Here is a 57,671-nt window from a genome sequence, read left to right on the forward strand (position 1 = left end):
GGAATATAAGAGTAATCTCCCGTATAACGCACATAATTATAAATAGCAAATACCATAGCCCCATTACGATGAATTTCTTCAAAAGTTATTTCCCATTCATTATGAGATTCTTCTCCATTCATGGTAACCATTGGATACAACGCAGCTCCATTAGTAAAACCGAGTTTCTCTGCATTCTCTATAGCTTTATCCAAATGATTATAGCGGTATACCAATAAATTGCGTGCCACTTCATGGTTTTTGGTCGCCATGTAAAACGGAATGCAATACGCTTCGGTATCCCAATAGGTACTCCCGCCATATTTCTCACCGGTAAATCCTTTTGGACCGATATTCAATCGCGGATCTTTTCCTAAATACGTTTGGTTAAGGTGAAAAATATTGAAACGAATACCTTGCTGTGCCTTAACATCGCCTTCAATTACGATATCGGCCATCTCCCATATTTGGGACCAAGCATCTTTTTGTTCTTGAAGTAATATGTCAAACCCTTTTTTTACTGCCGCATCAAGGGATTCTTTACTTGCTGCTTTTAATTGGTTCTGTGTATGGTTTAACGAAACTGTATAACCTCCAAATTTGTGTAAGGCCACAGTTTGACCTTGTTTCACTGTTAGTTCATACGACTGTTCAATGTATGCGTTATCTTGGGATACTTTCGCTTCTATATCTTGAACAGTACCATCTAACAGTACTGTATTAACCATACCTGTACAGACATGAAAGTCGGTTTTTAAAGTTTTAGAACAGATTTGGGATACTTGATTATCTTGTGAAACCTCATAAGTCTCCCAGAATTGGTCATCCCAATTTGTATCTTCATTGGTAATGCCAGAATTAAGATAAGGTGTCAGTTTGATTGTAGCATTATGAGTCAAAGGTATTACCTGATATTTAATGGCGCCTACCTCATCCTGAGACAAGCTTAAGAAACGAGTAGCTTTAACCTGAACTGTGATATCATTAGGAAGAACGGCTTCAAAGGAACGTTCATACCAACCTTCTTTCATGTTAAGCTCTCTCTTAAAATGAGCCACACTTTTACACGTATAGAGATCCAATACTTCACCATTAACCTCTACATTAATACCTATCCAATTAGGTGCATTTAGGACTTTTGCAAAATACTCCGGATATCCGTTTTTCCACCAACCAACTTTGGTTTTATCCGGATAATAAACACCAGCTATATAACTTCCTTGAAAAGTAGGTCCTGAGTAATGTTCTTCAAAATTTGCTCGTTGTCCCATAGCACCGTTTCCGATACTAAAAAGGCTTTCTGAAGATTTGACGCGAGCCACGTCAAATTCTTCTTCGATCAGTGACCAAACATTTGGTTGTATATAATCCTGATTCATAATTTTTTATACTTTTTCTGTGGTTATTAATTGGTTTATAAACTGGTTGTCCATCTCTTTAAAGTTCTCAAATACATAATCCGCTTCATATAGTATAGCGCTATCCCCTATACCTATACTAACCATTCCCGCAGCATTTGCCGCTTGAATTCCGGCTACAGAATCTTCAAAAACTACACAGTGTTCTGGTGCTATATTAAGACGCTCTGCTCCTTTTATAAATACCTCGGGATCGGGTTTCGCCTTTGTTACATCCGTGCCATCAATAATTGTCTCAAAATGTTCGCGTAGGTTCACTTTATCGAGAATGATACGTGCATTTTTACTTGCAGACCCAAGAGCAATTCCACAATTCTGTGTCTTTAGATATTCTAAGACTCTGACAGCATCAGGGAGAATTTCATTCTGATTCATATTATTGATATACGACAAGTACTCTTCGTTCTTCTCTACAAGCAATTTGTCAAATTTATCCTGTGGAATTTCTAAATTCCCCCATTCCAATATCTTTTCGAGAGATCGAATACGACTTACTCCCTTTAACTGTTCATTTTGTATTTCTGAAAAAGATATACCTAGTTCCTCTGCTAAATTTTTCCATGCGAGATAGTGGTATTTGGCTGTGTCGACGATAACACCATCTAAATCAAAAATAAATCCTTTCTTATTCATCATTCTGTTACTTTTGGTATGTATGTAATTGCGTCTTTATTTGTTATTAATAAGTTGCATGCAGCTGCTATAATTAAACTAATACCTGCCACAATCATTGCATTTATCGTTTGTTCACCAATTAATTTATATGCAAAATTAACGCCGCCCAGTGCTGCAATAATTTGCGGAATCACAATAAACATATTGAAGATTCCCATGATTACACCCATTTTCTTGGGATCTACGGAACTTGACAACATGGCGTAGGGCATCGATAAAATACTTCCCCATGCAAATCCTACAAGAATAAAAGACCCCATCAGCCAAATCGGTGAGGGTATAAAATACATGGATATAAATCCTACCCCTCCTAACAATAGAGAGCCAAGATGTACAAATTTGCGATTGATTCGTTTTTTTGAAGTGTAAAATGTTAGTAATAAAGCAAATGCCATAGAAGACAAACCGTAATATCCCATATAACGACCTACTTCGTTAGAAGATTTTTGAAATGCAGTATTAGCAACATTAAACGCTGTAGCAGATGCTGGTTGTTCCATATTAAAATTAGCTTCTACTGGTGCGGGAGTATCGAACACATGTTCTGTGAGTGCAGGATTCGCTAAACTCCACATGGTGAAAAATGCAAACCAACTAAAAAACTGAACAAGTCCCAGTTTTTTCATGGTTGTTGGCATGTTTCCTATATTATTAAGAATATCAGGTATAAATTGATTTTTCTTTTTCTTCTCTAACTCAAATTCAGCCATATCCTCAGGAGGATATTCTGTCGTGGTAAATACGGTATATAAAATACTTATTAGAAATACAAAAGCTCCTATTGCGAAAGCCACCTTTACGGACATCGGTATCACACCTACCGGAGCAGCATCGCTAACCCCCAACTGTGAGACCATCCAAGGCAAATTACTAGCAACCCAGGTTCCTATACCTATAATTAGTGTTTGAGTTACAAACCCATAAGAACGTTGGGAGTCAGGTAATTTATCAGCTACTAACGCTCTAAAGGGTTCCATTGAGATATTAATCGATGCATCGAGTATCCACAAAAAGCCGGCGGCTACCCATAGAACGGGTGAATGTGGTACGAGAAATAAAGCAATAGAACTCAAGATAGCTCCTATTAAAAAATAGGGTCTTCTTCTACCCCAACGAACACTCCAGGTACGATCACTCAAATATCCTATAATAGGTTGAACCAGTAATCCTGTGAGGGGTGCTGCAATCCATAAATATGGTATAGCATCTTTGTCTGCTCCTAGTGTCTGGAAGATTCTGGACATAAAACCTCCCTGTAGTGCAAAACCGAATTGTATTCCCAGAAAACCGAAACTCATGTTCCAAATTTCCCAGAAACTTAACTTACGCTTGTTCATCAAGTATTTGTTTGAATATTAACTTGATAAGCGGTGAGACTTATCAAAACTTATTTCGTAGAAAGTAGAAATACAAGTTTTGATAGGTGCCAAAGATATTATATTTTTTTGATTAAACACATACCTATTATTTTTTTGTTGACTGGCGTTCAACTAAACTTGTATCTATAATAACTGTTTTATATTCTTCGGTAGCTAGCGGGTCTCCTTCTAACTTATCGATTAATAACTTTGCTGCGCGTTCGCCCATCTCCTCCCCATGTTGACTTATGGTGGTCAAACTTGGAATAAAATGTTTAGATAATATACCATCAGTAAATCCTATCAGAGAAACATCATTAGGTATGCTTTTACCTCGTGCATATAAAATTTTTGCTGCTGTAACCGCAAATAATTCGTTAACAGCAAAAATTGCATCGAATTCATTACTCGCTAAAAAGGCCGCAATTTCTTCTTCACAATGCTCGATATCTTCAATTTTTAAAATAAACTCTTCGCGTTCGGGGATATCATGTGCTCTTAACGCTCTCAAATACCCGGTAGTTCTCAATTTCCCAACACTTATATAGTCAACCGTCGACAAAATCGCAATTTTAGCACAACCCTTTGACACTAAATGATTTACTGCTTTTTGGGCCCCTTTGGCGTCATCAATAATAACTTTATCACACACCAATTCATCAATGATTCTATCAAACAACACTACCGGCATTCCTTGACTCATGGTTTCTTCGATATGATGATAATCTTTGCGTTGCTGTGTTTCTTTTGCGACAGATATAATGAAACCATCAGCACTGCCACTAGCTAACATCTCCATATTAATTACTTCTTTATCAAAAGAATTGTTAGAAGAACATATAATTACGTTATACCCTTTGGCATTTGCAACCTTTTCTACTCCACCTATTACTGTTGTAAAGAAATGATGTACTATTTCGGGTATAATGACACCAATAGTTTTAGTCTTTCTATTTTTTAAACTTAACGCTATATTATTAGGTTTGTAGTTATAAAGCTTAGCAAAGGCCTTCACTTTTTCTCGGGTATCCTTACTTATCTCAACACTGTCTTTTAAAGCTTTTGATACAGTAGAGATGGAAACATCAAGTTCTTTTGCAATTTGTTTTAAGGTCACTTTCTGTTTCATACACTGAATATCAAATTAATAAATCCTGAATTTAAGCACGAAAATATAGTATATGAATAAATTATTACTTAAAATTTTACAGTAAATACAAAAGTTTTCCACACGCAAACGTTTGCGTTGACCCTAGAACGTTTTCGCAACTATTTTTAACATAGAAATTATCTACATTGTGAGCAGAAAGTAGAAATATAAGTTAAGCATACATTAACAAATCATTTTATTTATGAAAACATTTACTATAAGCTCATGGATCTTTTTTTGGTTGATTCCATTGAGCTTTTTTGCACAGTCTACGGTTAGTGGTGTCGTTTCTGACGCTGGCAATGGACAACCCATCCCTGGTGTAAATATAATTGTAAAGGGCACATCTAACGGAACCACTTCAGATTTTGATGGGAGATATTCAATCACCAACGTAAACCAAGGTGATATCCTCACATTTTCCTATGTAGGTTTTAAACCTCAGGAAGTTGTTTATGCCGGAAATAACACAATCAATGTTTCTCTAGAGGTTGATGCAGCCGAACTGGAGCAAGTAGTTCTTATAGGATACGGAACTACCAGAAAAAAGGATCTTACAGGATCTGTATCTACGGTTACAGCCGAAGAACTGAACAAAGGCGTAACCACTTCTCCTGCGGATTTGTTAACAGGAAAAGCCCCAGGTGTTCAGATAACTTCTGCCGGAGGTGCTCCAGGTAGCGCTCAAACCATTCGTATTCGTGGGGGTGCTTCTTTAAATGCATCCAATAAACCGCTCTTTATTATCGATGGAGTACCTATCGATAATGATGATATTGCCGGTTTACGTGATCCTCTGAATATTATTAATCCGAATGACATTGAAAGTTTTACAATCCTAAAAGATGCCTCTGCCACAGCGATTTATGGTTCTAGAGCATCCAACGGTGTAATTTTAATTACCACAAAAAAAGGTACGAGTGGTAATGATTTAAGAGTAAACTATGAGAGTAATATCTCAATACAAGACGTAACACAGAGTATCGATGTCTTATCCGCCGATCAATTTAGACAAGTTGTAAACGAGCGAGGTAATCCTACGCAAATTGGATTATTAGGTACCGCTAATACGGATTGGCAAGATGAAATTTTTCAGCAATCAATTAGTCACACTCATAACATTAGTCTTTCTGGTGGGATGGAAAATTTTACGTATCGCGCTTCGGTAGGGTATAATAATCAAGAAGGGGTGTTATTAACGTCGGCATTGGAACGTACTACGCTTTCTGCTGCTTTATCTCATAAATTCTTTGAAAACCACCTTAAGATCAATTTGAACACGAAAACAGCATTGATCAAAAATCGTTTTGCCGATACCGGTGCTATTGGTGCTGCAATTGTTTTTGATCCAACGCAGCCTGTATTCGGAGATTTTCCGCAATATGATAATTTTTATCAATGGACTGAGGCTAATGGAAGCCCGATAACTTTGGCTGCTAAAAATCCAGTAGCAATGCTTAGGCAGCAGGATGACTCTTCAAACGCCTTCAAATCGATAAGTAATATTCAATTTGATTACAAATTTCACTTCTTACCAGAATTAAGAGCTAACCTAAATCTAGGTCTTGACAAAACTTCCAGTAATGGTAGCAAGGTTAGGACACAGAGTTATTTTTCTTCTTATGCCTTCAATACAGGCTTATCTGCTCAAGACACTTACGCTCAAGAGAAAGAAAATAAGTTGCTAAATGCTACTCTTAATTATACGAAGGAATTTAACAATCTCAATTTTGGAGTGTTGGTAGGGTATGAATACCAGGATTTTCATACCGAGCAAATAGACTTCACTAATATTCAGGATCCTGAGATTGAAACATTAAAAGATACTTTTCTTAATCTCAATCTACAATCCTATTTCACGCGTGTAAATCTGGGATATGACAGTAGATACTTATTTACTTTTACCTATCGTAGAGATGGAACATCTCGATTCAACGAGGATAATCGTTGGGGTAATTTTCCGGCTGCAGCCGTTGCATGGAATATCTCTAATGAATCTTTCTTAGAAGATTCGTCAACAGTATCTGATTTAAAATTAAGAGCCGGATGGGGTATTACAGGGCAACAGGATTTAGGGACAGGTTTCTACTTACCCTACATTCCAACTTATACCGGTAGTAATCAAAATTCTCAATACCCAGTAGGTAATGGATTTGTTACAACATTTAGAGCCGACCCCTACAATGACAACTTAAAATGGGAGGAAACTACCACCTATAATATTGGTTTAGACTACGGTTTCTTTAATGATCGTTTAAGTGGTAGCATTGACGCCTATTACAGAGAAACTGAAGATTTATTAATTACAAATCTTTCATTTCCTGCAGGATCAGGACTTTCAAACAAGGGAGCTGCTAATGTTGGGGTAATTGAAAACAAAGGTGTAGAATTTTCTCTAAACGCAATTCCTGTTCAAACAGATGATTTACAACTTAATATTGGGTTTAATATTACTTATTTTGATACTGAAATAAGTGAACTATACGCAACTCAAGATCCTAATTTTATAGGTATACCACAAGGAGGTATTGCAGGAGGAACAGGAAACAATATTCAAATTCATTCGGTAGGATACACACCCTTTACTTACTACGTTTATCAACAAGTGTATGATACAAACGGTGATCCAATTGAAGGTGTGTTCGTAGATCGTAATAATGACGGTCAAGTTAATCCTGACGATCTTTATCGTCACGAACAACCAGCCGCTGAGATCTTTGCAGGGCTTAATACAGATTTGAGCTACAAAAATTGGGGATTTAACATGGCATGGAGAGGAAGTTTTGGAAATTATGCTTATAATAATGTACAATCAAATACGGGGTATTATAATAACATGTTGCGTTATGATAATACTTTATCTAATTCGGTTGAAAATGTATTGGAAAGTAATTTTACTTCAGAAAACTTCTTATCTGATTATTACATACAAGATGCATCCTTCGTAAAACTGGATCGTGTAACGTTGAGTTATGATTTTAATAACCTCTTCGAAAAAATAAGAAATGTACGTTTGTATGCAACCGTTCAAAACGTATTGACAATAACTGATTATGATGGATTAGATCCGGAAATCCAAGGCGGAATTGATAATAACATCTATCCAAGACCTACCATCTACTTATTTGGAGTAAACGTAGATTTTTAATTGAAAAAAATTAATACAATGAAAAATTATAAAACATATTTAATCTTATTCTGTACAGGGATGTTTTTATTGGCATCATGTTCTGATGATCTCAACGTAGCTTTAGAGGATCCGGATATCACTGCTGCCGATGATTTGTATAGTTCTGAAGATGCTTACTACAATGTTCTTATTCGTTTGTATGCAGGTTTATCTGTTTCCGGTCAAAGTGGCACAGAGAGTACTGATCTTTTTGATACCGATGTTAACGAATCGCAATATATTCGTGCTTACTGGTTACCACAGCAGCTTACAACCGATGAAGCCGTAATCGGGTGGGCTGATAGATCAATTGCTGACTTTCATTCTCAAAGCTGGACCGTTGCCGATCCATTTATTCAGAATATTTATGATCGTATTTTCTTTCAGATAAGTGCTTGTAATGAATTTATCCGTCAAGCTTCAACCAGAGAGAATACTCCTGCAAATATTCAGGAATTAATTGCTGAAGCGAGATTTCTGAGAGCCTTAAGTTACTGGCATGCGATAGATCTTTTTGGTAATGTTCCTTTCGTTACTGAAGAAGATCAGGTTGGATTTTTCTTTCCGGAACAAATAGAACGCAAAGATTTATTCACCTATATAGAATCAGAGCTGTTAGCGATTGAGGATACTGTAAAAGCAACCTTGCAAAATGAGTATGGCCGTGCTGATCAAAGTGCAGTTTGGACACTACTTACAAAATTATACCTTAATGCAGAGGTGTATACCGGACAGGAGCGTTATGCTGATGCGGTTACCTATGCGGCTAAAGTTATCAATACAAGTCATACGCTTGAGAGCAACTATCAACACTTGTTTTTAGCCGACAACTTTTTGTCAAAGGGAATTATTTTCTCAGCGAATTTTGATGGTTTAAGAACTCAAAACTTTGGAGGAACCACCTTTTTGACGCACGCACCGGTAGGTGGTAAGATGAACCCTGCCGATTTTGGAATCAATGGTGGATGGGCCGGATTGAGAACTACCTCTGCATTTGTGAATAAATTTCCGGACACAACCGGAGATATTGACAGTAGAGCGTTGTTTTTTACCGACGGACAAACTTTAGAAATTGAATCCATTGGAACTTTTGAAAATGGTTATGCAATTACAAAATGGAGAAACGTGGATAGAGATGGCAACCCAGGAGTTGATGTAGCCGGAGATTTCGTGGATGTTGATTTTCCGATGTTTAGATTAGCCGATGTGTATTTAATGTATGCAGAAGCGGCTCTACGCAGTAATACTGGTTCTATTGCAGACGCAGTTTCTTATGTAAACCTCATTCGTGAGCGTGCTTATGGTGACACTAGTGGAAATATAACAAGTGGGGAGTTAACTTTAGATTTTATTCTTGATGAACGTTCGAGAGAATTGTATTGGGAAGGACATCGTAGAACTGATTTAATTAGGTATGGTAGATTTTCTACCAGCTCATATGTTTGGCCATGGAAAGGTGGTGTACCGGCAGGAATTTCAACTTCTTCGCATCTCAATCTATTACCTATCCCTTCATCAGATATCAATGCAAATACAAGCTTAAAGCAAAACGATGGTTACTAATTGAATTAGATGATGTTTTTCAAAAATTTAAAAATAAAACAAATGAAAAAAATAATATTTCTTTTGGTAACAGCAATTTTCTTTACAGGATTACAGTCCTGTGAAGATGATAATGATAAAATCATTGCTGAACCAAATGCGGCTTTACAAATCAAAACTCCAAATTCTGAATTAGTATTACAAAAATCAGATGTGGACACTACGGCAATAACCTTAGAATGGGAGCCTAGTGATTATGGAGTTGCTACACAGATAAATTATGTTATCGAGATGGGTGTCGCAGCAACAGGATTCGAAACCTCAAGAGTGGTTGGTCAAACCAATGAAACCTCTTTTTCCTGGACGGTAAAAGAATTAAACAGCGAAATTCTAAAACTAGGCTTAGAACCTAATGCTCAAAGTGATCTGGAAATTCGAGTCAGTTCTTCTATAGGTACAACACAAGTAGAGAAGCTAGTTTCTAATACGGTAATTTTTACAGTAACTACTTACGGAGAAGTGATACTTCTTAGAGACTTGTTTTTTGTAGGTAATGCGGTTGATACAAATAAAGATGGAATCGCGAATAACGATGATTGGAACAACAATGCAACCAACACCTATTTATTCAGAGATGCCGAAAACACCAATACTTACTATTTTTCAGGGTATTTTGATGCTAATGAATTCAAATTACTGGAATCTAAAGGAAATTGGCAACCACAATGGGGGCTGGATGGCGGAAGCTTTACATCAAGTGATATTTTAGGTGGAGATCCAGGTGCATTTACTACAAGTACAGCAGGTTATTATAGTCTCCAGGTAAATACAGAGGACCTAACCTATACATTGGATCCTATAGACGCATCTGCAGCACCAACGTATACAACTATTGGTTATATCGGTACGGCTCGAACAGGAGATGATACGGGATGGAACGAGGATGCAGATTTAGTTCAGTCTTCATTTAACCCTCATATATGGTACGCAAATGATGTAGTGCTATTTGACGGTGTTATGAAGTTTAGACATAGTAATGATTGGCCGGGTAACTGGGGTGGTACAACTGCGCTTAGTGGAACTACTACCACTGCTGGAGATCCACCGGCAATACCTGTCATCGCAGGAACATATGATATTTGGTTCAATGATTTGGACGGTCGCTATATCCTTATACCTAAAAGTTAAGTTATATCATGATAGATTTTTTGAAAAAATATACTACAAAAACTATTCTTCTTTTGGGAGGAATAGTTTTTGTTTTTAACGCATGTTCTAGTGATGATGACGCTTCAAATGAAGAAGAAACTACCGCTATAAACAAGTTGGATTTAACCCAATACAACGGAGATTCTAAGGGTGTGATGATGCAGGCCTTTTATTGGGATGTTGAACCTATCGGAGAATGGTATACTACAGTAGAAACGAAATTAGCCGATTGGTCTGCTGCGGGTATTAATCGTATATGGCTTCCGGCACCCGGAAAAGGACAATCCGGAAGTTTTTCGATGGGGTATGATCCATCAGATTATTTTGATGTCGGTGAATTTGAACAACATGGAACAATTGAAACCCGTTTCGGTTCTCGGGCTGAATTAGAAGGCTTGATAAACACAGCGCATCAAAATAACATTGAAGTGATAGCAGACATTGTTCTCGGTCATAACTCTGGAGGGGGTCAACAAGATAATCCTTATAGACCTGGAGATACAGAAGTGTATAGTTTATTCAATGAAGCGAATGGAAATGCTTCCGGTAAATTCAATCGGTCTTATGAACATTTTCATCCAAACTCCATTCATGCCAATGATGCCGAAGCTTTATTCTTTGAAAAAACAGATCTCTGTCATGATCAGCAATATGTAAAAGACTGGTTATGGCTTCGTGATGACTCCGTTGCCAATTTTTACAAGGATGTCTTAGGCTTTGATGGTTGGCGTTTTGATTATGTAAAAAGCTTTGCTCCATCAGTTGTTACTGAGTGGAATAAGAAAGTAGGTGGATTTTCTGTCGGAGAGAATTTTGATGGTAATGCCAATACATTGAAGGATTGGGTAGATGCCTCTGGATCTTCAGCCTTCGATTTTGCTTGTTTCTATCGATTGGAAGAAGCATTGGATAGAGATAAGGATCTGAGTATTCTTGCAGAATCTAAAAATATGCTTCGTAAAATTTATCCTGAAAAAGCAGTTACATTCATTGCAAATCATGATACAGAAAAAGAAGAAAACCTGAATAATCGCATTAGTTATGCTAACAAAATGATGGCACATGCGTATATTCTGACTCATGATGGGTATCCAACCCTATTTTATAGTGATTATGAAAATCCGTTATTTAAAGAACAGCTCAAAAATTTAATAGTAATTCGTAATAGCTTAGCTAGTGGAAATGTTAAAATTCTGAAAGCTGTGAAGAACGAATATATTATGCAAAGAGAAGGTACCGATGGTAATCCTGGTCTAATACTCTATATTAACATAGGAACTGAAATCGCTTCTCATGAGGTTACTACTTCATGGAAAAATAAAACTTTGATTGATTATAGCAATAATATTAAAGACAATCCCAGTACTAATTTAAGCGGAACCACTACCCTAACGGCTCCACCTAAAAGTTTTAGTATCTGGTCAATTGCACAGTAAGCTAACGTTTTTCTATATTTTTTGATCAAAAGAAGCGCAAGATGCGCTTCTTTTGCTTTTTATGAATAGTTCCTGTACGTAACCTTTAGTAGATTCAAATGAAATTTCTTACTTTGTGAACATATTTATCAGTTAGAACCAACTTAACCTAGTTCCCTTAATGGCTAAATTTCCATTTTACAAGCAGGCTGAATCGAAAGATTGCGGGCCCACGTGTATTAAAATTATTGCAAAACATTATGGTCGTGTGCTTAACACAGCCAACTTACGAATGCTCAGCGAAACTACCAGAGAAGGAAGTTCACTTCTGGGATTAAGTGAAGCAGTAGAAAAGATTGGTTTTAGATCCTTAGGTGTCAAGCTTTCTTTAAATCAATTGAAAGACGCTCCCCTACCCTGTATCGTGCATTGGAATAAAGTTCATTATGTAGTGGTCTATAAGATAAAAACTTCTCGAAACGGAGGGGTTACTATCTACGTATCTGATCCAGCACATGGTTTGATAACCTATACAAAAGATGAGTTTATAACAGCTTGGATTGGTAATAATGCTGATGAAACTACCGAAGAAGGTGTCGCATTGCTGTTAGAACCCACTCCCAATTTTTATAGTGATACGTTACAAGAGGAGAATGAAAAATTTGGTTTCAAATTCATCTCTAAATATGTCATACAGTATCGTAAGTTTATTTACCAACTCATTCTTGGACTGACTGCGGGTAGTTTATTACAGCTAATCACTCCGTTTCTTACGCAAAGTATTGTTGATGTTGGGATTAAAAATCAAGATATCCACTTTGTCTATCTAGTCCTTATTGCCATGCTTTCGCTTTTTATAGGACGGACACTAATTGATGTTTTGCGTAGTTGGATCTTACTCCATCTTAGTACGCGTATAAACATTTCTCTGATTTCTGATTTTTTTATCAAATTAATGAACTTGCCTATCTCTTATTTTGATGTCAAGATGACTGGGGATTTATTACAGCGTATTAATGATCACAAGCGAATTGAGCGTATCCTGACCATGTCCTCATTAAATGTTCTTTTTTCGCTGGTGAACCTGTTAGTTTTCAGCATTGTTCTTATCTACTACAGTTTGGCTATTTTCGGGATTTTTGCCGTCGGAAGTGTATTATATTTTTCTTGGGTACTTCTATTCTTTAAAAAACGAAAAAAACTTGACTATAAACGCTTTGCGCAAATTAGTGAAGAACAAAGTAAAGTGATAGAATTGGTTAATGGCATGCAGGAAATAAAACTGCACAATGCCGAAAAACGGAAACGATGGAACTGGGAGTTCGTTCAAGCTAAATTGTTTAAGATTTCGGTTGAAAATTTAGCGTTAGAACAATATCAAAGCGTAGGTTCTGCTTTTATTAATGAGCTTAAAAATATTTTGATAACAGTATTTTCTGCCAAACTAGTTATCGACGGCGAAATTACATTGGGTATGATGCTAGCCATTACTTCTATTGTTGGACAGCTAAACGCACCAATCACACAGTTCATTAATTTTTTAAGAGAGCTACAAGACGCCCAAATATCGCTAGAACGTTTGGGTGAAATTCACAATAAAGAAGATGAAGAAGTTTCTAAGGATCAAAAAATAAAAGATATCCCGGAAAACGCCGGATTCGACATCAAAGATTTAAGTTTTAGGTACGTAGGTAGTGATCAACCCGTATTGGAGGATCTTAATTTATCAATTCCTGCAAATAAAATTACTGCCATTGTTGGTGTTAGCGGTAGTGGTAAAACTACCCTTATGAAATTGCTGTTGAAGTTTTATGAACCCAACAGTGGTAAAATATTCTTAGGCTCTCACGATTTACAAAACATTTCGCAAAAAGCTTGGCGTGATCAATTTGGTGTAGTGATGCAAGAGGGCTATATATTTAATGATACCATTGCTAATAATATCGCAGTAGGAGATAATTATATAGATAAAACTAAATTAGCTCATGCAGTAGATGTTGCCAATATAAAGGAGTTTATTGAGTCGCTTCCGTTATCCTACAATACCAAGATAGGGATGGAAGGTGTAGGCTTAAGTACTGGACAAAAACAACGTTTGTTTATCGCAAGAGCCGTGTATAAAGATCCTAAATTTCTGTTTTTCGACGAAGCTACTTCCGCGTTAGACGCGAATAATGAAAAGGTGATTATGGAAAAACTTGATCAATTTTTTAAAGACAAAACCGTGATGGTGATTGCCCATCGGTTGAGCACTGTAAAAAATGCTCATAAAATTGTAGTTTTAGAACATGGACATATTGTAGAAGTGGGAAATCATCAGGAACTTATAGCCAAAAAAGGTAGCTACTTCAATTTAGTTAAAAATCAATTGGAGTTGGGGAACTAACCGCAAAAGCTTTAAAAAATGTCAGATCAATTAGATACAATACAACTTAGAAGCGAAGAGGTACAAGAAATCTTAACCAGAGTGCCTCACTGGATGATCCGTTGGGGTAATGCACTTATCCTTATACTGGTGCTATTATTGCTTTTTCTATCCTGGTTAATCAAATATCCGGATGTCATTCCGGCTGAAGCTATCATAACCACACAAATACCGCCACAAAAAGAATATGCCAAGGTTACAGGTAAACTTGAAGCCATCTTAGTAGAAGACGGTCAGTTGGTTCCTGAAAATACACCTTTGGCTATACTACAGAATAGCGCCAACTATAAAGATGTTTTTTTATTACAATCCATTATCGATACTATTAGTATTACAAAAGAACGGTTTTCCTTTCCTATCGATGAATTGCCGGTATTATTCTTAGGAGATATTGAGACGAGTTTTGCTCTTTTTGAAAACAGTTATTCTGAATATATCCTAAATCAGGAGCTGCAACCTTTTTCTAATGAAGCTTTAGCGAATAAAATATCACTGTCTGAGTTGTACCGCCGCTTTGAGAGTTTAAAAGCACAAAAGAACATCAATAAAGCTGAATTAGAGTTCAAACAGAAAGATCTGGAACGTCAAAAGAATCTTTTTGCTAAAGGAGTAATTTCTGCTCAGGAATACGAAAATAAGGAATTGGACTTTTTACAAACAAAACGAAACTATGAAAATAATAACGTTCAGTTATCACAAATTACTGAAAGTATAAGCAATGCCACCAAAACCTCTAAAGGAACCAAAATTAATCAGCGAAAAGAAGAAATAGCGTTATACAAACGCGTATTACAAGCCTTTGATCAACTTAAAAAAAACATCAAAGATTGGGAACAGACATATGTACTCGAATCTAATATTCACGGTCATGTATCTTTCTTAAATTATTGGACAATAAATCAAAATGTAACGGCCGGAGACTTAGTTTTTATTGTGATTCCAGCAGAAGACTCGTCCTATATTGCTAAAATTACAGCACCAACCCAAAATTCAGGGAAAATAAAAGTGGGTCAAGTGGCGAATATAAAGTTAGAAAACTATCCGGATAATGAATTTGGAATGCTTACAGGTACTGTAAAAAGTATTTCTCTCCTACCTAATGCAGACGGTTTATACCTTATTGATGTTGAGTTACCTGATACCTTGATTACTTCTTATGGCAAAGAGATTCAGTTTAAACAAGAAATGAGAGGTGTGGTAGAAATTATTACCGAAGATCTAAGGCTTATCGAGCGTTTCTTTTATCAATTTAGAAATTTACTTGATAAATAAGACAGTTCTTTTCTTCAGAAATTAGTAAAACTCAACTTTTACTGTTACGTAATCGAATAGACCTGCTTATATAGGATTATTGTATAAAAAAGAGGTCTAACAGGACCTCTTTTTTTATAATTATTAAGACTTTAAATCTTACTAAGCGTCTTCTTCTTTAGTATTTGAAGCCAAAGTCGTATCGATCCAATCCTTTACAAGTTGTTCTAAAACATTTAATGGTAAAGCTCCATTGGTTAAAACCACATCATGAAATTCTCGTATATCAAATTGCTCGCCCAATTGTTCTTTAGACATTTTTCGCAACTGAAGGATTTTATTCATTCCTATTTTATACGCTGTTGCCTGACTTGGCATTACAATATGACGTTCTACCATTTTGATCGCATCACTCTCTGCATTCGGAGTATTCTCTGTATAATACTTAATCCCTTGCTCCCGTGTCCATTTTTTAGCATGGATTCCTGTATCAACTACCAAACGGCAAGCTCTCCACAGCTCCATAGCTAAGCGACCAAAATCTGAATACGGATCACTATACATTCCGATTTCTTTTGGAAGGTATTCGTTATACAATCCCCATCCTTCAATATATGCGGTATAGCCCCCAAATTTTCTAAATTTCGGAATATCTTCCAATTCCTGAGCAATTGAGATTTGCATATGGTGACCGGGAATTCCTTCGTGATATGCCAGCGCTTCCATTTGATATTTTGGCATCGCTTCCATATCATATAGATTGGCATAATAAGTACCCGGGCGTGATCCATCCGGTGTTCCTCTTTGATAAAAAGCTTTACCTGCACTTTTTTCTCTAAAAGGTTCTACAGCTTTCACTACGATATCAGCTTTGGGCTTTGTTATAAACAATTCGTCCAATCTTCCCTTCATGGTATTGATCAAAGCTGTTGCCTCATCCAGGTATGCTTTTTTGCCCTCTTCGGTATTAGCATAGTAAAATTTCTTATCTTCTTTCATAAACTTAAAGAAATCCTGTAATGTTCCTTTAAAGTCTACTTGCTTCATGATGTCCTTCATTTCGCTATGAATTCGCGCTACTTCCTTTAGTCCCAACTCATGAATTTCTTTGGCAGTCATGTTTGTGGTTGTCGTACGTTTTAAGGCAGTATTATAAAAGGCCTCCCCTTTTGGAAATTTCCAAGCACCATCATCTGTTGTAGCTCGCTGCTGCTGATCTTCAAGCATAGCTATCAACTTTTGATAGGCGGGTTTTACACTGCTAACTAAAGCTTTTTTTGCTTCTTTCAGATATGCATCCTCTTTTTGCTTGTCCAACTTTAAGGTCTCCAGTTTGGTTCTGAAATCTGTTAATAAGGTACTTTCTTCTTTTGAGTTGTCAAACGGTTTACCGGTTATGATATTTTTACTATCACCTAATACCTTAGTGTAAACAAATTTGGGAAGTAAAATGCCGTTCTTTTCCCTAATTTTCAAATTTTCAACCAGTTGATTAAATAATCCTTCAATCTTATTGAGTCTGGAGATATAGGCTTTAGCATCTGTACTGTCAGCAATACGATGCATATTAATTAAAAATGCCGGGATTTCTGCCTGCATCCCATGCATTTGATTTACAGGGTAGGTATAAAAGCGATATTCAAAATCTTCAATTTCATTTTCCAAATCCTGCTTTAATAAGGTATAGCTCAAAAGCGTTTCATCGTTCAGTTTTGCTACATCTACTGAGTCTTTGAGATACGACAGACGTTGTTTTGTCTTTTCTAAATCTGCAACCTCTCGTTGGGTGGAAATATCATCCCAACTGCCATAATCCTTTGTTTTGACTCCCAGATATGTTTGCATCATTGGAGAATCGGCTAGCTCTATTTGAAACTGTTCTTCGAACCAAGCATTCATTTTTTGTGAATATTCGGCAATCTCTTGATCATTGACAACGGTAGCAGCGTTAGTATCAGTAGTATTCTTACAGCTTCCTAATGTAGCTATAGAAAATAGGATAATACCTATGGATAATTTATTCATAATCTATAATTAGGTTATTTATTTAGTGTAAATTCAATTGATGAGTCATGATACACTTTGTGCGTTTGTTTTGTAAAATCAGAAGCACTCGCTTTAAAAATATTGGGTACAAAAGTTTGAGGGTTTCTATCAATTAGCGGAAACCAGGTACTTTGGATTTGCACTTGCATCTTATGCCCTTTTTTAAAGGTGTGGTGCACATCCTGAAGTTTGATATTTACTTCTGTTTTCTTATTTGCTTCAAAAGGTTCAGGTGTTTCAAAACTGTTTCTGAATCTCCCTCTCATTACCTCACTACGTACCATCATGTGATAGTTACTCATTTTCAAGTGATCCTGTGTTTCTTCTGTATCTTTGGCGTCATTGGGATACACATCAATTATCTTGACTACCCAGTCAGCATCCGTTCCACTGGTAGCAACTTGCAATTTTGCCAAAATTTCGCCGGAGAGTGTCATATCTTCTTGCAGAACAGAAGTTTCAAAAACCAGAACATCAGGACGTCGTGCAGCGAATCGCTGATCATCAGTCATATATTTACGCGGAGTAAATACCATTTTTATATCCTCAGAATAAGGCACCGGCTTTGCCGGATCGCTAATAAACTCTTCCACTCCCTCACCAGAAGTTTCTTTTAAACTTTGATTGTCGCCTAAATACATCGTTTTTTTAACCGAAGCTTTTGGAGGCCAAACTTCGAATGAATTCCATTCCTTTTTACCGGTATCAAAAATTTGAATTTCTGATAGACCAGTGTTATTAGTTCCATCACCTTTCAGAAAATTATTAAAAAACTTTGTTTCAATATTTTTTTGATAGTTTAGAGAAATATCGTCGCCAAAATATACATTCCCAACAGCCTGACGTTTTTTATTACGTGCCCAATCTCCATGACTCCAAGGACCAAAGACCATTATATTATAATTATCACTTTTCTTTTCGATATTTTTATAGGTTTCAAAAGGACCATAAAGATCTTCTGCATCAAAGAGTCCGCCCACAACCATTACCGCTGGTTTGATATCTTTGAGATGTTGGATTATACCGCGTTTCTGCCAAAACTCATCATAATTTGGATGCTCCTTGAGCTGTGTCCAAAACTCATTATCTTCTTTATAATATTGATCTAATGAACTTAATGGACCTGCATCTAAGAAAAATTGATATTGATCTTCACTTTCGAGTTTTGGAAATTCATACCAACTCTCTGTAACCGGTTTTTCTTTTTGATAGCCAAAAACTGCGGTGGCTCTCCAATAACTTAATAAGTATGCTCCATTATGATGAAAGTCATCAAAAAAGAAATCCCCGATACAAGCTTGTGGTGATACTGCCTTTAACGCAGGATGTGCATCAAGCAAAGAATACGTAGCATAAAATCCGGGGTACGAAATTCCCCATACGCCTACTTTCTTATTTGTATTTTCTAAATTGTTTACAAGCCAATCTATGGTATCATAGGTATCACTTGCCTCATCTATTTGCTTTCCTTTTTTATTTGGAATGTACGTGCGCATATTATCATAAGAACCCTCGCTCATCCATCGTCCTCTTACATCCTGATATACAATTATATTGCCTTCTTTCATTAAGAACTCATTAGGACCAATTTTAGACCTAAATTGATCTTCTCCATAAGGTCTTGAACTATATGGAGTACGATGCATTAATATGGGATATTTCTTTGATGTATCCTTAGGTGTATAGATGGTAGTATGAAGTTTTACGCCATCACGCATAGCAATGTCCACTTCGGCCTTGGTATAATGTTCCTTTACATCATAACTAGTCTCCTGCTGGGCAAAGGATGCAAATGATACTAGCAGGGTTAATCCTACTAGTAAGTTTAGTTTAAATAGTTGCATTTAATTGTGTTTAGTTCGACGCTGAAGATAAAAAAATGACTGTGTGCCACTTCTTATTTTAAGGAGATTTTAACACATTGAATTTTGCTTGTTACTTATTTGCGGAAAGACCTTCCTTCAGCCAAGACAAATATTCCTGTATATCAGGGGTGTAACCGATCGTAGAATTCAATAGATTAAGATTAGTATCCAGCAGTACATAGAAAGGCTGCGAATTATTCCTGAAATTTAATGTTTGAAAGGTAGCCCACTGATCTCCAATTGTTTTTATCCGTTTTAAGCTACCATTTGCTTTTAAATAATTAAATTGTTCTGTTTCCGGCAATGGTTTTCGATCATCGACATATAATGAAATAAGAATATATTCATTTTTTAGTACGTCCATAACCGCCGGATCACTCCAAACTTGTTCTTCCATTTTGCGACAATTGACGCATGCCCATCCAGTGAAGTCGATAATCATAGGCTTATTTTCAGCCTTGGCCGCAGCTAATCCTTCGTAAAAATCTGTGTACGCATTAAGGCCCAAAGGCCCATGCGCTTCTTTGTCATAGATACTATAAAATAGTGGCGGAGGAAAACCACTCAGCAGTTTTAAGTTTGCGTAGGCGGTATTACTTAATCCCGGTAATAAATACAATACAAAGATCAAAGTAATCGCTCCAAGTGCCTTACGGCTTGCACTTATTTTTTGCTTTGGTCCGTCATGTGGAAATCGAATTTTACCAAAGAGGTACAAGGTCATGGCTATACCTATTACAATCCAGATACCAATAAAAATTTCTCTTTTGAGTAACCCCCAATGCTCAACCAAATCAGCGTTTGACAAAAATTTAAAGGCTAAGGCTAGTTCGATGAATCCAAGAACTACTTTTACCGTATTAAGCCACCCACCACTTTTGGGCAAGGAATTTAACCAATTAGGGAACAGCGCAAAGAGCGCAAAAGGCAAAGCCAATGCCAAACCAAATCCCCCCATACCAAAACTTAGTTGGATTGCCCCGCCATCGCTACTCAAAGAACCACCTAACAGTGATCCCAAAATAGGACCGGTACAGGAAAAAGAAACTAAAGCAAGAGTCAATGCCATAAAAAAGATACCTACCACTCCCCCAATACTTGTCGCTTTGTAATCCAAACTATTACTCCATGAAGCAGGTAGCGTTATTTCAAAATATCCAAAAAATGAAATTGCAAAAACTATAAAAATGATAAAGAACGCTATATTTAAAATAACGTTAGTAGAGATTGTATTTAAAATCTCGGGATCCACCGAATCCAGTAAATGAAAAGGTAAACTTAGTAACACATAAATTGCAAAAATAAAGACTCCATATAGGATTGCATTGAACACACCTTTTTTACGGTTTCGAGCACTTTTGGTAAAAAAGGAGACCGTTAATGGAATCATCGGAAAAACACAGGGTGTTAACAATGCTATCAATCCACCCAGAAAACCTAATATAAAAATGCTAACATAGCTTTTATCCTCTGTTGTATCCTGCAAAAATGATTCTTGATTCTTAAGATCTAATTGCAAGGCTTTGGACTTTTTGAGATCCTCATCGGTGAGGCTTACGGTCTTTTGATTTTCGGTAGCAGCGTTGTCTTTCGGATTTAAAACTATTTCAAAAACAACTGTATCCGGCGCCAAACAACGTACATCATCACAAATAGCAAAAAACACCTCTGCTGTGATACTTGTTAATGATGGATCTAAAATTTTTACTTTTTGAGTGAATCGCGCTTTGTTTTCAAAATATTTGATATTCATTTCGAAAATCTTATCAAACTTTTCAATACCCTCGGGTTCTACAGTCTCTCCTATAAGCTGAAACTTTTCAGGTGCAGGCGTAAAACTGAATTCAGTCGGAGTCGGAGCAATTTCGTCGGTTTCTGCAGCGCGTTGTGAGTACAAATGCCAACCTTTATCAAGGGTAGCTTCAAAATATAAGGTGTATTCTGTATCTGACTCTTTTACAACTCCGGACGTCCACTTAATAGGATCAAATGTTTGAGAATTAACTCCCGTTAAGGAAAAACAAGTTATGATAAGTACTAGAAGAATTCTCATGTAGCTAATGTAATTTTTAATAGTTGTTTCGTATCAGGGAGCATTTTGAACCGATCATCTGCCCTGTAATTTATCACCCAGACAATTTCTGTTCCCGAGCAAAGCACCCATATACGCTCTTTGTCCAACAAAGATAATTTTTCGTCTTTAAAATATTTACTTAATTTCTTTTTTCCTTTCATTCCGATTGGATAAAAATAGTCGCCTTTTTCCCATCTCCTTACAATCAGGGGATAGCTTAATTTTTGCTGATCAATATATATCGTATTTTTTTCAAGCGGTTGTATGATTGTTGTATTTTTAAGCTGTAGCGTACCTATGGGAACCATAACCGTAGTTTCTTCTTTTTCTATGCGATAGGTTCGAATCGGTGCTTTTTTTATTGCCAACGGAGCAATGATGAGAATATCTCTGTTTTTTAATAACCGATGTGTAGCAGAAAAAATCTGTTTTCCGGATTGCGAGGTTATTAGTTTTGCCATATCCTGCCAAGCTGTAAAACCAAAGTCTTTCAACACAAAATATAGATACACTTTGGGGTCACCATATTTTAAAAGCTTTGGAATTGAAATATGAATTTCTCCATTTTTTTGAGTTTTAAACAATTTTTCTCTAATTCGTCTCGCTTCAGCTTCGATAAAGAATTGACTTTTACTGAGCTGTATCCTGGTAGTTTCAAAATTCTTTAAAAACTGCTCATTGGCACCTTTTAACTTTGGCACCACGTCATGGCGAATTTTATTTCTGAGGTATTTTGTACTCTGATTACTTTGATCCTCCCTCCATTCAATCGAATTTTGTGTAGCATAGTTTTCAATTTCTTCTCTCGAAAACGGTAACAATGGACGTACAAAAATATCATTAATTTCGGGGATGCCGGTCAGACCATCAAGCCCCGTACCTCGTGACAAATTAATCAAAAAGGTTTCTAAAGTATCATTGAGATGATGCGCCGTAAGTACATACTTGAAACCTTGTTGTACGGCTGTTTTTTTAAACCACCTGTATCGCAACGTTCTTGCCGCCATTTGTATAGAAAGCTTATGACGCTCGGCATATTTTTGTGTGTCAAATTCGATTTTAAAAAGAGGTACAGTGAGCGTTTCTGCGAGTTTAGTCACAAATTGCTCATCCTTATCGCTATCATCTACCCGTAATTTAAAATTACAGTGCAATACTCCAAAGTCGAGGTCCAAGAACTTACACAGATGCAGAAGTACAATACTATCCAATCCCCCACTACACGCGACCAAAAACCTTTCTTTATACAAAAAGGAAAGATTCGTTTCTAAATGTTTCTTAAAAGCTGCTAGCACCTCTTGATAGATAGATTGATTATTTTATATTTTTCAAAGATACAACTTTGCTCACGGTGCTAATAAAGAATAATACATTTTACTTGTATTTGATTTTCAGGTTTTTAACAATTATATTCCATTGTTTTAGTTATTTTTAAAGGACACAAAATTTCTTTATTATGGGCAGGATACAAGAAACTACAGAAGATACCGTAAAATCTAAACGAAAGGATTTTGATAAAAGACTTTTATCTATCTTACCGCATTTACATCCTTATGTAAAGCACCGCATATATATTGCAGAAAGTACCGGTATTCTTCCCGGTAATATGTATTGCTCCAACGGGATCATTGATGATGCAATTGTACAGTTATTTAATACTCCTGTAGATCATGATATACAATGTCTTGCTTTAGAACTTAAATTATTTAAAATAGCTGATGAAATCATTGATGAGCTCTATATAAAAGAAGGCTGGCACCAACATACGATAAGCACTAATGATATCTTGAAAGAAGAATTAGATCGCTTAGAAGAAGATTTTTTTGCAGAGGCCGATGATGATTTGATCATGAGTGATGAGCTTACAGACATTAGTTACCATCAAAATCTGGAGAATAAAAAACCCTTTATTTATGATGATTCAAACTCTGAGATACTAAAAGTGATCGACAATCATCATTCTTCGGACCTAAAGAAAAAGAAATTACTTGGAAAGTTTTACAGCTGGCTACCCTTAAAAACATCTAATATCATTGACTTATTTGTTTTTGGTAAACTCAACTTTGAAGAAATCGCCATTGTAAAAGGTATTAGTAGCCGCGAAGTAAAAGAAATTATTATTGATGTCAGAAAACGATTTCGTCGTAATCTTATCTAAATAAACTAGCAGTAATGTTCGCTATTTTTCTAGTACCTGTCGCATTGCTTTAGCTTTCAGTAAGCATTCTTCATATTCTTTTTCAGGTACCGATTTTGCCGTAATCGCACTTCCCACCGTATAGGATATGTAATTGCGTTTCTGATTATACAGGATACTTCGTATCACTACATTAAAATCAAAATCTCCCTCTGGCGTAAAATATCCAATCGCTCCGCTATATAATCCGCGCTTGGATGTTTCCAATTCTTCAATAATCTGCAAAGCCGAAACCTTAGGAGCGCCTGTCATACTACCCATCGGGAAAGTAGTTCTTAGAATTGAAACCGGGTCGGTAGTACGTTCCACCTTTGAAGTAACGGTGGATATCATCTGATGCACCTGTTTAAAGGAATACACACGACATAACTCTTCAACGTTTACACTTCCCTTGACCGCAGTTTTCGACAAATCGTTTCTTACTAAATCGACAATCATGATATTCTCAGATCGTTCTTTTTGATCTCGCTCCAGTGCAGCAATACCCGCCAGATCCTCATCTATGTTTTGAGATCTTTTGGCAGTACCTTTGATCGGTTGTGTAATTACCCGGTCACCTTCTTTTTTGATATAACGTTCCGGTGAGGTTGATAAGGCGTAGCAGGATTCAAATTTTAGAAAAGCTGCAAAGGGTGCTTTCGATATTTCATTCAGTTTTTCATATACTGGAAGCGGAGCGATCGCAGCCTTATTATCATAAAATTCCTGGCAAAAATTAGCTTCATAAATGTCACCGCGCTGTATGTGGTTAAGAAAAGTTTTTACGCTTTCCAAATACTCGAATTTGGTTATTTTTGACTTTATGATTACCTGATGTGTTTGAAGCGTAAACTCTTCCGAAAAATTAGTTTGAGAAATAGCTTCAAAATCTGAGTCCATCTCATCATCGACCATATTCAGATACTGTACTTCAACCACATTCCCTTTCAACAAAAACAAACGCTTTGGTTGGAAAAAATAAAGCTCAGGAAATTCTAAACCATCTTTATTTTTGGACGTTAAATTCTCTACATTATTTTTTAAGTCATAGGAAAGATAGCCGAAAAGCCAATCTTTTGTAGTCTGCTGATATTCTGAAAGCTTTGCAAAGGCTTCGGTTTCATCGGTTCGTAAAACGGTAAAAGCATCAACTGCTAAAATAGCGTCGTAGCTGGTATATGTCTGCGGATATTCGTTAGAATCAAGCCAGGTAACTTCTTCGAACTGTTGCGCCCATCGCAAAAGTTTCTTTTTATATTCTAAAATGTTGTGTATTGAATATTCCTTAAAGGTACGCACGTGCTACTTGATTTGATGGGCAAAAGTACTGAGAACTTCTTTTAAACCCAACAACAAAGTTTCATCGATAATCTCTTGAGTTTCGATTGAAAAGTTATGATGAAATGAAGGAAACGTAAAACTCTCTAAAATTTCGGCACCAAAACGTGGCAACAGGTTTTTTGCCTGTTCCAATGAACCAACACCTCCTCTTTGTCCCGGTGAAGTGCTCATCAACAATATCTTTTTACCTGCTAAAAAATTACGATCAATACGTGATAACCAGTCCATGGTATTTTTGAAAAAAGCACTCCAGCCTCCATTATGTTCCCCAATAGATATAACCAAGGCATCAACATCTGCAATATCCTGACGCAATGCAAGCGCCATCCCGGGAAAACCATCACTTTTTTCCAGATCTTCACTATACATTGGTATGGAATAGTCGGTAAGCTTTATAACCCTAACATGATGCTCCACCAAGTCTTTTGCCACATAATTTACCAAATGATGATTAATTGAGTTTGCACTATTAGAACCTGCAAAGGCTAGAATTTTTGCCATAATCAAAGAGTTTATTTCAAATGTAACTAAAAAGTAAACAAATGAACTACCTTTGCCATCTATTAAAACATTACTTGTGACTTTTACAGATTTAAATTTAAGTACTCCTCTTTTAAACGCATTAGAAGATCTTGGTTTTCAAACCCCTACTCCAATACAATCAGAAGCTTTTTCTGTAGTAATGTCCGGAAAAGATGTGGTTGGAATTGCTCAAACCGGTACTGGTAAAACCTATGCATATATGTTGCCGATTTTGAGAATGCTCAAATATTCGGTTCAGGATAACCCCAGAGTACTGGTGTTGGTACCCACGCGTGAACTAGTTGTTCAGGTAGTCGAAGAAATCAACAAACTTTCTACCTATATTAACGTTAGAGTAACGGGTGTATATGGAGGTACAAATATTAATACACAAAAGCAAGTAGTCGCTCAAGGTTTAGATATTGTAGTTGCTACTCCGGGTAGGTTGTACGATCTTGCGGTGAGCAGGGTGTTGCAACTTAAGTCTATCCAAAAATTAGTAATTGATGAAGTTGATGTGATGATGGATCTTGGTTTTAGACATCAATTGATGAATATTTTTGACATCTTACCTCAACAACGACAGAACATTATGTTTTCGGCCACCATGACCGAGGATGTGGAGTCTATAATTACAGAAATTTTTAAAAATCCTTTAAAGGTTTCAGTTGCCAAAAGTGGAACACCTTTAGAAAACATACAGCAATACGGTCACAAACTTCCTAATTTTTATTCCAAAGTAAACCTTCTTAATCACCTTTTATCTGATAAGGAATTATATAATAAAACATTAATTTTTGTCGGGAATAAAAAAATGGCCGATCGCCTATTTGATCGAATGGAGCAAGAGTTCCCAAATGAATGCAGTGTGATCCATTCTAACAAAACTCAAAATTATCGCTTACAGAGTATCGAAGATTTCGGAAACGGAACGCACCGTATTCTAATTGCTACCGATGTTATGGCTCGCGGACTTGATATTGACGACATCTCGCATGTAATTAATGTAGACACTCCAGGGTATCCCGAAAATTATATGCACCGTATTGGACGTACAGGGCGTGCTCAAAAAGAAGGAATTGCACTCGTGTTAACCACCCCCGCAGAAGAAGAAGCCCTTGAAGATATTGAGGCTTTAATGGAAATGCAGGTGGAACAACTAGACACGCCCGAAGCGGTTGAGATGTCTACGGAACTGACTCCTGAAGAAGAACCTAGAGTCTTTGAAATAAACAATCCTCATAAGCGTCCAAATACAGAGGAGGTGGGACCAGCTTTTCATGAGAAGAAGGCTAAGAATAAAAAGGTGAATCTTGGAGGTAGCTACCAACGAGAAATCAAGAAAAAATATAAAAAACCTAAAACTAAAGGTGATAAAACCTTTAATTTGAAACATAAGAAGAAAAAAAAGAAATAATAAAAATTTCTATGAGAGCAGCAGCGGATACATCATCACGCAAAGATCCCAAAGATACATCAAGAGTTACCATTGCGCAGGCGTTCAAAACCATAATTTGGCCTCGTCGAAATTTAGTATTTGTTGGATTGATCTTAATTGTTTTCAGTCGTTTGGCCGGACTCGTTTTACCAATTGCGAGTAAGTACCTGATGGATGATGTGATTGCGAAGAAAGATTATCAAATGCTTAAAATTTTATTGGCAGTTGTTTTTATCGCCATTGTAGTGCAAGCTGTTACCTCATATTTACTCACTCGTATTTTAAGCGTTCAAGCTCAATTTTTAATTTCAGAATTGAGAGCTCAGGTTCAAAAAAAAGTACTTTCCTTACCAATTCGATTTTTTGACAATACAAAATCAGGAGCCTTGGTCTCTAGAATCATGAGTGATGTTGAGGGTGTACGTAATCTTATAGGGACGGGATTAGTACAGCTCGTAGGTGGGGTGATCACTGCGATAGTATCCTTAGTGCTGTTAATCAATATCAGTCCGTCGATGACATTATTTGTTTTGGTTCCGGTAGGTTTATTTGGTTTAGTTGCCTTAAAAGCGTTCAAATTTATTCGACCTATTTTTAGAAAGCGGGGTGCTATTAATGCCGAGGTTACTGGTCGTTTAACTGAAACGCTCGCAGGGATCCGTGTCATCAAAGGCTTTAACGCCGAAGCGCAGGAAAACACAACCTTCGAAGAAGGTGTAAATCGATTATTTCTAAACGTAAAAAAGAGTCTGACAGCCACTGCCTTGATGGCAAGTTCGTCTACCTTACTGTTGGGAATTGCCTCTACCGGAATTATGGGAATTGGAGGCTATAAAATCATGATGGATCAAATCACGGTAGGTGATTTTCTATCATTTACACTCCTACTGGGATTTATGATTGCACCTATTGTCCAGATGAGTAATATAGGGAGTCAACTCACCGAGGCACTGGCAGGATTGGATAGAACTGAAGAGCTCATGAACGAAACTGCCGAAGAGGATGTCGCTCAGCGTACAGAAACCCTAAACAATATTGAAGGAACGATTATTTTTGACGATGTTTCGTTTGCTTATGAAGAAGACAAAGAAGTATTACATAATATTTCATTTACAGCTTCCTCGGGATCGGTCACGGCCCTCGTTGGGAGTTCCGGATCCGGTAAATCCACTATTGCCGGACTGGCAGCCACTTTTTTAAATCCTCAATCAGGTGTAATTACAGTCGATTCAATTGATATTACCAAAGTAAAACTAAGTAGTTATCGTCGTAATCTAGGCGTAGTTTTACAAGATGAATTTTTATTTGAAGGAACAATTAGAGAAAATATTCTTTTTCCGCGCCCAGATGCTTCCGAAGAACAACTTCAAGATGCAGTAAAAGCTGCGTATGTCAATGAATTTACCGATCGGTTTGAAGATGGGTTGAATACACTAATTGGAGAACGCGGAGTTAAATTATCAGGTGGACAACGTCAACGCATAGCTATTGCCCGTGCCATTCTTGCAAATCCCAAAATTATTATCTTAGACGAAGCTACTTCAAATCTGGATACCGAAAGTGAAGCGTTAATTCAAAAAAGTTTATCCGAACTTATGAAAGGTCGAACCACCTTTGTTATCGCACATAGATTGAGCACGATTCGCAAAGCCGATCAAATACTGGTTATCGAAGGTGGAAGGATTGCGGAGCGCGGTACACATGATGAACTTATTAGTAAAGAAGGACGCTATTTTGATCTATATACGTATCAGGCGAGAATATAAAAAAACTCTCAAGGTACGTACCTTGAGAGTTTTTGAATGATATTTTACAATATATAATTTTACTTATACATGCAATGCTCTATTATCTGTAGCAGCTAATGCAGCTTCTTTTATTGCTTCAGTAAATGTTGGATGCGCATGAGACATACGCGAAATGTCTTCGGCAGATGCTCTGAATTCCATTGCAGTGACCGCTTCAGCAATCAAATCGGCACAACGTGCACCAATCATATGAACTCCTAAAACCTCATCTGTCTTCTCGTCTGCAAGAATTTTAACAAATCCATCAAGATCTGCACTTGCTCTCGATCTCCCTAAAGCTCTAAACGGAAACTGACCGGATTTGTATTTTATACCTGCTTCTTTTAGTTCTTCTTCAGTTTTACCAACTGCAGCAACTTCTGGCCATGTATATACTACTCCCGGAATTAAATTATAATCAATATGTGGTTTCTGTCCTGCAATCGTTTCTGCAACAAATACTCCTTCTTCCTCGGCTTTGTGAGCCAACATCGCTCCTTTTACTACATCCCCGATAGCATAGATATTTTTTACTGATGTTTGTAAATGATCATTAATCTCTACCTGACCTCTATCCGTAAGTTTTACGCCAGCTGCCGCTGCATTCAGTCCATCAGTATAAGGTCTTCGACCTACAGAAACTAAGCAATAATCTCCTTTAAATTCTACAGGATTTCCTTTTTTATCATCCGCGGTGATCGTTACTTCCTCTCCTTTTCGGGTCACGGCCGTCACCTTATGAGAAGTGTAAAATTTCACCCCTTGTTTTTTCATCACTTTGGTTAACTCTTTGGATAGCGCTTTATCCATACCCGGGATGATACGATCCATAAACTCTACCACAGATACCTCTGCTCCAAGTCTACGGTATACTTGTCCGAGCTCTAAACCAATAACTCCTCCACCAATGATCACCATATGCTTAGGAATCTCTTTTAGCTTCAAAGCTTCTGTGGACGTAATGATTCGTTCTTTGTCAATTGTTATAAACGGTAAGGAAGATGGCTTTGAACCGGTAGCAATAATGGTATGCTTGACCTCAATAGTTTCCTGACCACCTTTGGTCTTATCAATAGTAATATGAGTGGCATCTTTAAAAGAACCAACCCCTTCAAAAACATCAATATCATTTTTCTTCATCAAAAAACTCACCCCATCACAAGTTTGGTCTACAACGGCTTGTTTACGAGAGATCATTTTTTCAAGATTAATCTTAACCTCTCCCGGAATTTCGATACCGTGATCTTCAAAATGCTTCACAGCATGCTCGTAGTGATGTGAGGAATCTAACAATGCCTTACTTGGGATACACCCAACGTTTAAACAGGTACCTCCTAAGGTTGAATATTTTTCAATTATTGCAGTTTTCATGCCCAGTTGTGCGCATCGAATTGCGGCCACATATCCACCAGGTCCAGAGCCAATTATAGCTACATCATATGTACTCATATTGCTGTTTTGTCTAGTATATTGTTGATAAATTCACTTAAAAATTGTCTTATAAAATAAAACTTGCATTGCTTCATCTTGCTTTTTAAGAAAATTAACTTTCAAAGTTTAAATCGTAAAAAGCAGTTGATTTTTCTAATGCACAACAAATGTACAAATGTTTTGTTTGTTACCGAAGTAAAGCGTTGCGCAATTTCTACCCTTTCCTGACCCGCTTGAGTCGCAAAAAAATGATAACTTTAAGCGCTCAGAAATATTGCTGTGATACAGCATACTTCTTTTAGCCTTCTTTTTAACTTGCTATATGCGTACGATATATTTTCTTTTTTTAGTGATTAATCTTATTGTATGGAGCTCCTGTCGTACTGATTTTGAAGCGCGTCCCAGTGAAGGTACTCTGCAGTTTTCTACAGATACTTTATTCCTGGATACACTGTTTACGAATACAGCCTCAAGTACGTACAGCCTAAAAGTCTACAACCGCGCCGATGAGGCTATTTCGATTCCGTCGATTGCTTTGGAACGCGGACTCGAATCTACTTACAGACTCAACGTTGATGGTCTCTCCGGTAAAGCATTTAAAGATATTCAGATTTTAGCTAAGGACAGTATTTTCATTTTTGTTGAGACTACCACAGATATTACAGCTCAGTCAACAGCTACTGAATTTATATCTACAGATCGTATTCTATTTGACAGTCAGACCAAGCAACAAGATGTAGATTTGGTCACCTTGGTCAAAGATGCAGTGTTTTTATTTCCTGAAAAGAATGCGATGACCGGTCAAAAAGAAACGTTATTGCTCGGTGAGGATGAAGCTACTAACGAAATACGTATCGAAGGATTCTTTTTAAAGGATAACCAGTTACATTTCACCAATGAGAAACCTTATGTTATTTACGGATATGCAGCCGTTCCCCCGGAAAAAACTTTGATTATAGATCCGGGAGCTCGTATTCACTTTCATAAAGATTCCGGTATTATCGTAGCTAATAATGCTACATTACAAATTAACGGAGCAATCAGTGAAGATCCCGAAGCGCTAGAAAACGAAGTAATTTTTGAAGGTGACCGACTGGAACCCGGGTTTAGTGATATTCCTGGTCAATGGGGCACTATTTGGTTAACTGCAGGGAGTACAGGTCATACGATCAACCATACAACGATAAAAAATGCAACGGTTGGTATCCTTATGGACTCAAATGATGGGAACATCTTACCCACGCTAACCATCAAAAACACACAAATATATAATGTAGCTACTGTTGGGCTATTGGCAAAAAATGGGTTTGTTGAAGCAGAGAATATGGTAATCAACAATGCAGGTCAGTCTGCATTAGTATGTAATCTGGGAGGAAATTATAGTTTTACACATTGTACTTTTGCTAATTATTGGCAGGCTGGTTTCAGAGAATTTCCGGCAGTTATTTTACGCAATTTTTTACCAATCTCATCCAGTGAGGTAATAGCTGCAGATCTTGTCAAAGCCACTTTTACAAATTCCATCATTTATGGAACAGAAGCCATAGAGTTAAATCTTGAACGTGTTGAAGAAGCTTCGTTTAATTACCTCTTTAATCATTCACTCCTTCGCTTTGAGTCAAATAGCATTGACACCGGTAACTCCGGGTTATATGATTTTTCTAATACCAGCAGGTATAATAGGATAATTCTCAACGAGAACCCTTTATTCAAAGCTCCCTTTGACAATGAGCTTTCTATCAGCGAGAACTCTCCTGCTAATAATAAAGGTATTACCACACCCGTTACCACAGATATAATCGAAAATGCTCGAGATCCTGGGAATCCCGATATGGGTGCTTATGAGAGTGTATTCTTTTAAAGAACTAGTTTTATCTTCTATTTTCTCTGTGTAATCACACAATATGTGCGTCAGGGATAGCAGTGTAAATCCCGCCGTTTGACTTCAGTCAATCAAGGAATTGAAACGGATAGCCCGCCCGGACGCAAAAAAAAACCTGCCAATAGTTATTGACAGGTCATCATATAGTTAATTGCGTGAATGTATCTTATTACGCTACAAAAAGTGGTTTGTCTGACATCATATCGTTCACATCATTCGCGATGTCGTGCAGCATATCGTCATTCTCAATATTTTGTATCACGCGATCGATCAATGCTACGATGGTGGCCATATCTTCTTCTTTAAGGCCTCGTGTAGTAACAGCAGCCGTACCAATACGAATTCCGGATGTTACAAAGGGTGACTTATCATCAAATGGTACCATATTCTTGTTCACTGTAATTTCGGCTTTTCCTAAGGCTTCTTCAGCTTGTTTTCCTGTCACATTCTTATTGCGTAAATCAATCAACATCATGTGATTATCGGTACCTTTTGAAATTACATCATAGCCAAGTGCTACAAATGCTTCTGCCATTTTGGAAGCATTTTTCTTCACCTGAACAATATAATGTAAAAACTCATCGGTCAATGCTTCACCAAAAGCGATAGCCTTTGCAGCGATAATATGTTCTAAGGGTCCTCCTTGGTTTCCAGGAAATACTCCGCTATCCAACAAGGAAGACATCATTCTTTTCTTTCCATTTTTAAGTGTGATACCGAATGGATTTTCAAAGTCTTTACCCATCAAAATCAATCCGCCTCTAGGACCTCGTAAAGTTTTGTGCGTTGTAGTGGTTACTACATGACAATGCGGAATCGGGTCTGCAATGACGCCTTTGGCAATCAATCCTGCAGGGTGTGCTATATCTGCTAATAACAGTGCACCAACACTATCTGCTATAGCTCTAAAACGTTTGTAGTCAATTTCACGAGAATAGGCAGAGGCTCCGGCAATGATCATTTGCGGTTGCTCTTTTTCTGCAATCTCTTGAATTTTATCATAATTAAGCATCCCGGTCTCCTTATCTACACCGTAAAAAACAGGATTATATAGTTTTCCCGAAAAGTTAACTGGTGATCCATGCGTTAGATGGCCTCCATGAGAAAGATCAAATCCTAAAATTTTATCTCCCGGGGTAAGACATGCGTGATATACAGCTGTATTTGCCTGTGAACCTGAATGAGGTTGCACATTAGCATACTCAGCTCCAAATAATTCCTTTGCGCGATCAATAGCTATTTGCTCGACAACATCTACAACTTCACAACCACCGTAATATCGTTTTCCCGGATATCCTTCGGCATATTTATTCGTTAATACCGATCCGGCAGCTTCCATAACCTGTTCACTAACAAAATTTTCTGAAGCAATAAGTTCTAATCCGTTTATCTGACGTTCTTTCTCGTCCTGTATTAAGTCAAAAATCTGTTCGTCGCGTTGCATGTAGTATAGTTTGTTAATTAAAGTTCAAAAATAGCAAATACATTCGTTAAATTAGATGAAAATTATATATTTGATCATAAGAAATACCAGTAACCTATAAAAGACACACAATGCCCATAACAGCAAATAATCCAAAAAGAAAGACGTGGATTGAAACCACTCCTAATACCGACTTCCCAATACAGAATATACCGTTTGGTGTGTTTCTTACACGAGACGATATTATTACGATCGGAACGAGGATAGGAGACACGGCTATTGACCTTGGTGCATTACATCAATTAGGATACTTCAAAGGCATACCGCTTACCGATGATATTTTCTTGCAGGATTCATTGAATGATTTTATCTCTGATGGTAAGAAAACATGGCGATTAGTTCGTAACCGTATTGCTGATATCTTTGATGAAACGAATGAAACACTTAAAAATAACATCGAGCATCGCAAAATTGTACTCTTTGCTCTCAATGAAATAGAGATGCAATTACCGGTGAGTGTTGGGGATTATACAGACTTTTACAGCAGTATAGAACATGCTACCAATGTGGGTAAAATGTTTAGAGATCCTGATAACGCATTACTCCCTAATTGGCTACATATGCCAATAGGATATCACGGACGTAGTAGTTCGATCATACCTTCGGGCATCCCGGTACACCGCCCTCAGGGACAAAAAATGATCAATGGTGAAGAAAATCCGATTTTTGGCCCTTCACGTTTAGTGGATTTTGAATTGGAAATGGCTTTTATAACCACTGATGCAAATCATTTGGGTGAACCCATCCCAATTGAAGAAGCCGAGGATTACATCTTTGGATTGGTTTTATTTAATGATTGGAGTGCGCGTGATATTCAAAAATGGGAGTACGTACCTCTAGGACCATTCTTAGGAAAAAGTTTTGCATCCTCAATGTCTCCTTGGATTGTAACGCTTGACGCTCTTGAGCCTTATCGTGTAGCGGGTCCAAAACCTATTAAGGAACAGTTTCCATACCTACAGTATAGTGGAAAGAAGAGTTTTGATATTAATCTTGAAGTTGCTATTCAGCCGGAGAATGCTGTCGAAACCGTTGTTGGTAAAACAAACTTCAAATATATGTATTGGAATATGGCACAACAATTAGCGCATCATACCGTTAACGGATGTCCTATAAACTCAGGTGATATGATGGGTAGTGGAACAATTTCCGGACCTACTGAAGACTCGTTTGGCTCCATGCTCGAATTAAGTTGGAGGGGTGAAAAGCCTGTACAACTTAACGAGGGTGGCAGCCGAAAATTTATTGAAGATAATGATACCGTTATCATGAGAGGACATTGTGAAAAGAACGGAATTCGTATTGGATTTGGTGAAGTTGCTTCAAAACTATTACCGGTTTTTAAGAAATAATCTAAATACTCCTTATACCCATAAGCTTCAAGGCCTAGTGTTTTGAAGCTTTTTTTATGAATAAATGTTAAATTTGGCACCACTATTGTTTTTAACTAGCTCCTAAATCAATCATTATGAAAAAACTATTACTTATTCTTTTCACTATCTCCCTTGCTCAAGGATGTAGTAGTGTGAAGCAAAATCAGAAAGCTCTTAATAAAGGTAATTATGATACTGTTATTAATAATAGCCTCAAAAAATTGCAAAGCAATAAAAACAGTAAACGTAAGCAACCGCTCATTTTAATGTTGGAGCAGGCTTTTGAGAATGCGGTACAACGTGATCTTGATTATATAAAATTTGCGGTACTCGAGAACAATCCCGCAAATTACGAAGGCATCTATAAAACGTATAAAAAACTTGCGAATAGACAGCAACGCATAACTCCTATCCTACCTTTGTATCATGTAACAGAAAACCGAAACGCACAATTCGACTTTAAATCCTACGATGCTAAGATTTTAGAATATCAAAAAAAGTTAGCAGCATACCTTTACCAAAAAGCAAATCAAAGTTTATTAGAACGTCTGTCTAAAAACGAGTATCGCTCAATATATAGAGATCTTCAATATCTTAATAGAATTTCACCGAATTATAAGGATGTGAATAAACTAATGGATGATGTGCATTTTAAAGGCACAAATTTTATAATCGTTTCTTTAAAAAACACTTCCAACACAATCATTCCAAAAAAGTTAGAATTAGATTTACTTGATTTTAGCACCTACGGACTGAATGATTTTTGGACCGTTTATCATAATACACCGCAACGAGAATTGGATTACGATTTTGTAGTTGTCGTAGAATTTCGAGAGATTTTACTTTCTCCGGAGCGAATAAAGGAATTCGAAGCGAAGCGTGAAAAAGAAGTCATTGATGGCTGGGAGTATGTGATGGACGAAAACGGAGAACATATGTTGGATGAAGAAGGAGAATATCTTATCAGAGACAAGTATATAAAGGCGCAATGTCTTTACAACGAATTCATCCAGCAAAAAGCGGTGAATGTATCAGGAGTGGTAACATTCAAAAATATTCAAAACAGACAGACTACCGATATTATTCCATTGGGCAGTGAGTTTATATTTGAACACCACTATGCGCGTATATTAGGTGATATAAGAGCGTTAAATGATAGTGAGCGCTCCTATCTAAAAAATAAGCCACTACCCTTCCCCTCAAATGAGCAATTAGTTTTTGATGCCGGTCAGGACTTAAAGAATGAATTGAAATCTATTTTATCTAATCACTCATTCTAAAGATCAATTCACTATGATTCCTGAAGATATTTTAAATGCTGTCGGTGCAGAACTTAAGTCTTTCTCCAAGGGAGAGCTTTTATTTACAGAAGGTTCTGAACCACTTTTTTATTATCAAATCAAATCAGGAGCAATTAAGATGAATAACTACAATGACGACGGAAAGGAATACATTCAGGGGATTTTTGAGACTGGAAAAAGCTTTGGAGAACCCCCATTACTTGCCAAAGTGCCCTATCCTGCAAATGCTGAAGCTATTGTAGAAAGCAAAATTTGGCGCTTGCCGAAAATAGAGTTTATTTCGCTGCTTTCTAATCATCCTGATATACATATAACATTTACTACATTATTAGCATCAAGATTATATTATAAAGCTGTGATGGTTTCTGAGATTTCAAATCAAGAGCCTGAGCATCGTATCTTGAGAATCATCGATTATATGAAGAAACAATCAGGGAATGTTGATCAGCGAGCTACACAGTCTTATAGAGTAGATCTTACCCGACAACAATTAGCAGATCTAACTGGGCTACGAGTAGAAACTGTTATACGAACAATAAAAAAACTGGAAAATAAGGGTGAGTTGTATATAAAAAACAGAAAAGTTTATCGTTGAGCTTCTAATTAATCCTAATGTTATGATCTCAATCATAAAATCGTAGCATCCCGTAATAGTACTTTTGAATCATAAAATGATAAAGCTATGTATTCAAAGTTATTAGAAGATTTCAGATCCAACTATATGATGTATGTACCACTCATGATAATTTTATCAAGCTGCATGGGATCAATCGCCGCGATGTTTATCCTTGGTCAGGAACGTTTGTTTGCACAATACGTCGAACTAACCTTATGTGTAAGTGTATGTATGATTTTTAATGCCGCTATACTTGCACAAATGAAAACAAAAATAGTTTTTAACTTATTAATTCTCAGTCTTCTTAGCACCACACTTTTGATCCTTATTAATATTTAGCAGAAACGTATGCAACTGAACGATCTAGAAACTAGAAATGATATCATCAAATTGATAACTATCTTTTATAGTAAAGTAAAAAAAGACAGCATATTAGGTCCTATTTTTAATGGAATCATTAACGATTGGGAAAATCATATCATTCATATCGCTGATTTTTGGATTACAAATTTATTTGGTGTACCTGCCTATAAAGGGAACCCTATTTCAAAGCATATTGAAGTTGATAAAAAACAACATCATACGATCAATAATGAACATTTTGGAATATGGCTAAGGCTATGGATTACAACAATAGATGAACTTTTTGAAGGAGAAACCGCAACGCTAGCCAAAGACAGAGCCCGCAGAATGGCTACAATTTTTTTTATTAAGATTTTTGAGAATCAAAAAAACGTTCCTAAAGAATAAATGGAACATCTTATAAATACTTTGCTAATACATCGGTTTCGATCTCGCTATGGGAAGCATGATGAACGACCGTACCATTTTTTAGCAAGATTAACTGAGGAGATTCATGCATTACATCAAATTCTGACGCTATTTTTGCTGATAAGTCCCGGTGATTCAGCAAATCAAGAAAATATATATCTGCGGTATTAAAATCTGAAGAATAACTACCTTCAAAGTTTTTGAGGACCATACGGCTAATACCACAACGTGTGGAATGTTTAAATATAGCCTGTAAGCGTGTGTTCGAATCGACTTTAATGGTTTTTAAGGTCTCATGATCTGTTAAAGGAATCCAAGGAACATCCTTTTTATCCGTATCCTTATTATTCGTCTCTCCGGAATCAGAGCCTAAAAATTTGTTAAAAAATCCCATACGTATCGTTATCCTTTTATTAATTGCCCTCAAAGTTACTTAAATCATGAGTAACTTTATACTACCAATCATTAAGATTATACTAAAATTTATTCCGTCAAAAAGTCAGTTAAATCTTACATAATTCTGTCATTTTGACTCTTAAATTTTCAAGGAATACAATTTGATATAACCAAGAAAACAATAAATGACAACTTATGAACTTTAACAACTTCACTATAAAATCCCAGGAGGCTATACAGCAGGCACAGCAGTTAGCTCAGAGTCTTGGGCATCAGCAAATAGAAAACGAACACCTTTTTAAGGCTATTTTTTCGGTAGATGAAAATGTACTTCCTTTCCTTTTAAAGAAACTTAACGTAAATCTTAGTTTGCTTCAGCAATTACTAGACAGCACCTTAGAGAGCTTCCCAAAGGTAAGCGGCGGAGATACCCAACTATCTCGTGAAGCAGGGAAAACGCTGAATGAAGCAAGTATTATTGCAAAAAATATGAGCGATGAATATGTGTCCATCGAACATCTTGTAATTGCAATTTTTAAATCGAAGAGTAAAATCTCACAAATCCTAAAGGATCAAGGCGTCAATGAAAAACACCTCAAAGAGGCCATTAATGAAATTCGAAAAGGCGAACGCGTTACATCACAAAGCGCAGAAGAGACCTATCAATCTCTTTCAAAATATGCCAAAAATCTTAATCAACTAGCTGAAAGTGGAAAATTAGATCCTGTGATTGGCAGGGACGAAGAGATAAGACGTGTATTACAAATTTTATCGCGCCGTACAAAAAATAACCCCATGTTAGTTGGTGAACCGGGTGTTGGTAAAACAGCCATCGCCGAGGGGTTAGCACATCGAATCATTGCCGGAGATATTCCCGAAAACCTAAAGGATAAACAAATTTATTCCTTAGACATGGGTGCGTTAATTGCAGGAGCTAAGTTTAAAGGAGAATTTGAGGAACGATTGAAAGCTGTGGTAAAAGAAGTAACCACCAGTGAAGGCGACATCGTTCTTTTTATAGATGAAATTCACACCCTTGTCGGTGCGGGTGGCGGACAAGGTGCAATGGATGCGGCAAATATTCTCAAACCGGCTCTAGCCAGAGGAGAATTGAGAGCCATAGGGGCGACCACCTTGGATGAGTATCAAAAGTATTTTGAAAAGGATAAAGCGCTCGAAAGACGTTTTCAAAAGGTTACCGTAGACGAACCCGATACGGAAAGCGCAATATCAATTCTAAGAGGTATCAAAGAAAAGTACGAAACCCATCATAAGGTTAGAATTAAAGATGAAGCGATTATTGCAGCAGTAGAATTATCTCAGCGATATATCACAAATCGATTCTTGCCCGACAAAGCGATTGACCTGATGGATGAGGCTGCTTCAAAATTACGTATGGAAATAAACTCCAAGCCCGAAGAGCTAGACGTATTGGATCGTAAAATCATGCAATTGGAGATTGAGATCGAAGCTATCAAACGTGAAAATGATGAAGTAAAATTAAAATCATTGAATGCAGATTTGGGTAACATCAAAGAAGAACGCAATGAGATGTTTTCAAAATGGCAGAGTGAAAAGGAAGTGGTAGATGCGATCCAGAATGCTAAAACGGATATCGAGGAATATAAACTTGAGGCCGAACGAGCTGAAAGGAATGGCGATTATGGTAAGGTAGCAGAGCTTCGGTATGGTAAAATCAAAGAAGCGCAGGAATCGCTGGATGAGTTGCAAAGACGATTAGACGAGCAACAAAGCGCGTCCTCATTAATAAAAGAGGAAGTGACCAATGATGACATTGCCGAGGTAGTGGCCAAATGGACGGGAATCCCTGTGACCAAAATGTTACAGAGCGAACGAGAGAAACTATTGCACCTTGAAAATGAACTTAAAAAACGAGTTGTAGGACAACGCGAAGCGATTCTAGCGGTTAGTGATGCCGTAAGAAGAAGTCGCGCAGGACTTCAAGATCAAAAACGACCAATTGGTTCCTTTTTATTTTTGGGTACTACCGGTGTTGGTAAAACAGAGCTTGCCAAAGCACTGGCCGAATATTTATTTGATGATGAAAGTGCAATGACGAGAATTGATATGAGTGAATATCAAGAACGACATTCGGTTAGTAGACTTATAGGGGCACCGCCCGGATATGTAGGTTATGATGAAGGTGGACAATTGACAGAAGCTGTACGCAGAAAGCCTTATTCTGTAGTCTTGTTGGATGAAATTGAAAAAGCGCATCCGGATACGTTCAATATTTTATTACAAGTTTTGGATGAAGGACGTCTTACCGACAACAAAGGTCGTGTTGCTGATTTTAGAAATACCATAATCATAATGACCAGTAACATGGGAAGTCATATCATACAAGAAAAATTTGAAGCTATTAAAGATATGGACACCGCAATGGAAGGTGCCAAGGTTGAAGTTCTTGGTTTACTCAAACAAACCGTACGGCCCGAATTTCTCAACAGAATTGATGACATCGTAATGTTTACTCCGCTTACAAAAGCTAATATCAAAGAGATTGTCCGTCTGCAATTAAAGAATGTATCTAAGATGTTATTACAACAAAACATAACATTGGATGCTACTGATGAAGCGGTTGAGTATTTAGCTAAAAAAGGTTTTCAACCTGAGTTTGGAGCCAGACCGGTAAAGCGAACGATTCAGAAAGAAGTGTTGAACACGTTATCTAAAGAAATCTTATCTGCTAAGGTAACTACAGATAGTGTTATCCTAATTGACGCATTTGACGATCAATTAGTCTTTAGAAATGAGGGAGATTTGGTTACATAACAAGAATATTTACAAATATTTTTTTGAAAAAGGGTTGTAAGCGGTGCGTTTACAACCCTTTTTATTCACTGCAAATTTAGTACAACATAAAATATACCGATTGGTATATTTTGTATATTTGCATTAGATTCAACAATCTATTATGTTATCTAAAGCGGACCACACCAAGGATTTTATCATCAAAACCATCGCACCAATTTTTAATCGCAATGGGTATGCAGCTACGAGCATGAGTGATCTGGTCAAAGCCACGGGGTTGACCAAGGGTGCGCTCTATGGCAACTTTAAAAGTAAGGAGGAATTAGCAATAGCCGCCTTTACCTATAGCATTAAGTCAGTATTACGTCAAATTACAGATCATCAAAATTTAAGCGACTCACCTATCCAAAAATTATTTTTAGTATCTGATTTTTATCGCAATTATTATGATTTCAGTAAAGAATTAGGTGGGTGTCCCGTACTCAATATTGGTGTGGATGCAAATAATAAACATCCAAAACTCCTATGTGAAGTACAACGATCTATTGATAAAATACAGAGCAACGTGGTGAAATTAATTGAGCTTGGAAAATCCAGACATGAGATTAAGCCGACCGTAAATGCAGCTGTCTTTGCAAAAAAGTTATACACGATTATACAAGGCGCCATTTTTATGACGTATACTATGGAGGATACCTCCTATCTAAAAAGTACAATGGATCAGGTTGATCAATGGATCCATCAAGAATTAAAAATATAAATTATAAAAAAATTAGTATGTCCTTACCTAAAATATTAGAATGTCAGACAAAAATCCGATTTCAGGATTGTGATCCTTTTAATCATCTCAATAATGCCGCATATATCAACTACATGATTAACGCAAGAGAAGATCAGGTAGAAAAACATTATAAGCTGGACATTTTTGAAATGGCAAAAAATCATGGCGTCAGTTGGGTTGTGAGCACTAATCAAATCGCATATATGCGACCTGCTCTTCTAATGGAAACGGTCACGGTGCAATCACAACTCATTCACTTCAATGAAAGTGAACTGTTTGTAGAACTACGGATGTATAATGAGGATAAAACAGAGTTAAAAGCAGTAATGTGGAGCACATTTGTTCATTTTAATTTATTGAAGCAAAAACGTTGGAAACACGATGAACAATTGCACAGTCTCTTTGAATCTGTAAAAAATCCAACTCCCCAAAGCTCGTTTGAAGAACGAATTAAGAGTTTGAAACCTCAAAAGGTGTAACATAGAAAGATTTTATACGTCCTTGTAAAACATTGTACTTATTAATCGTTTCTTATGAAAATTATAGCACTTTCAAAAGGATTTTTTAAAATAAGCCCGTATATTATCTTTGTAGCTTTCTTTAGTTTAGCTACACTTTGTATGATATTGGTTTGGCGGTTTTTGATAGCGTTTTAATCTTTAGAAAAATAAAGCTCAATACTGCATAAGCAGTATTGAGCTTTATCCCTTACTTTTTTCAAAGTTACTTTACATTGTTTCAATTTCTTTTTTCAAAGTGTCTTTGGTTTTACCTGTCTTTTCCTGAAGACGGCCTAACATTTCATCAAACTTACCTTCAGAATACTTTACATCGTCATCGGTTACTTTACCATACTTCTGCTTAAATTTTCCCTTGACTTGGTTCCATTTACCCTCTAATTCTGTGTTGTTCATACTATTGATTTTAAAAGATTAATATAAATTCTAAATTACAGTAAATCCCTCCAATCCAAAGCCAAAAATTCCTTATACTTGTCTTAATAATCTGTTACTTTATGCACCAAAATTTAGTAATTTTAATACGTTATTTAGTTTTACTCGGTCTAGTTTTAGCTTTATCCAAATGCAACACTATTAGAACTGCTGAACAAAAAAAAGTTTCCATTAATTTCTTGGATGAATTCGTAATAGAAAACGACTCCCTATTTACCAAAAATAAAATTGGCGGACTCTCCGGTCTTGATTATAATCCAATTCTTGACAGTTACGTCTTCATCAGTGACGACCCAATATCACCTCATTATTATACCGCTTCCATTAACATCGCTAATAAGCAAATTCAAAATGTTCGTTTTGATAGTATAATATATCTAAAAAACTTAAGTGATTCATTTTTAGACAAACAGCATTTTGACTTAGAAGGTATTAGGTTCTACAGTACGGATAAGATAATTATATCCAGTGAAGGTTCTATTAAGCATAATAAAGACCCGTTTATTTACACTCAAAATATCGCTGGGGATTTTAACGACCATTATATTTTACCTTCATATTTTAAACCTTCGAGCAATAGTGATAACCTCCCGAGACACAATGGCACCTTAGAAGCTATAACTTTATCAAAAGACAAAAAAGGTTTGTGGACCGCTATGGAACTTCCGCTGGTGAATGATGGAGAAGAGCCTAGTTATGCTAGTAATGGAGCCCCTGTACGTTTTACCTATTTTAACAACAAGACTAAACAAGCTACACGTCAATTTGTGTATTCCTTAGATAAACTAGCTAAAGATCCTAAAGCTGAATTTGGAGTTAATGGAGTGACTGATATACTTCAGCTAACCGCTGATTCATTTCTAGTCCTGGAGCGTTCTTATAGTGTTGGATATGGTAGACATGGAAATACAGTACGCTTATATTTAGCCCCTATAAAAAACACCACAAATACACTGGATTTTGTATCTTTAAAAAATAATACATTTAAGGTCGCTAAAAAAACACTGCTTTTTGATTTCGAATCGGTAATGTCAAAGTTAACAGATCAAAGCATAGATAATATTGAAGGTATAACTTTTGGACCAAAATTAGAGAACGGAAATCAAACGCTTTTGCTTATTTCTGATAATAATTTTAATCCTAGATCAATTCAAAAAAATCAGCTTATTGCATTAGAACTTTTATTAGAAAAATAATGATATGAAAAAAATATTTGTTTTACTACTCATTTCGTGCACCTTACTTAGTTGTGGTCAAGAAAAATCAGATGCAACTACAACCTATATTTTTATTCGTCATGCTGAGAAAGATTTAAGTAATCCCGCCAATAATAATCCAGCTTTGACTCCAGCAGGTCTGGAACGTGCGCTACGATGGGCACATATCATTGACAGTATTGCAAGTAATGTTGATTTAGTATATAGTACAGATTATGACAGAACAATTTCAACTGCAAAACCAGTGGCTGATAGATTTGATCTAAAAATTCAAAAGTACAAAGCTTCAAAGTTATATTCTAAAAGTTTTCGGGATAAAACTAAGGGAAAAACAGTAGTAGTAGTGGGACATAGTAACACTACTCCTATTTTTATCAATAAAATAATAGGCAAGGATACCTATACTGATATTGCGGATGATGATTACAGCAAACTCTTTATTGTTACCATGAAAGATGACGAAGTTTTTGATAAAACCTACTCTTTCAAATAAATTATTGCAAAAACCCTATACATTACGTCGAAAACTTATTTTCTGTTTACGGGAATTCTCACCATTTTAATTTGGGGAAAATTCTCTAATATGTATCACAAACTCTGTATTAGGAGATAATATTTAATAGAACGAAATAGCTTACAGAAAGAACATTATAAAAGCAAATAGTTACGTCTTGTCGAAAAATCTAAATAGTTGATTTTTTGAATGTTATATTTTATTAACTTTACCCTATCTCTATCCCACATATTCTCTTTTTTCATAATTAAGTTTAACTATAAAAACCTTAACAATGAAAAAAGCAATTTTAATTTTAGCAGTATTTGGCACAGCGTTTTGCTATGCTCAAAGTGTAAACAATGTTACACAAACAGGTGTTAACAATGTAGCGGATGCCGCTCAAACAGGTCTTAACAAATACTCTTACGTCGTACAAGAGGGTGATGACAACAAAGTGAAAGTACGACAAGGATTTGGCGATGCAGCATCGATCAATGAATATTCCAATGTTACACAGAAAGGAAATAAAAATACTTCTGAAGTGGTGCAGGATGGTACAAAAGATCGTGTTTATCAACTTCAAAATGGTAATGAGAATACACTTGATGCAAAACAGGCAGTTGGCGTTTCTGAAAATTTGATTAATCAACGGCAATATGGAGGTAAAAACAACGCTACAGCCTTGCAGGAAAAGAGTAAAAGAAATAAGATTTATCAGTACCAAAGAGGAACGTCCAATAATGCAAATGCTAAGCAAGAGAAAGCAACCACTAGTTCAATATCTCAAACGCAGTTTGGCCTTTCTAATGAAGTTTATGCATTGCAATCCGGTGAGCTGGAAAATGGAACTATCTACCAATACCAGAACGGTACAAAGAACAGAGCGTACGCAAAGGGATATGATGATAGTCACTATATTCGTCAAGTTCAATATGGTAAATACAACTATGCCTTTGGTCACGATACAGGAATTGTAAATAGAATTGATCAATATCAATCCGGTGAGAGAAATAATGCAGGAGCTTATCACTTTTTAGGACGAAGAAATAATATAGTTCAAAATCAGATAGGAAATGAAAATAAAGCTAATGGCTATCAGAATAGAGGCAGTTTTAATTCAATTGAGCAGGTTCAACGCGTTTATAAGAATAAAGCGGAAGCAAATCAGGTAGCTGGAGTATCAAATAAGATAAAACAACTTCAATCCGGATCTCAAAATAATGTAGTAGGTAAGCAATATTTTGGTAGAGCTAATTCTATTGAACAAGTTCAATATGGAAATTTAAATATTGCAAGAGCTATTCAAGGAAGTGACAAGTTGACCGCTGGAACTAAAGCTATTCAGTATCAAAGAGGTGTAAGAAATGTGTCTTCAATGACGCAGGATGGTATATTAAATTATGGAAGAAGTCAACAAATTGGAACCGCTAACAGCCACAGCTTATTACAAAACGGTAACTTACTCTCCAGTACATCAATTCAAACGGGGACAGGAAATGTTGCAATTATCAGTATGTTTTGAAGTGATTTTACTGAATTCTTTGTAAGTTTAAAAAGTGCTAAAGGCTCTGAAACCAACATTTCGGAGCCTTACTACTTTAAGTTTTCGGAAGATAAACGCTTATGTTTTCAAGCAGGATTTTTGACACTTCTTGTAGCTTGTTTGTCTCAAACATCTTGTCTAAATGGTCCAGAGGTACTTTCAAAATATCTGTCTTGTAATTTATGTAGTCGACGAATCGTAAACCATTCACCACGCGCGGATTGATGGCTTTTCTAAATCTTGTTCCACCACCATTTACTGCATACTTATATGCCAAATAATCCACGGTGTACGTTTTTTTATTTATCCAGTACATAAATTTATCTTCATAATCTGTCCCACCACCTTCTTGATCAAATGTTACTAAAATTTTATAGTATTCATTATTATCAATTTGAGATGTTCCCACCAGTTTTTTATTTACGGCTTTATTATCCAATCCATAAGGTAACATGGCGAAATAATGTACTGAATTGACTCCGTCACTAATTTTTGTAATTAAAGAATCTGCTACTTTTGTCTCACACCCGTTTACAAACCGTTGTAATCCACGGTTCGATACGACATCCTTTATCTGTTTATTATAGCTGTACTGTACCCTTTCCAATGAGAACACTCCTTCTTTACGTTGACTGCGATACTTCTTATCTCTAAAAGCGAAATGAACAATTGCCTTTTCATAATTTTCTCCTCCTGCTACCGCTATCGCTTTGCTAAGTATTTGCGTTGCATCTTGACTTCTTACAGTAGTAAACAAACTAAGAAAGACTCCTATACATATTGAAGATAATGATGATTTCATGTGCTTAAAATTATTTATAAAGTCTCATCGACTTTAACCCTATTTATTGAGAGGTCGAAATTAAGGGAAAAACCTTAAAAGAATTACGGAAAATATTTATTTTTAAATAATCAAAAAGATTTTTACTTTGCAATTCCTAAATCTTTCTACTATGAAACATTTTTTACTTTTACTTATAAGTATAGTGAGCTTATCAACTTTTGCGCAAGATGCCGCAAGTTATGAGAAGGTTACTACTTCTTTTCAGGAACAATTTAATGCACAAAATGTTGATGCTATCTTTGATATGTATGCCCCAGAAATGCAAGAAGGAATGACCAAAGAAGGAGTTACCCGCTTTGTTCAAGGATGCTTTAAACAATTCGGAAATCTGAAATCACTCACTTTCGTAAAAACCGAAGGTCCGGTGTACAGCTATTCTGCTACATTTGATAATGCAAACCTGTCAATGGAACTATTATTGTCTGAAAATGGGAAAATTTCATCCCTTCAGTTTCAAGAACTCTAAGATCTTATAAAATATTTATACTTTTCAAAGCTTTCATATTCTGAAAGCTTTGTATTTTTGTACTCTTTTCAACAGTTGATGCATCCATACGTATGAAACAAAACAAAATCAATATACTTAACCGAAAGGCCAAATTCGAATACGAATTTATCGATAAGTATACTGCAGGCATTAAACTTGTAGGAACTGAGATAAAAGCCATTCGCGAAGGAAAGGCTGGTATAGCTGAAAGCTTTTGTGAGTTTCATAATGGCGGAGAACTCTTTGTGATCAATATGAATATCGAAGAGTACTCACATGCTACTTACTTTAATCACAATCCCAAAAGTGAACGAAAGTTATTGCTTAATAAAACAGAGCTGAAGAAATTAGAAAAAGAGGTTAAAAACTCCGGACTAACCATCATTCCAACACGATTATTTGTTAATGACAGAGGTTTAGCTAAACTTGACATTGCTTTAGCGCGTGGTAAAAAATTGTATGACAAAAGAGAAAGCATCAAAGACCGGGACAACAAACGATCTCTGGATCGTATCAAAAAGGATTTTAGATAATTCTTAACGCTTGCAAATGTTAAATTGAAGTATCTTGGTGATCTATAATCGCTACATGAAGATCAAAATACTTCTCCTATTTTTTATAGTTTCTAAACTACTAACCGCTCAAGTTGTAGGTAAAGTTACTGATATTAAAGGGACTCCACTCCCTTATGTTAATATCTACATTGAAAATACATATCTTGGAACTACGACTAATGAAGATGGTAATTACGCCATAGAAACTAACCTCAACACAGAACAAACCTTAGTGTTTCAGTTTCTTGGTTTCAAAACACTTAAAAAGAAAGTTACTCCAACACAAAATCCTTATATCCTAAACATTAGGCTACAAACTGAAACTACGAGCTTGGAAACCGTAGTTGTTAGCACCCAAGAGAATCCTGCAAATCGAATTATTCGTGAAGCAATTAAATACCGTAAAGTAAATTTAGCAAAAACCAAAAAATTCACTGCCGATTTTTATTCACGGGGACTTTGGCGAATTGCCAATGCCCCAAAACAAATTTTAGGTCAAAAGATAGGGGACTTCAATGGCGGACTGGATTCTACACGCAGTGGTCTTATTTATTTGAGCGAAACCATATCAAAAATTGCCTATCAAGCTCCGGATAATTTTCAGGAAAAAATTATTGCTTCAAAAGTCAGTGGTAACGATAACGGTTTCAGTCTTAACAGTGCCAGAGAATCAAATATTAGCTTTTATCAAAATACTATTCGTTTAAATAGTGAGATCGTATCACCCATTGCTGATTATGCCTTTAATTATTATGAGTATACGCTCGAAGGAGTGTTTTTTGATGATCGGGGAAACTTAATCAATAAGATTGAAGTGCAACCAAAACGTAAAAAAGATCGTGTCTTTTCTGGATATATTTACATTATTGAAGATGATTGGGAGATTTTTGGAATTGACCTTACCACCACCGGAGAAGCTGTTCAAATACCACCTATTGAAAATTTAATTTTTAAGCAAAATTTCACCTACTCAGAAAAAGACAAACTATGGGTGCGCATATCACAAACGCTTGATTTTAGCTTTGCTTTCTTTGGTGTTTCCGGTAATGGAAGGTTTACTGCTGTATACAGTAATTATGATTTCAATCCTGATTTTGACAAGAATCACTTTACTAAAGAGATTTTATCATTTTCAAAGGCTGCCAATGAGAAAGATAGTTTGTATTGGACCGGCATTAGACCAGTCCCTCTCACTGATGAGGAGCTTAATGATTATATTAAAAAGGACAGCGTACAACAAGTTCGAACTTCACAAAAATACCTGGACTCTATTGATCGTGTCACCAATCGTCCGTCGTTATTAAATCCGCTACTGGGATATAGTTACGACAACTCTTTTCAAGATTGGAAAATAGATATAAGCGCTCCCCTGCTAGGCACCCACTTTAACACCATACAAGGATGGAACATAGGTGTTGAAACTTCGTTTCAGAAAAATAAAAAAGATTCCCGCAACACCTTTTGGAAATTGTATACCACCACCAAGTACGGATTTGGTGATGACCGTCTACGCGGAACTTTTGGATACCAACAGCGCTTTAATAATTTTTCAAAAGCTATGCTGACAATTACTGGGGGAATCAAGGTCCAACAATTTAATGCTTCTGAGCCCATATCCCCCCTCATCAACGATATCACAACAACCTTATTTGAAAGAAATTATATAAAAGTCTACGAGCGTAAATTTGCTGAAGCCTCGTATGCCGAAGAAATCTTTAATGGCTTTCGTGTGCATGGAACCCTTTCTTATGAGAGACGCACACCCCTTTTTAACAACACAGATCAGGTGATCATTCCTTATGAAGATAAAGCGTATACAAGTAACAATCCCTTGCTTCCAGAAAACTTTATGGATGCTCCCTTTATTGAACATACTATTGTGAAAGCGAATGTATCCACGCGAATTAATTTTGGACAGGAATATTTAAGCTATCCAGATGGAAAATTTAACCTTGGCAACGACACCTATCCAACACTTTTTTTGACCTATGAAAAAGGATTTGGAGCCTCTGAAAAAAATTATAATTTTGACCAAATTAAAGCGCGGCTATTACAAAGTTTTGCCACAGGCAACAAAGGAAGATTTGGCTATCACATAAAAGCTGGTTATTTTTTTAATGCCAACGATATTGCGTTTATAGATTATCATCATGTAAATGGTAATCAAACAAGAATAGGTACTACGTCAAACTATCTAAACACCTTTAATCTATCCCCCTATTATAGCAATAGTACAAATACTGAATATCTCGAAGCTCATGTAGAGCACGATTTTAAAGGATGGATTTTAGGAAAATTCCCTTTACTTAATAAACTCAATTGGAATCTCGTGCTAGGTGCACATCTTTTGAGTACTCCAGCTATTAAGCCTTACACAGAGTACTCTATTGGTATTGATAATTTAGGGGTAGGCAAATTTAAATTACTTCGCCTTGATTACGTGATCTCTAATCAAAATAATATGCAAGAGGGCGCTTTTATTTTTGGACTTAAATTCTTAAATCTTCTTGACTAATCTTAGTCGTAAAATTTATGATAAATATGTACCTTTAACTGATACCTTATATTTTGACTATGAAATTATTTTTGATAATTCTATGTGCCATAAGCAGTGTCCTGCCTTTTGACAGTTACTCTCAAGGCCAAAATTTATCTTTGAACAAGACACTTTTTTCAATAGGCGAGACACTTACATTTCAGTCGCGAATATTGAATGAATCAAGAAAAATAAACATTTATCTTCCTGTTTCTTATAATAAAAATACAGGTAAAAAGTATCCCGTTATTTATTTACTTGATGGGTCCGGTAACGAAGATTTTATTCATATTGCCGGTATCGTACAATTTGGTTCCTTCTCTTGGATTAATATGATTCCTGAAACTATTGTTGTCGGTATTGAAAATGTAGACAGAAAAAGAGATTTTACTTATCCAACAACTGTCGAGCAGGATAAACAAGATTTTCCTACCACGGGCGGATCAGAAAAATTTATAACATTTATTGAACAAGAGTTGCAACCTTTGCTTAAAAACACTTATCCAATAAATGAGATCAGCACTTTAATAGGGCAATCTCTCGGAGGATTGTTGGTTACAGAAATACTTTTTAAAAAACCTGATCTTTTTGATAACTATATTATTGTAAGCCCCAGTATTTGGTGGGATAATGAATCTATATTATCCTTGATGCCTAGGAAACCTGTAGCGAAAAAAACGATCTATATTACTGTAGGAAAAGAAGGAACCATCATGGAATCGGGCGCTAAAAAATTATATGATATGTTAAAAAGTCGTTCGACCAATTACGATAATATATATTTTAAATATCTGGAGAATCAGCGTCATGGTGATGCACTACACCTTGCCGTGTACGATGGATTTGAAAAAATTTTTCGCTCCAGTAAACCATAGTAAGTAGAACGAATTAGAAATTTATGGATCCATACCAAATAACATTTGAGAGTTGGGACAAGGTAGCTAAGAAGTATCAGGAAGTATTTATGGATTTTGAGTTATACAATAACTCCTACGATCTTTTCTTGACAACCTTATCTAAGCCTAACGTTACTATATTGGAGATTGGTTGCGGTCCCGGAAACATTACTAGCTATCTGCTCAATAAAAAACCCACTCTCAATATAGAAGCATACGATATCGCGCCATCCATGATCGAGCTGGCTAAAATCAATAATCCAACAGCTACTTGTGGCGTATTGGATGCACGAGAAATTCAAACTTTATCTTCTTTGTATGATGCTATCCTCTGTGGATTTTGCTTACCGTATCTTGCTAATAACGATGTGAGTCAATTTATTCATGATTCATACAAGCTTTTACAACCTAATGGCATACTTTATCTGAGCACTTTGGAAGGAGATTATGAAACGTCGGGTTATATAACGGGAAGTACAGGCGATCAGATGTATGTGTACTATCATAGCGAAACCACCTTACGTACCATGTTGAATAGACACAGTTTTGAGCTAATTGAAATTATTCGTAAACCTTATTCGAGAGCAGACGGTTCTCAGGAAATACATCTAATCGTGCTTTCTAGAAAGTTGTAAATGCATTGAATTAAAATTAATTTTTATCCTCTAATAGAGGTACAAAACGAAACTCACCATATTCTCTTTTTTGATACTCAGTTTCACTGGTACGCACAAAAAGTGTCATGATTTGCGGATCATCACCTACCGGAATTACCAGACGGCCTCCAATAGCAAGTTGGCTAAGTAAAGGCTTAGGAACATAAGGAGCTCCAGCAGTAACGATGATACCGTCATAAGGTGCATATTCTTCTAAACCTTTATAGCCATCTCCAAAAGAAAGATATTTGGGTCGGTATCCAAGCTTAGTTAAGAAAGTTTTGGTTTTTCTAAATAACTCATGCTGCCTCTCGATACTATAGACTTTCACCCCTAGCTCACATAATACAGCAGTTTGATATCCTGAACCTGTACCTATCTCCAATACCTTATCTCCACGCTGTACTTCTAACAACGCTGATTGAAAAGCCACGGTATATGGCTGTGATATCGTTTGATCTGCTGCAATGGGAAATGCTTTATCCTGATAGGCATGATCTTCAAAACTTGAATCCATAAAAAGATGTCTGGGAATTGCATTGATCGCAGCAAGTACTGCTTTATTTTGAATTCCCTTTTTAACTAACAAGTCTACAAGCTGTTTGCGTTTTCCCGCATGGCGTATGGTATCTCTGGCTTTCATCATGGTCGTTTAGCACGCTAAAATTACATAAACATTTTAAGGATTTCCTAACAAATTTGGCATAAAACGAATATTTTGCATTTTACGATCAAATAGGAATCAAAATTTATAAATAATACTATTTTTGTGTAAAACTTTGAATTATGCTCAAAGCCGGAGTATTAGGTGCTGGACACCTTGGAAAAATCCATTTAAGACTTTTAGAACAATCCGAAAATTATCAACTTATAGGATTTTATGATCCGAATCTTGAACAAGCACAAGCCATCGTAGATGAATTTGGGTATCGATTATTTGATTCTGCCGAAGCACTTATTGCAGCCGTGGATATGGTGGATATTGTAACCCCAACCTTTGCTCATTTTGATGTCGCAAAACAAGCGATTGAAGCTGGAAAACATATTTTTATAGAGAAACCTATAACGAATACTGTTGAAGAGGCAGATATTTTAATCGCACTAGCCAAAAAACATAAGGTAAAAGGACAAGTAGGTCATGTGGAGCGCTTTAATCCTGCTTTTACCTCGGTTGCTTCAAAAATCGAGAACCCTATGTTCATAGAAACACATCGCTTGGCAGAGTTTAATCCGCGGGGTACGGATGTGCCTGTAGTTTTAGATCTAATGATCCACGATATTGATGCTATATTGAGCGTTGTAAAATCAGACGTTAAACAGATCAGTGCCAGCGGCGTCTCGGTTATTAGTGAAACTCCGGATATTGCAAATGCACGCATCGAGTTTGAGAATGGATGTGTTGCCAACCTCACAGCTAGTAGAATCTCTTTGAAAAACATGAGAAAATCCAGATTTTTTCAAAAGGATGCATACATCTCTGTTGACTTTTTTGAAAAGAAATGTGAAGTGGTAAAAATGAAAGAAGCTCCGGAACATCCGGATGATTTTGCCATGATTTTACAGAATGCAGAAGGGATTAAAAAGCAAATCTATTTTGATAATCCAGAAGTATCGACTAATAATGCAATCTTAGATGAGTTAAATTATTTTGCAGAAGCAGTTAAAAATGATACTATGCCAATAGTGTCGCTTGAGGATGGAGCCAGAGCATTACAAGTAGCTTTGCAAATCATCTCATGTTTTAAAAAATAAATACATAGTTAATTAATACACATACAATGAAAAATATAGCAATTATAGGCGCAGGAACAATGGGTAACGGTATTGCACATACATTTGCTCAAACAGGTTTCAAGGTTAATTTAATCGACATATCTGATGCTGCATTGGAGCGCGGCATGTCGACTATCACTAAGAATCTTGACCGTATGGTAGCTAAAGAAAAAATTACTACCGCTGATAAAGATGCAACGCTTGCTAATATAACCACCATAACTTCTATAGAAGAAGGTGTAGAAAATGCAGATTTGGTTGTTGAGGCAGCTACAGAGAATGTGGATCTTAAATTGAAAATCTTTAAAGATTTAGATACTACTTGTCCAGAAAAAACAATTCTGGCTACCAATACTTCTTCAATTTCTATAACACAAATTGCAGCGGTTACAAATCGTCCCGAGCGTGTAATAGGAATGCATTTTATGAATCCTGTACCAATCATGAAATTAGTCGAAATTATACGAGGTTATAATACTACCGATGATGTCACAAACCAAATTATGGAGATGTCCAAAAAATTAGGTAAAATTCCGGTTGAGGTTAATGATTACCCCGGTTTTGTTGCTAATCGAATTTTAATGCCTATGATTAATGAATCTATTGAAACATTATACAATGGTGTTGCTGGTGTTTCAGAAATTGATACAGTGATGAAATTGGGTATGGCACATCCTATGGGACCATTACAATTGGCTGATTTTATAGGATTAGATGTTTGTTTATCTATTTTAGAAGTGATGTATAATGGATTTAAAAATCCTAAGTACGCTCCATGTCCTTTACTGGTAAATATGGTGCGTGCCGGTAAATTAGGGGTAAAAAGTGGTGAAGGTTTTTACAATTATGCTGAGAGTCGCAAAGCAGAGAAAGTTTCAGCACAATTTAGTTCTTAAAACAATTTTATAATGGCAAAGGTACATCCATTCAAAGCAGTTCGCCCAACACGTGATAAAGTTAGTTTGATCGCTTCAAGATCTTATCAAAGCTACACGCCTGATGAGCGCGACTCACGAATGGATTACAATCCTTTCTCATTTTTACACATCATCAATCCCGGTTACAAATACCACAAAGAGATTTCCGGAGAAGAACGCTATAAACTTGTACGGAACCGATATTTAGAGTTTAAAGAAGAACAGATTTTTCAAAAAGAAAGTACCCCCTGTTATTACGTGTACAAAATTGTAAATCGTGAACAACGCTCTTTTTGTGGTATTATCGCAGCTACAAGTGCTGAAGATTACGAACAAAATGTAATTAAAAAACATGAAGACACGCTACAGGAAAGGGAGCATACTTTTAAAGAGTATTTAAAGACAGTAGGCTTTAATGCCGAACCCGTCTTACTTACGTATCCGGATAATGATGAAATCAGCAATATCATTTTTGAGGTGATTCAGGAGCGTGCCGAATACGAGTTTACAACAACATACAGAGACACGCATTTCTTATGGGTAATTGACAGTAAAAAACTGATAAAACGTCTAAAAGAAGCTTTTGCCACTATTGATGCAGTCTATATTGCAGATGGCCACCATCGATCCTCTTCTTCACATCTTTTAACCGAGGATATGAAAAAAGAAAATCCGGAACATAAAGGTACCGAAACTTATAACTTTTTTATGAGTTATTTAATTCCTGAATCACATCTTAAAATTTTTGAATTTAATCGTCTTGTCAAAGGACTGAATGGTTTGAGCAAAGAAGAGTTCTTGATAAAATTGGATGAGTGGTATCGGATAGAAAACAGAGGTATTGACATTTATAAACCCTCCAAAAAACATCATTTCAGTATGTATCTGGATGGTGAATTCTATTCCCTTTATCTAAGAAAGACCAAGTATGAATTTACAGATGCCCTTGCTGAACTCGATGCTCAAATTTTATTTAAAACTATTTTAGATCCTATCTTAAATATAAAAGATCTGCGTACTGACAATCGTATTGAATATTCACATGGAAAAAAAGGCTTTGTGTACGTAAAGAGTAAAGTAGATTGTGGAGATTTTACTGTTGGTTTTGGTTTATTTCCAGCGACAGTCGATCAAATGAAAAATATTGCCGATCAAGGTTTGACTATGCCTCCAAAAAGCACCTATATAGAACCGAAATTACGTAGTGGAGTAACTATATATGAATATGAGTAGTAAACCTAGCAATAGTTATTGATCTCTCTATATAATACGCTATATCTTGAAAAAAGGTATCTTTGCAGCTTATGAGTAGTATTCAAAATAAATTACATGAAATAAAAAACAGCTTGCCCGAATCTATTACCTTGGTGGCTGTATCCAAAACAAAGCCTATTGCTGATTTAATGGAAGCGTATACCACTGGGCAACGTGTTTTTGGAGAGAATAAAATTCAAGAAATGACGGATAAATGGGAGGCAATGCCCAAGGATATCCAATGGCATATGATTGGTCATGTACAAACCAATAAGGTAAAGTATATGGCTCCTTATGTAAGCTTAATACACGCCGTTGACAGCATCAAATTACTAAAAGAGATCAACAAACAAGCTATAAAAAATAACCGAACAATAAATTGCCTTCTCCAGATCAAAATTGCCGAAGAAGATTCAAAGTTTGGACTAGACAAAGATCGTGCTATTGAATTACTAAATTCTGACACCTTCAAAGCTTTTAAAAATGTCAAGGTAATTGGTCTGATGGGTATGGCAACAAATACTGATAACCAAAAACAGATTGCTACCGAGTTTGACTTTATTCACACCTTTTATCAGGACTTAACAAAAGTATATCCGGAGTTTACAACTTTATCTATTGGGATGAGCGGAGATTATCCTCTTGCCGTTGAACGTGGCAGTACTATGGTGCGAGTGGGAAGTAAAATTTTTGGAGAACGAATTTACAAGTAATTTAAAACTTATTTACCAGGAGTGTAAAACAAGGTCTAAAACTCCGTTATCAATTTTATGTACGCAATATTAGATATAGAAACTACGGGAGGAAAGTATAATGAAGAAGGAATTACTGAAATTGCTATCTACAAATTTGATGGTCAGGAAGTAGTTGATCAATTTATCACATTAATAAATCCCGAAAAGCCCATACAACCATTTGTAGTTAACTTAACCGGGATTAATAATAATATGCTTCGTAATGCTCCTAAGTTCTATGAGATCGCTAAACGCATTGTAGAAATAACTCAAGATTGTATTCTTGTGGCACACAACGCGAGTTTTGATTATAGGATTTTGCGAACTGAGTTTAGTAGACTAGGGTTTGAATATGAACGTCAATCGTTGTGCACCGTCGAATTGAGTCAAGAGCTTATTCCGAATCAACCTTCCTATAGTTTAGGAAAATTAGTGCGAAGCCTGGGTATCCCCCTATCCGACCGTCACCGCGCCAATGGAGATGCTTTAGCTACAATAAAGCTATTCAAGCTACTGCTAGCTAAGGACACAAAGAAAACCATTATAACCCAATCAGTTCGCACTGAAACTAAAAAACAGGTTAACGGTAAGCTTTTAAAAATTTTGGACGATATTCCGGCAGTAACGGGCGTGTACTATATACACAATGCAGCAGGAACAATCATTTATATTGGTAAAAGTAAAAATATTAAAAACAGACTCAATCAGCATTTTACCAGTGAAAACAAAAAGTCTAGAAAAATTCAGGAAGAAGTTGATCGTGTAACTTTTGAAACTACAGGTAGTGAATTGGTTGCTTTGCTAAAAGAAGCACAAGAAATTAGAGTCAATAAGCCGGCTTACAATAGAACATCTCGTAAAGCAAAATTTGATTATGGACTGTATCAAAGTCTTGATCATAATGGTTACATGAACCTGCAAGTCCATAAATTACTGAAAGACGTCGCACCAATAACGACTTTCACCAATAGGCAACAGGCAAAATCCTATATGCACCGTTGGACCGATGAGTTTAATTTATGTCAGCGATACATGGGTTTAGATTCAGGAAATGGCGAGTGTTCTGGAACACATACTGATAAGTGTCAAAAGGCTTGTACATGCCAAGAAACTGCAGAATCTTATAATCGAAGAGTTCAACAATTGATTGAGCGTAACTCGT

Annotated in this window: 47 protein-coding genes (2 of these 47 running past the window's edge); 31 read left to right on the top strand and 16 right to left on the bottom strand. The window is 36.3% G+C overall.

The features are described from left to right. The 4 genes from BD809_RS11340 to BD809_RS11355 all read right to left on the bottom strand — a co-directional run. Positions 1–1,358, bottom strand: partial view of a glycoside hydrolase family 65 protein gene (locus BD809_RS11340; RefSeq protein ID WP_148783089.1) — the 5' portion only. It extends 949 nt beyond the left edge of the window; 1,358 of the gene's 2,307 nt are visible here — the first part of the coding sequence; its start codon is at positions 1,356–1,358; the stop codon falls past the left edge of the window. A gap of 6 nt (positions 1,359–1,364) precedes the next feature. Next, the gene (gene pgmB, locus BD809_RS11345) at positions 1,365–2,030 is read right to left on the bottom strand and encodes a beta-phosphoglucomutase (protein ID WP_148783192.1); all 666 of its coding nucleotides are present in this window, start codon (positions 2,028–2,030) and stop codon (positions 1,365–1,367) included. Then, the gene (locus BD809_RS11350) at positions 2,030–3,409 is read right to left on the bottom strand and encodes an MFS transporter (RefSeq protein ID WP_148783090.1); all 1,380 of its coding nucleotides are present in this window, start codon (positions 3,407–3,409) and stop codon (positions 2,030–2,032) included. The genes pgmB and BD809_RS11350 overlap by 1 nt, the downstream gene beginning before the upstream one ends. A 127-nt stretch (positions 3,410–3,536) precedes the next feature. Next, a complete protein-coding gene (locus BD809_RS11355; RefSeq protein WP_148783091.1) occupies positions 3,537–4,559 on the bottom strand; it encodes a LacI family DNA-binding transcriptional regulator in 1,023 nt (340 codons plus the stop codon). Positions 4,560–4,782: 223 nt separating this feature from the next. On the opposite strand from BD809_RS11355, the gene BD809_RS11360 reads away from it, so the two are divergent. The 6 genes from BD809_RS11360 (at position 4,783) to BD809_RS11385 (ending at position 15,612) form a co-directional block, all read left to right on the top strand. Continuing rightward, entirely contained in the window at positions 4,783–7,728 is a 2,946-nt protein-coding gene (locus BD809_RS11360; RefSeq protein WP_148783092.1) for a SusC/RagA family TonB-linked outer membrane protein, read from the top strand. 18 nt (positions 7,729–7,746) lie between these two features. Next, positions 7,747–9,312: a RagB/SusD family nutrient uptake outer membrane protein gene (locus BD809_RS11365; protein WP_148783093.1), complete on the top strand. Its 1,566-nt coding sequence runs from the start codon at positions 7,747–7,749 to the stop codon at positions 9,310–9,312. Between the two features lie 42 nt (positions 9,313–9,354). Then, complete coding sequence (locus BD809_RS11370; protein ID WP_170251869.1) at positions 9,355–10,479, top strand: SusE domain-containing protein; 1,125 nt, start codon at positions 9,355–9,357, stop codon at positions 10,477–10,479. Positions 10,480–10,487: 8 nt separating this feature from the next. Then, positions 10,488–11,936 (top strand): alpha-amylase, encoded by a 1,449-nt coding sequence (locus tag BD809_RS11375; protein WP_148783095.1) that lies wholly within the window; start codon positions 10,488–10,490, stop codon positions 11,934–11,936. A gap of 160 nt (positions 11,937–12,096) precedes the next feature. Then, positions 12,097–14,301 (top strand): peptidase domain-containing ABC transporter, encoded by a 2,205-nt coding sequence (locus BD809_RS11380; RefSeq protein WP_148783096.1) that lies wholly within the window; start codon positions 12,097–12,099, stop codon positions 14,299–14,301. Between the two features lie 18 nt (positions 14,302–14,319). After that, positions 14,320–15,612 (top strand): HlyD family secretion protein, encoded by a 1,293-nt coding sequence (locus tag BD809_RS11385; RefSeq protein ID WP_148783097.1) that lies wholly within the window; start codon positions 14,320–14,322, stop codon positions 15,610–15,612. Between the two features lie 141 nt (positions 15,613–15,753). On the opposite strand, the gene BD809_RS11390 is transcribed toward BD809_RS11385, so the two are convergent. The 4 genes from BD809_RS11390 to tilS all read right to left on the bottom strand — a co-directional run bounded on the left by BD809_RS11390 (position 15,754) and on the right by tilS (position 22,808). Then, complete coding sequence (locus tag BD809_RS11390) at positions 15,754–17,616, bottom strand: DUF885 domain-containing protein (RefSeq protein WP_148783098.1); 1,863 nt, start codon at positions 17,614–17,616, stop codon at positions 15,754–15,756. Positions 17,617–17,630: 14 nt separating this feature from the next. After that, positions 17,631–19,481 (bottom strand): CocE/NonD family hydrolase, encoded by a 1,851-nt coding sequence (locus tag BD809_RS11395; protein WP_148783099.1) that lies wholly within the window; start codon positions 19,479–19,481, stop codon positions 17,631–17,633. 91 nt (positions 19,482–19,572) lie between these two features. Beyond that, positions 19,573–21,555 carry a protein-disulfide reductase DsbD family protein gene (locus BD809_RS11400; protein ID WP_148783100.1) on the bottom strand — a complete coding sequence of 661 codons (1,983 nt, stop codon included), beginning with the start codon at positions 21,553–21,555 and terminating at the stop codon, positions 19,573–19,575. After that, positions 21,552–22,808: a tRNA lysidine(34) synthetase TilS gene (tilS, locus tag BD809_RS11405; protein ID WP_246131520.1), complete on the bottom strand. Its 1,257-nt coding sequence runs from the start codon at positions 22,806–22,808 to the stop codon at positions 21,552–21,554. The genes BD809_RS11400 and tilS overlap by 4 nt, the downstream gene beginning before the upstream one ends. Before the next feature lie 224 nt (positions 22,809–23,032). On the opposite strand from tilS, the gene BD809_RS11410 reads away from it, so the two are divergent. After that, the gene (locus BD809_RS11410) at positions 23,033–23,734 is read left to right on the top strand and encodes a hypothetical protein (RefSeq protein ID WP_148783102.1); all 702 of its coding nucleotides are present in this window, start codon (positions 23,033–23,035) and stop codon (positions 23,732–23,734) included. 21 nt (positions 23,735–23,755) lie between these two features. On the opposite strand, the gene pabB is transcribed toward BD809_RS11410, so the two are convergent. Together pabB and BD809_RS11420 are read right to left on the bottom strand one after the other, a co-directional pair. Beyond that, a complete protein-coding gene (pabB, locus tag BD809_RS11415; RefSeq protein ID WP_148783103.1) occupies positions 23,756–25,051 on the bottom strand; it encodes an aminodeoxychorismate synthase component I in 1,296 nt (431 codons plus the stop codon). Positions 25,052–25,054: 3 nt separating this feature from the next. Next, on the bottom strand, positions 25,055–25,594 hold the full coding sequence (locus BD809_RS11420) for an NADPH-dependent FMN reductase (protein ID WP_148783104.1): 540 nt from the start codon (positions 25,592–25,594) through the stop codon (positions 25,055–25,057). Positions 25,595–25,670: 76 nt separating this feature from the next. Here BD809_RS11420 and BD809_RS11425 point away from each other — a divergent pair, with 76 nt between their 5' ends. Next, the gene (locus tag BD809_RS11425) at positions 25,671–27,032 is read left to right on the top strand and encodes a DEAD/DEAH box helicase (RefSeq protein ID WP_148783105.1); all 1,362 of its coding nucleotides are present in this window, start codon (positions 25,671–25,673) and stop codon (positions 27,030–27,032) included. A gap of 11 nt (positions 27,033–27,043) precedes the next feature. Next, on the top strand, positions 27,044–28,819 hold the full coding sequence (locus tag BD809_RS11430; protein ID WP_148783106.1) for an ABC transporter ATP-binding protein: 1,776 nt from the start codon (positions 27,044–27,046) through the stop codon (positions 28,817–28,819). Between the two features lie 63 nt (positions 28,820–28,882). Here the strand turns inward: BD809_RS11430 and lpdA are convergent, their stop codons facing one another. Continuing rightward, the gene (lpdA, locus tag BD809_RS11435) at positions 28,883–30,289 is read right to left on the bottom strand and encodes a dihydrolipoyl dehydrogenase (protein WP_148783107.1); all 1,407 of its coding nucleotides are present in this window, start codon (positions 30,287–30,289) and stop codon (positions 28,883–28,885) included. 304 nt (positions 30,290–30,593) lie between these two features. Between lpdA and BD809_RS11440 the strand changes: the two genes are divergently transcribed. Next, entirely contained in the window at positions 30,594–32,132 is a 1,539-nt protein-coding gene (locus tag BD809_RS11440; protein ID WP_148783108.1) for a hypothetical protein, read from the top strand. Between the two features lie 190 nt (positions 32,133–32,322). Here BD809_RS11440 and glyA read toward each other — a convergent pair whose 3' ends face one another. Continuing rightward, entirely contained in the window at positions 32,323–33,597 is a 1,275-nt protein-coding gene (gene glyA, locus BD809_RS11445; protein WP_148783109.1) for a serine hydroxymethyltransferase, read from the bottom strand. 110 nt (positions 33,598–33,707) lie between these two features. Between glyA and fahA the strand changes: the two genes are divergently transcribed. From fahA to BD809_RS11470, 5 genes are all read left to right on the top strand, one after another. Next, on the top strand, positions 33,708–34,988 hold the full coding sequence (gene fahA / locus BD809_RS11450) for a fumarylacetoacetase (RefSeq protein WP_148783110.1): 1,281 nt from the start codon (positions 33,708–33,710) through the stop codon (positions 34,986–34,988). Between the two features lie 116 nt (positions 34,989–35,104). After that, a complete protein-coding gene (locus BD809_RS11455; RefSeq protein WP_148783111.1) occupies positions 35,105–36,289 on the top strand; it encodes a hypothetical protein in 1,185 nt (394 codons plus the stop codon). A gap of 13 nt (positions 36,290–36,302) precedes the next feature. Continuing rightward, complete coding sequence (locus BD809_RS11460) at positions 36,303–36,905, top strand: Crp/Fnr family transcriptional regulator (protein WP_148783112.1); 603 nt, start codon at positions 36,303–36,305, stop codon at positions 36,903–36,905. Positions 36,906–36,992: 87 nt separating this feature from the next. Then, positions 36,993–37,265 (top strand): hypothetical protein, encoded by a 273-nt coding sequence (locus BD809_RS11465; RefSeq protein WP_148783113.1) that lies wholly within the window; start codon positions 36,993–36,995, stop codon positions 37,263–37,265. Positions 37,266–37,274: 9 nt separating this feature from the next. After that, a complete protein-coding gene (locus BD809_RS11470) occupies positions 37,275–37,676 on the top strand; it encodes a group III truncated hemoglobin (RefSeq protein WP_148783114.1) in 402 nt (133 codons plus the stop codon). Between the two features lie 10 nt (positions 37,677–37,686). Here BD809_RS11470 and ytxJ read toward each other — a convergent pair whose 3' ends face one another. Then, the gene (ytxJ, locus tag BD809_RS11475; protein ID WP_148783115.1) at positions 37,687–38,091 is read right to left on the bottom strand and encodes a bacillithiol system redox-active protein YtxJ; all 405 of its coding nucleotides are present in this window, start codon (positions 38,089–38,091) and stop codon (positions 37,687–37,689) included. A gap of 197 nt (positions 38,092–38,288) precedes the next feature. On the opposite strand from ytxJ, the gene clpB reads away from it, so the two are divergent. The 3 genes from clpB to BD809_RS11490 all read left to right on the top strand — a co-directional run bounded on the left by clpB (position 38,289) and on the right by BD809_RS11490 (position 42,128). Continuing rightward, a complete protein-coding gene (clpB, locus tag BD809_RS11480) occupies positions 38,289–40,889 on the top strand; it encodes an ATP-dependent chaperone ClpB (RefSeq protein WP_148783116.1) in 2,601 nt (866 codons plus the stop codon). Between the two features lie 142 nt (positions 40,890–41,031). Beyond that, a complete protein-coding gene (locus BD809_RS11485) occupies positions 41,032–41,628 on the top strand; it encodes a TetR/AcrR family transcriptional regulator (protein ID WP_148783117.1) in 597 nt (198 codons plus the stop codon). Positions 41,629–41,645: 17 nt separating this feature from the next. Continuing rightward, positions 41,646–42,128 carry an acyl-CoA thioesterase gene (locus BD809_RS11490; RefSeq protein ID WP_148783118.1) on the top strand — a complete coding sequence of 161 codons (483 nt, stop codon included), beginning with the start codon at positions 41,646–41,648 and terminating at the stop codon, positions 42,126–42,128. Positions 42,129–42,377: 249 nt separating this feature from the next. Here the strand turns inward: BD809_RS11490 and BD809_RS11495 are convergent, their stop codons facing one another. After that, complete coding sequence (locus BD809_RS11495) at positions 42,378–42,563, bottom strand: CsbD family protein (protein WP_148783119.1); 186 nt, start codon at positions 42,561–42,563, stop codon at positions 42,378–42,380. Positions 42,564–42,664: 101 nt separating this feature from the next. Here BD809_RS11495 and BD809_RS11500 point away from each other — a divergent pair, with 101 nt between their 5' ends. From BD809_RS11500 to BD809_RS11510, 3 genes are all read left to right on the top strand, one after another. Beyond that, positions 42,665–43,798, top strand: a complete 1,134-nt coding sequence (locus tag BD809_RS11500) for an esterase-like activity of phytase family protein (protein ID WP_148783120.1) — start codon at positions 42,665–42,667, stop codon at positions 43,796–43,798. Between the two features lie 4 nt (positions 43,799–43,802). After that, positions 43,803–44,312: a SixA phosphatase family protein gene (locus BD809_RS11505; protein ID WP_148783121.1), complete on the top strand. Its 510-nt coding sequence runs from the start codon at positions 43,803–43,805 to the stop codon at positions 44,310–44,312. Positions 44,313–44,607: 295 nt separating this feature from the next. Beyond that, positions 44,608–45,837, top strand: coding sequence for a hypothetical protein (locus tag BD809_RS11510; protein ID WP_148783122.1), 1,230 nt, complete (start codon positions 44,608–44,610; stop codon positions 45,835–45,837). A gap of 76 nt (positions 45,838–45,913) precedes the next feature. Here BD809_RS11510 and BD809_RS11515 read toward each other — a convergent pair whose 3' ends face one another. Further along, positions 45,914–46,660 (bottom strand): DUF6503 family protein, encoded by a 747-nt coding sequence (locus tag BD809_RS11515; protein WP_148783123.1) that lies wholly within the window; start codon positions 46,658–46,660, stop codon positions 45,914–45,916. A gap of 151 nt (positions 46,661–46,811) precedes the next feature. Between BD809_RS11515 and BD809_RS11520 the strand changes: the two genes are divergently transcribed. The 5 genes from BD809_RS11520 (at position 46,812) to BD809_RS11540 (ending at position 51,810) form a co-directional block, all read left to right on the top strand. Next, a complete protein-coding gene (locus tag BD809_RS11520) occupies positions 46,812–47,168 on the top strand; it encodes a DUF3887 domain-containing protein (protein ID WP_148783124.1) in 357 nt (118 codons plus the stop codon). 92 nt (positions 47,169–47,260) lie between these two features. Beyond that, positions 47,261–47,722 (top strand): SsrA-binding protein SmpB, encoded by a 462-nt coding sequence (gene smpB / locus BD809_RS11525; RefSeq protein WP_148783125.1) that lies wholly within the window; start codon positions 47,261–47,263, stop codon positions 47,720–47,722. Between the two features lie 55 nt (positions 47,723–47,777). Further along, the gene (locus BD809_RS11530; RefSeq protein ID WP_148783126.1) at positions 47,778–50,258 is read left to right on the top strand and encodes a DUF5686 and carboxypeptidase regulatory-like domain-containing protein; all 2,481 of its coding nucleotides are present in this window, start codon (positions 47,778–47,780) and stop codon (positions 50,256–50,258) included. Between the two features lie 140 nt (positions 50,259–50,398). Continuing rightward, a complete protein-coding gene (locus BD809_RS11535) occupies positions 50,399–51,154 on the top strand; it encodes an alpha/beta hydrolase (RefSeq protein WP_246131521.1) in 756 nt (251 codons plus the stop codon). A 23-nt stretch (positions 51,155–51,177) separates the two neighbouring features. Then, positions 51,178–51,810: a class I SAM-dependent DNA methyltransferase gene (locus tag BD809_RS11540; RefSeq protein WP_148783128.1), complete on the top strand. Its 633-nt coding sequence runs from the start codon at positions 51,178–51,180 to the stop codon at positions 51,808–51,810. A gap of 16 nt (positions 51,811–51,826) precedes the next feature. Here the strand turns inward: BD809_RS11540 and BD809_RS11545 are convergent, their stop codons facing one another. Next, a complete protein-coding gene (locus BD809_RS11545) occupies positions 51,827–52,474 on the bottom strand; it encodes a protein-L-isoaspartate(D-aspartate) O-methyltransferase (RefSeq protein ID WP_148783129.1) in 648 nt (215 codons plus the stop codon). A 143-nt stretch (positions 52,475–52,617) separates the two neighbouring features. On the opposite strand from BD809_RS11545, the gene BD809_RS11550 reads away from it, so the two are divergent. The 5 genes from BD809_RS11550 to BD809_RS11570 form a co-directional block, all read left to right on the top strand. Then, a complete protein-coding gene (locus tag BD809_RS11550; protein ID WP_148783130.1) occupies positions 52,618–53,583 on the top strand; it encodes a Gfo/Idh/MocA family protein in 966 nt (321 codons plus the stop codon). Positions 53,584–53,609: 26 nt separating this feature from the next. Next, entirely contained in the window at positions 53,610–54,500 is an 891-nt protein-coding gene (locus BD809_RS11555; protein ID WP_148783131.1) for a 3-hydroxybutyryl-CoA dehydrogenase, read from the top strand. Between the two features lie 12 nt (positions 54,501–54,512). Next, on the top strand, positions 54,513–55,754 hold the full coding sequence (locus tag BD809_RS11560; protein WP_148783132.1) for a DUF1015 domain-containing protein: 1,242 nt from the start codon (positions 54,513–54,515) through the stop codon (positions 55,752–55,754). Between the two features lie 71 nt (positions 55,755–55,825). Next, entirely contained in the window at positions 55,826–56,488 is a 663-nt protein-coding gene (locus BD809_RS11565; RefSeq protein ID WP_148783133.1) for a YggS family pyridoxal phosphate-dependent enzyme, read from the top strand. 57 nt (positions 56,489–56,545) lie between these two features. Beyond that, on the top strand, positions 56,546–57,671 hold the 5' portion of the coding sequence (locus BD809_RS11570; RefSeq protein WP_148783134.1) for an exonuclease domain-containing protein. It continues 248 nt past the right edge of the window; 1,126 of the gene's 1,374 nt are visible here — the first part of the coding sequence; the start codon lies at positions 56,546–56,548; the stop codon falls past the right edge of the window.

Source organism: Aquimarina intermedia (assembly GCF_008124785.1).
GTDB lineage: Bacteria > Bacteroidota > Bacteroidia > Flavobacteriales > Flavobacteriaceae > Aquimarina > Aquimarina intermedia.

Bases quoted from the DNA above. Each gene is read 5' to 3' on its own strand.
- pgmB (WP_148783192.1), bottom strand. From the start codon at position 2,030: ATGAATAAGAAAGGATTTATTTTTGATTTAGATGGTGTTATCGTCGAC.
- BD809_RS11350 (WP_148783090.1), bottom strand. From the start codon at position 3,409: ATGAACAAGCGTAAGTTAAGTTTCTGGGAAATTTGGAACATGAGTTTC.
- BD809_RS11355 (WP_148783091.1), bottom strand. From the start codon at position 4,559: ATGAAACAGAAAGTGACCTTAAAACAAATTGCAAAAGAACTTGATGTT.
- BD809_RS11360 (WP_148783092.1), top strand. From the start codon at position 4,783: ATGAAAACATTTACTATAAGCTCATGGATCTTTTTTTGGTTGATTCCA.
- BD809_RS11365 (WP_148783093.1), top strand. From the start codon at position 7,747: ATGAAAAATTATAAAACATATTTAATCTTATTCTGTACAGGGATGTTT.
- BD809_RS11370 (WP_170251869.1), top strand. From the start codon at position 9,355: ATGAAAAAAATAATATTTCTTTTGGTAACAGCAATTTTCTTTACAGGA.
- BD809_RS11375 (WP_148783095.1), top strand. From the start codon at position 10,488: ATGATAGATTTTTTGAAAAAATATACTACAAAAACTATTCTTCTTTTG.
- BD809_RS11380 (WP_148783096.1), top strand. From the start codon at position 12,097: ATGGCTAAATTTCCATTTTACAAGCAGGCTGAATCGAAAGATTGCGGG.
- BD809_RS11385 (WP_148783097.1), top strand. From the start codon at position 14,320: ATGTCAGATCAATTAGATACAATACAACTTAGAAGCGAAGAGGTACAA.
- BD809_RS11390 (WP_148783098.1), bottom strand. From the start codon at position 17,616: ATGAATAAATTATCCATAGGTATTATCCTATTTTCTATAGCTACATTA.
- BD809_RS11395 (WP_148783099.1), bottom strand. From the start codon at position 19,481: ATGCAACTATTTAAACTAAACTTACTAGTAGGATTAACCCTGCTAGTA.
- BD809_RS11400 (WP_148783100.1), bottom strand. From the start codon at position 21,555: ATGAGAATTCTTCTAGTACTTATCATAACTTGTTTTTCCTTAACGGGA.
- BD809_RS11410 (WP_148783102.1), top strand. From the start codon at position 23,033: ATGGGCAGGATACAAGAAACTACAGAAGATACCGTAAAATCTAAACGA.
- BD809_RS11420 (WP_148783104.1), bottom strand. From the start codon at position 25,594: ATGGCAAAAATTCTAGCCTTTGCAGGTTCTAATAGTGCAAACTCAATT.
- BD809_RS11430 (WP_148783106.1), top strand. From the start codon at position 27,044: ATGAGAGCAGCAGCGGATACATCATCACGCAAAGATCCCAAAGATACA.
- lpdA (WP_148783107.1), bottom strand. From the start codon at position 30,289: ATGAGTACATATGATGTAGCTATAATTGGCTCTGGACCTGGTGGATAT.
- BD809_RS11440 (WP_148783108.1), top strand. From the start codon at position 30,594: ATGCGTACGATATATTTTCTTTTTTTAGTGATTAATCTTATTGTATGG.
- glyA (WP_148783109.1), bottom strand. From the start codon at position 33,597: ATGCAACGCGACGAACAGATTTTTGACTTAATACAGGACGAGAAAGAA.
- fahA (WP_148783110.1), top strand. From the start codon at position 33,708: ATGCCCATAACAGCAAATAATCCAAAAAGAAAGACGTGGATTGAAACC.
- BD809_RS11455 (WP_148783111.1), top strand. From the start codon at position 35,105: ATGAAAAAACTATTACTTATTCTTTTCACTATCTCCCTTGCTCAAGGA.
- BD809_RS11460 (WP_148783112.1), top strand. From the start codon at position 36,303: ATGATTCCTGAAGATATTTTAAATGCTGTCGGTGCAGAACTTAAGTCT.
- BD809_RS11465 (WP_148783113.1), top strand. From the start codon at position 36,993: ATGTATTCAAAGTTATTAGAAGATTTCAGATCCAACTATATGATGTAT.
- BD809_RS11470 (WP_148783114.1), top strand. From the start codon at position 37,275: ATGCAACTGAACGATCTAGAAACTAGAAATGATATCATCAAATTGATA.
- ytxJ (WP_148783115.1), bottom strand. From the start codon at position 38,091: ATGGGATTTTTTAACAAATTTTTAGGCTCTGATTCCGGAGAGACGAAT.
- clpB (WP_148783116.1), top strand. From the start codon at position 38,289: ATGAACTTTAACAACTTCACTATAAAATCCCAGGAGGCTATACAGCAG.
- BD809_RS11485 (WP_148783117.1), top strand. From the start codon at position 41,032: ATGTTATCTAAAGCGGACCACACCAAGGATTTTATCATCAAAACCATC.
- BD809_RS11490 (WP_148783118.1), top strand. From the start codon at position 41,646: ATGTCCTTACCTAAAATATTAGAATGTCAGACAAAAATCCGATTTCAG.
- BD809_RS11495 (WP_148783119.1), bottom strand. From the start codon at position 42,563: ATGAACAACACAGAATTAGAGGGTAAATGGAACCAAGTCAAGGGAAAA.
- BD809_RS11500 (WP_148783120.1), top strand. From the start codon at position 42,665: ATGCACCAAAATTTAGTAATTTTAATACGTTATTTAGTTTTACTCGGT.
- BD809_RS11505 (WP_148783121.1), top strand. From the start codon at position 43,803: ATGAAAAAAATATTTGTTTTACTACTCATTTCGTGCACCTTACTTAGT.
- BD809_RS11510 (WP_148783122.1), top strand. From the start codon at position 44,608: ATGAAAAAAGCAATTTTAATTTTAGCAGTATTTGGCACAGCGTTTTGC.
- BD809_RS11515 (WP_148783123.1), bottom strand. From the start codon at position 46,660: ATGAAATCATCATTATCTTCAATATGTATAGGAGTCTTTCTTAGTTTG.
- BD809_RS11520 (WP_148783124.1), top strand. From the start codon at position 46,812: ATGAAACATTTTTTACTTTTACTTATAAGTATAGTGAGCTTATCAACT.
- smpB (WP_148783125.1), top strand. From the start codon at position 47,261: ATGAAACAAAACAAAATCAATATACTTAACCGAAAGGCCAAATTCGAA.
- BD809_RS11530 (WP_148783126.1), top strand. From the start codon at position 47,778: ATGAAGATCAAAATACTTCTCCTATTTTTTATAGTTTCTAAACTACTA.
- BD809_RS11540 (WP_148783128.1), top strand. From the start codon at position 51,178: ATGGATCCATACCAAATAACATTTGAGAGTTGGGACAAGGTAGCTAAG.
- BD809_RS11545 (WP_148783129.1), bottom strand. From the start codon at position 52,474: ATGAAAGCCAGAGATACCATACGCCATGCGGGAAAACGCAAACAGCTT.
- BD809_RS11550 (WP_148783130.1), top strand. From the start codon at position 52,618: ATGCTCAAAGCCGGAGTATTAGGTGCTGGACACCTTGGAAAAATCCAT.
- BD809_RS11555 (WP_148783131.1), top strand. From the start codon at position 53,610: ATGAAAAATATAGCAATTATAGGCGCAGGAACAATGGGTAACGGTATT.
- BD809_RS11560 (WP_148783132.1), top strand. From the start codon at position 54,513: ATGGCAAAGGTACATCCATTCAAAGCAGTTCGCCCAACACGTGATAAA.
- BD809_RS11565 (WP_148783133.1), top strand. From the start codon at position 55,826: ATGAGTAGTATTCAAAATAAATTACATGAAATAAAAAACAGCTTGCCC.